The 57,671-nt window shown below is 58.6% G+C and carries 44 protein-coding genes and 1 pseudogene (2 of these 45 cut by a window edge); 21 read left to right on the top strand and 24 right to left on the bottom strand.

Going from position 1 to position 57,671, the window contains the following annotated elements:
* Window positions 1-1,002: the end of a TonB-dependent receptor gene (locus Q6A51_RS09285; protein WP_304574638.1), read on the top strand. 1,434 nt of this gene lie to the left of the window's left edge; 1,002 of the gene's 2,436 nt are visible here — the last part of the coding sequence; its start codon lies beyond the left edge, outside the window; the stop codon is at window positions 1,000-1,002.
* A gap of 67 nt (window positions 1,003-1,069) precedes the next feature.
* On the opposite strand, the gene Q6A51_RS09280 is transcribed toward Q6A51_RS09285, so the two are convergent.
* The 5 genes from Q6A51_RS09280 to Q6A51_RS09260 form a co-directional block, all read right to left on the bottom strand.
* Window positions 1,070-1,507: a helix-turn-helix domain-containing protein gene (locus Q6A51_RS09280; RefSeq protein ID WP_304574637.1), complete on the bottom strand. Its 438-nt coding sequence runs from the start codon at window positions 1,505-1,507 to the stop codon at window positions 1,070-1,072.
* A gap of 337 nt (window positions 1,508-1,844) precedes the next feature.
* Window positions 1,845-2,468: a PqiC family protein gene (locus Q6A51_RS09275; RefSeq protein ID WP_304574636.1), complete on the bottom strand. Its 624-nt coding sequence runs from the start codon at window positions 2,466-2,468 to the stop codon at window positions 1,845-1,847.
* Window positions 2,465-4,141, bottom strand: a complete 1,677-nt coding sequence (locus Q6A51_RS09270) for a PqiB family protein (RefSeq protein ID WP_304574635.1) — start codon at window positions 4,139-4,141, stop codon at window positions 2,465-2,467. Before Q6A51_RS09270 ends, Q6A51_RS09275 begins: the two co-directional genes overlap by 4 nt.
* A complete protein-coding gene (locus tag Q6A51_RS09265) occupies window positions 4,134-4,748 on the bottom strand; it encodes a paraquat-inducible protein A (RefSeq protein WP_201016969.1) in 615 nt (204 codons plus the stop codon). Before Q6A51_RS09265 ends, Q6A51_RS09270 begins: the two co-directional genes overlap by 8 nt.
* A complete protein-coding gene (locus tag Q6A51_RS09260) occupies window positions 4,745-5,356 on the bottom strand; it encodes a paraquat-inducible protein A (protein ID WP_374063352.1) in 612 nt (203 codons plus the stop codon). The genes Q6A51_RS09265 and Q6A51_RS09260 overlap by 4 nt, the downstream gene beginning before the upstream one ends.
* A gap of 401 nt (window positions 5,357-5,757) precedes the next feature.
* Here Q6A51_RS09260 and Q6A51_RS09255 point away from each other — a divergent pair, with 401 nt between their 5' ends.
* A complete protein-coding gene (locus Q6A51_RS09255) occupies window positions 5,758-6,114 on the top strand; it encodes an SPOR domain-containing protein (RefSeq protein WP_201016971.1) in 357 nt (118 codons plus the stop codon).
* A gap of 47 nt (window positions 6,115-6,161) precedes the next feature.
* Here the strand turns inward: Q6A51_RS09255 and Q6A51_RS09250 are convergent, their stop codons facing one another.
* Window positions 6,162-6,479, bottom strand: a complete 318-nt coding sequence (locus tag Q6A51_RS09250) for a DUF883 family protein (RefSeq protein WP_304574634.1) — start codon at window positions 6,477-6,479, stop codon at window positions 6,162-6,164.
* Window positions 6,480-6,734: 255 nt separating this feature from the next.
* Here Q6A51_RS09250 and Q6A51_RS09245 point away from each other — a divergent pair, with 255 nt between their 5' ends.
* Complete coding sequence (locus Q6A51_RS09245; protein WP_201000403.1) at window positions 6,735-6,989, top strand: hypothetical protein; 255 nt, start codon at window positions 6,735-6,737, stop codon at window positions 6,987-6,989.
* 2 nt (window positions 6,990-6,991) lie between these two features.
* Here Q6A51_RS09245 and Q6A51_RS09240 read toward each other — a convergent pair whose 3' ends face one another.
* Entirely contained in the window at window positions 6,992-7,897 is a 906-nt protein-coding gene (locus Q6A51_RS09240; RefSeq protein ID WP_304574633.1) for a LysR family transcriptional regulator, read from the bottom strand.
* Window positions 7,898-7,980: 83 nt separating this feature from the next.
* Between Q6A51_RS09240 and Q6A51_RS09235 the strand changes: the two genes are divergently transcribed.
* Window positions 7,981-8,907, top strand: a complete 927-nt coding sequence (locus Q6A51_RS09235) for a carbon-nitrogen hydrolase family protein (RefSeq protein WP_304574632.1) — start codon at window positions 7,981-7,983, stop codon at window positions 8,905-8,907.
* Between the two features lie 3 nt (window positions 8,908-8,910).
* Here the strand turns inward: Q6A51_RS09235 and Q6A51_RS09230 are convergent, their stop codons facing one another.
* Entirely contained in the window at window positions 8,911-9,390 is a 480-nt protein-coding gene (locus Q6A51_RS09230; RefSeq protein ID WP_201016973.1) for an LEA/WHy family protein, read from the bottom strand.
* A 141-nt stretch (window positions 9,391-9,531) separates the two neighbouring features.
* Between Q6A51_RS09230 and Q6A51_RS09225 the strand changes: the two genes are divergently transcribed.
* Both Q6A51_RS09225 and Q6A51_RS09220 read left to right on the top strand, forming a co-directional pair.
* Window positions 9,532-10,737: an acetyl-CoA C-acyltransferase gene (locus tag Q6A51_RS09225; protein WP_201016974.1), complete on the top strand. Its 1,206-nt coding sequence runs from the start codon at window positions 9,532-9,534 to the stop codon at window positions 10,735-10,737.
* 96 nt (window positions 10,738-10,833) lie between these two features.
* Window positions 10,834-11,607, top strand: coding sequence for an enoyl-CoA hydratase (locus Q6A51_RS09220; protein ID WP_201016975.1), 774 nt, complete (start codon window positions 10,834-10,836; stop codon window positions 11,605-11,607).
* On the opposite strand, the gene Q6A51_RS09215 is transcribed toward Q6A51_RS09220, so the two are convergent.
* Window positions 11,594-13,522, bottom strand: a complete 1,929-nt coding sequence (locus Q6A51_RS09215) for a type VI secretion system Vgr family protein (protein WP_236250119.1) — start codon at window positions 13,520-13,522, stop codon at window positions 11,594-11,596. The genes Q6A51_RS09220 and Q6A51_RS09215 overlap by 14 nt on opposite strands.
* 344 nt (window positions 13,523-13,866) lie before the next feature.
* Here Q6A51_RS09215 and Q6A51_RS09210 point away from each other — a divergent pair, with 344 nt between their 5' ends.
* Window positions 13,867-14,571: a YebC/PmpR family DNA-binding transcriptional regulator gene (locus Q6A51_RS09210; RefSeq protein WP_201000415.1), complete on the top strand. Its 705-nt coding sequence runs from the start codon at window positions 13,867-13,869 to the stop codon at window positions 14,569-14,571.
* A 19-nt stretch (window positions 14,572-14,590) separates the two neighbouring features.
* On the opposite strand, the gene Q6A51_RS09205 is transcribed toward Q6A51_RS09210, so the two are convergent.
* From Q6A51_RS09205 to Q6A51_RS09175, 7 genes are all read right to left on the bottom strand, one after another.
* Window positions 14,591-15,895, bottom strand: coding sequence for a leucine-rich repeat-containing protein kinase family protein (locus tag Q6A51_RS09205; RefSeq protein WP_304574631.1), 1,305 nt, complete (start codon window positions 15,893-15,895; stop codon window positions 14,591-14,593).
* Window positions 15,896-15,994: 99 nt separating this feature from the next.
* On the bottom strand, window positions 15,995-17,131 hold the full coding sequence (locus Q6A51_RS09200) for a M14 family metallopeptidase (protein WP_304574630.1): 1,137 nt from the start codon (window positions 17,129-17,131) through the stop codon (window positions 15,995-15,997).
* Window positions 17,132-17,209: 78 nt separating this feature from the next.
* Entirely contained in the window at window positions 17,210-17,755 is a 546-nt protein-coding gene (locus Q6A51_RS09195; protein WP_304574629.1) for a DUF4880 domain-containing protein, read from the bottom strand.
* Window positions 17,756-18,225: 470 nt separating this feature from the next.
* Window positions 18,226-20,190, bottom strand: a complete 1,965-nt coding sequence (locus Q6A51_RS09190; RefSeq protein ID WP_304574628.1) for an acetyl/propionyl/methylcrotonyl-CoA carboxylase subunit alpha — start codon at window positions 20,188-20,190, stop codon at window positions 18,226-18,228.
* Window positions 20,187-21,008 carry a gamma-carboxygeranoyl-CoA hydratase gene (locus Q6A51_RS09185; RefSeq protein ID WP_201016980.1) on the bottom strand — a complete coding sequence of 274 codons (822 nt, stop codon included), beginning with the start codon at window positions 21,006-21,008 and terminating at the stop codon, window positions 20,187-20,189. Before Q6A51_RS09185 ends, Q6A51_RS09190 begins: the two co-directional genes overlap by 4 nt.
* Before the next feature lie 14 nt (window positions 21,009-21,022).
* Window positions 21,023-22,630 (bottom strand): carboxyl transferase domain-containing protein, encoded by a 1,608-nt coding sequence (locus tag Q6A51_RS09180; RefSeq protein ID WP_304574627.1) that lies wholly within the window; start codon window positions 22,628-22,630, stop codon window positions 21,023-21,025.
* Between the two features lie 15 nt (window positions 22,631-22,645).
* Window positions 22,646-23,809 (bottom strand): isovaleryl-CoA dehydrogenase, encoded by a 1,164-nt coding sequence (locus Q6A51_RS09175; protein WP_304574626.1) that lies wholly within the window; start codon window positions 23,807-23,809, stop codon window positions 22,646-22,648.
* A 182-nt stretch (window positions 23,810-23,991) separates the two neighbouring features.
* Between Q6A51_RS09175 and Q6A51_RS27340 the strand changes: the two genes are divergently transcribed.
* Window positions 23,992-24,201: a hypothetical protein gene (locus Q6A51_RS27340; RefSeq protein WP_322791246.1), complete on the top strand. Its 210-nt coding sequence runs from the start codon at window positions 23,992-23,994 to the stop codon at window positions 24,199-24,201.
* A 315-nt stretch (window positions 24,202-24,516) separates the two neighbouring features.
* Here Q6A51_RS27340 and Q6A51_RS09170 read toward each other — a convergent pair whose 3' ends face one another.
* From Q6A51_RS09170 to Q6A51_RS09160, 3 genes are all read right to left on the bottom strand, one after another.
* Window positions 24,517-25,416, bottom strand: coding sequence for a hydroxymethylglutaryl-CoA lyase (locus tag Q6A51_RS09170; RefSeq protein ID WP_201016983.1), 900 nt, complete (start codon window positions 25,414-25,416; stop codon window positions 24,517-24,519).
* Window positions 25,417-25,448: 32 nt separating this feature from the next.
* Window positions 25,449-25,847, bottom strand: a complete 399-nt coding sequence (locus tag Q6A51_RS09165; protein WP_201016984.1) for a MerR family transcriptional regulator — start codon at window positions 25,845-25,847, stop codon at window positions 25,449-25,451.
* 145 nt (window positions 25,848-25,992) lie between these two features.
* The gene (locus Q6A51_RS09160) at window positions 25,993-26,931 is read right to left on the bottom strand and encodes a LysR family transcriptional regulator (protein ID WP_304574625.1); all 939 of its coding nucleotides are present in this window, start codon (window positions 26,929-26,931) and stop codon (window positions 25,993-25,995) included.
* Window positions 26,932-27,099: 168 nt separating this feature from the next.
* Between Q6A51_RS09160 and Q6A51_RS09155 the strand changes: the two genes are divergently transcribed.
* Complete coding sequence (locus Q6A51_RS09155) at window positions 27,100-28,311, top strand: acyl-CoA dehydrogenase (protein ID WP_304574624.1); 1,212 nt, start codon at window positions 27,100-27,102, stop codon at window positions 28,309-28,311.
* 18 nt (window positions 28,312-28,329) lie between these two features.
* Here the strand turns inward: Q6A51_RS09155 and Q6A51_RS09150 are convergent, their stop codons facing one another.
* On the bottom strand, window positions 28,330-29,673 hold the full coding sequence (locus tag Q6A51_RS09150; RefSeq protein WP_304574623.1) for a phosphate ABC transporter substrate-binding/OmpA family protein: 1,344 nt from the start codon (window positions 29,671-29,673) through the stop codon (window positions 28,330-28,332).
* A gap of 128 nt (window positions 29,674-29,801) precedes the next feature.
* Entirely contained in the window at window positions 29,802-30,614 is an 813-nt protein-coding gene (gene xthA, locus Q6A51_RS09145; RefSeq protein WP_201016988.1) for an exodeoxyribonuclease III, read from the bottom strand.
* A 348-nt stretch (window positions 30,615-30,962) separates the two neighbouring features.
* Between xthA and Q6A51_RS09140 the strand changes: the two genes are divergently transcribed.
* From Q6A51_RS09140 to Q6A51_RS09100, 9 genes and pseudogenes are all read left to right on the top strand, one after another.
* Window positions 30,963-32,651, top strand: coding sequence for an autotransporter assembly complex protein TamA (locus Q6A51_RS09140; protein WP_405046135.1), 1,689 nt, complete (start codon window positions 30,963-30,965; stop codon window positions 32,649-32,651).
* 11 nt (window positions 32,652-32,662) lie between these two features.
* A complete protein-coding gene (locus Q6A51_RS09135; protein WP_405046134.1) occupies window positions 32,663-36,337 on the top strand; it encodes a translocation/assembly module TamB domain-containing protein in 3,675 nt (1,224 codons plus the stop codon).
* Window positions 36,338-36,447: 110 nt separating this feature from the next.
* Window positions 36,448-36,948, top strand: a complete 501-nt coding sequence (gene tpx / locus Q6A51_RS09130; protein WP_201016990.1) for a thiol peroxidase — start codon at window positions 36,448-36,450, stop codon at window positions 36,946-36,948.
* Window positions 36,949-37,098: 150 nt separating this feature from the next.
* Window positions 37,099-38,430 (top strand): MdtA/MuxA family multidrug efflux RND transporter periplasmic adaptor subunit, encoded by a 1,332-nt coding sequence (locus Q6A51_RS09125; RefSeq protein WP_304574621.1) that lies wholly within the window; start codon window positions 37,099-37,101, stop codon window positions 38,428-38,430.
* Window positions 38,427-41,525, top strand: coding sequence for an MdtB/MuxB family multidrug efflux RND transporter permease subunit (locus Q6A51_RS09120; RefSeq protein WP_304574620.1), 3,099 nt, complete (start codon window positions 38,427-38,429; stop codon window positions 41,523-41,525). Before Q6A51_RS09125 ends, Q6A51_RS09120 begins: the two co-directional genes overlap by 4 nt.
* Window positions 41,522-44,626, top strand: coding sequence for an efflux RND transporter permease subunit (locus Q6A51_RS09115; protein WP_304574619.1), 3,105 nt, complete (start codon window positions 41,522-41,524; stop codon window positions 44,624-44,626). Before Q6A51_RS09120 ends, Q6A51_RS09115 begins: the two co-directional genes overlap by 4 nt.
* Window positions 44,623-46,083 carry an efflux transporter outer membrane subunit gene (locus Q6A51_RS09110; RefSeq protein WP_201016994.1) on the top strand — a complete coding sequence of 487 codons (1,461 nt, stop codon included), beginning with the start codon at window positions 44,623-44,625 and terminating at the stop codon, window positions 46,081-46,083. Before Q6A51_RS09115 ends, Q6A51_RS09110 begins: the two co-directional genes overlap by 4 nt.
* 179 nt (window positions 46,084-46,262) lie before the next feature.
* Window positions 46,263-48,350: pseudogene (locus Q6A51_RS09105) on the top strand (putative bifunctional diguanylate cyclase/phosphodiesterase); the annotation flags it as partial.
* A 149-nt stretch (window positions 48,351-48,499) separates the two neighbouring features.
* The gene (locus tag Q6A51_RS09100) at window positions 48,500-49,246 is read left to right on the top strand and encodes an SDR family oxidoreductase (RefSeq protein ID WP_201000456.1); all 747 of its coding nucleotides are present in this window, start codon (window positions 48,500-48,502) and stop codon (window positions 49,244-49,246) included.
* Here the strand turns inward: Q6A51_RS09100 and mapR are convergent.
* The 3 genes from mapR to Q6A51_RS09085 form a co-directional block, all read right to left on the bottom strand.
* Window positions 49,202-50,677, bottom strand: coding sequence for a GntR family transcriptional regulator MpaR (mapR, locus tag Q6A51_RS09095; RefSeq protein ID WP_304574618.1), 1,476 nt, complete (start codon window positions 50,675-50,677; stop codon window positions 49,202-49,204). The two genes, Q6A51_RS09100 and mapR, sit on opposite strands and share 45 nt — an antisense overlap.
* A gap of 179 nt (window positions 50,678-50,856) precedes the next feature.
* A complete protein-coding gene (locus Q6A51_RS09090; RefSeq protein WP_201016997.1) occupies window positions 50,857-51,078 on the bottom strand; it encodes a DUF3203 family protein in 222 nt (73 codons plus the stop codon).
* A gap of 126 nt (window positions 51,079-51,204) precedes the next feature.
* The gene (locus Q6A51_RS09085; RefSeq protein ID WP_201000459.1) at window positions 51,205-51,381 is read right to left on the bottom strand and encodes a hypothetical protein; all 177 of its coding nucleotides are present in this window, start codon (window positions 51,379-51,381) and stop codon (window positions 51,205-51,207) included.
* 451 nt (window positions 51,382-51,832) lie between these two features.
* Between Q6A51_RS09085 and Q6A51_RS09080 the strand changes: the two genes are divergently transcribed.
* The 3 genes in view from Q6A51_RS09080 to glgB are tightly spaced (at most 17 nt apart) and all read left to right on the top strand, a layout consistent with a single transcriptional unit that may run on beyond the window.
* Window positions 51,833-53,863 (top strand): alpha-1,4-glucan--maltose-1-phosphate maltosyltransferase, encoded by a 2,031-nt coding sequence (locus Q6A51_RS09080; protein ID WP_201016999.1) that lies wholly within the window; start codon window positions 51,833-51,835, stop codon window positions 53,861-53,863.
* Between the two features lie 17 nt (window positions 53,864-53,880).
* On the top strand, window positions 53,881-57,210 hold the full coding sequence (treS, locus tag Q6A51_RS09075) for a maltose alpha-D-glucosyltransferase (RefSeq protein WP_201017000.1): 3,330 nt from the start codon (window positions 53,881-53,883) through the stop codon (window positions 57,208-57,210).
* Window positions 57,207-57,671: the beginning of a 1,4-alpha-glucan branching protein GlgB gene (gene glgB, locus Q6A51_RS09070; RefSeq protein WP_304574617.1), read on the top strand. The gene runs 1,767 nt beyond the window's last position; only the first 465 of its 2,232 coding nucleotides appear in the window; its start codon is at window positions 57,207-57,209; its stop codon lies beyond the right edge, outside the window. The genes treS and glgB overlap by 4 nt, the downstream gene beginning before the upstream one ends.

Below are 57,671 nucleotides of genomic sequence, written 5' to 3'. Positions count from 1 at the left end.
CTCAACCGTTTCGACTTCGAGTTCGATAACGCCGGCGAACGTTACCAGCCTCGCACCAGCAATCTCTATAACCCGGTGGTATTGCCGTATCCGGGTGCGCCAAACCGCTTCGATACCTCGACTCATACCGAGAACCTGTTCACCAGTATTGCGCTGGCCGATACCTTGAGCTTTCTTGACGACCGCGTGCTGTTGACCCTGGGCGCTCGCTTGCAGCGGGTTGAAGTGGACAGCTATTCCAATGGTGCGCTGGGGCAGCGCTACGACGAACGCGCCACTTCTCCCGCCATGGGGCTGGTGATCAAGGCCACCGACTCGATCTCGCTGTATGCCAACTATATGGAAGGCCTTAGCCAGGGCGAGACTGCGCCCACGACTGCCACTAACAGCGACGAAGTGTTTGCACCGTACAAGTCCAGGCAGACGGAAGTCGGCGTGAAGTATGACCATGGCACTTTTGGCACCAGCCTGAGTGTATTCCGCATAGAACAGCCGGCCTACATCACCGATGCCCAAGGCAACTTCAATCCTGATGGCGAACTGCGCAATCAGGGTGTCGAGTTGAATATGTTCGGTGAACCCTTGCCGGGTGTACGGCTGCTGGGTGGCGTCATGTTACTTGACAGTGAGCAGACCAAAACCGCACTGGGCACTTTCGATGGCAATCGCGGTACCGGCTCGCCGGAGGTCAACGCCAATATGGGTGTGGAGTGGGATATCAATCGCCTGCCTGGCCTGACGCTGACCGCCCGTGCCATTCATACGGGATCGCAATATCTGGATGCTGCCAATAACCAGAAAATCGATTCATGGGAGCGTTATGACGTCGGTGGCCGTTATGCTTTCAAACTGGGCGATAACCCGGTCACAGTGCGTGCTTCTGTAGAAAACGTGCTCGATAAAACCTACTGGGCATCGGCGGCAACTTCGTCAGACAGTGCGGCGGGCCTTACATTATCGACACCGAGAACTTATCTGGTGTCGGCGACTGTCGGCTTTTAAGACTGTTGCAGCGGCATTCCGTAGACGATCGAATGCCGCTTCGACCTTATGGGACAAGGTCGGGAGATCAATTCAGTTTTGAGCTCACGTAGATCAAGCGTACTGCCGCAACTGTAATGGCTTCCGCTTCTTCCTTGATATTGTCGACTTGTGACCTGATCGAGGTATTTTCATGGTTTTCGAGTAATCGAGCCATGTGGTAGATATTCTGCGTGACTTCATGCAGGTTTTTATGCAGACGCGATATGACGCGATTCAGGCGCTCGCTCGTGTCATGAATCTCCAGAGTGGGGAGAGGGCGCTCAAGGCTGAAGCCCGTCACTACATAGGTAACATCGATGCCAGCGTCTGAAATACGGGCCAGATAGTCGGCTCTGGGTGAGCGTATGCCGTTCTCGTAATTGCTCTGGGCATTGGTTTCAACACCCCCAATAGCGCCCAGCGTGCTTTGTGACAGCTTGAGTCTTATTCGTTCTCGTTTGAGGCGGGGGCCAATTCCGGGCATTCAGTTGTCCTCTAGAAGCGCCTGCCTGAAGAAGGCTGTGGCAGAATTGTAAGGAGTGTGTAAGGGATTCCATGACCTTACAGACATATCCGGCACGACTGATCAATAAGCAAAAGTCGACATCATTCAGGTAAACAATTGCCGAGGTGAAGATAGCTGCACAGCGATGCTGTATTTGATCGGGAGTGTAATGGCCTATTGGGTGCTTTTGATACTGTTTTATACTTATTTGCACTTATATATATAAGTTTTTCGGTGGGTTTTCCGTCTTTCTTATGCAACCAATAAAGCCTGCACAATAGAAAAGGCCCCTGTTACGGGGCCTTTGAGTCGGTTTTCAGAGGCATCGTGAGGAAGGATTCTGTGCCCAGCCCTGTGAGGTGCCGGCAATTTCCTGTGCGAGTTTCGAGACGGCCTGCTGGTGAGCCAGGATCAGGTTTTCCATACCCAATCCAGCCTGTTCGCGGATCACGCTGCTGCAGGTCAGGTTGAGGCGCTTGTTGCCTGCCGTTGCACCTGTGTTGCGCAGGCTCAGACTCCAGACCACATCAATCAGTGCGTACTGGCCAGGGACCGACTCGAAGCGTCTGACATCGGTGCGTAATGAAAGCACTGGCTGCCCGCTGTCCTTTGGCAGTCCCGCCATGTCGCGGCTACCGAAGCGGCGTTCCAGCTGGGCGGTCAGCGCATCGTGAAACTCGTCGCCCAGTGGCGAACCCCAGCGTTCGGTATCCAGAATCGCCAGGCTGCCATCGCCCTGACGCACCACCAGCGGTGGCTGGTCAACCTGGACGGGCATCAGCACCGGCAGCATCTCGAACTGGAACGGCGCAGGCTGCGCACTGGGCACGGTGGCCGAGTTCATGGGGGCGATCAGCGTGTAGTAACGGGTCGGCGTCGATGAGCAGGCACTCAGGCCCAGCGCAGCAGCCAATACCATCAGTTTCAGGCGCAAGGTCATTGTTTTGGCTCCAGATCGATTGCACGGGATGAAGACGGCGCTTTGTATGAACCCGGCGCAGCATCACCGGTGCGGCCGCGAATCAGCGATTCAGGGTGACGGCTGAGGAAGTCGGTCAGTACACGTACCGAGCGGGCAGTGCGCTGCACTTCTTCCATGGCCTGGGTCAGTTGCTGGCGACCCGGAGAGTCTTCACCCAATGTCTCGTTGGCGCTGCTCAGGGTTTTTTCTGCCTGCTGCAACGTGCCGCGCATTTGCGGCAAGACACTGCCGTTGACCTGCTTGAGGGTTTTCTGCAGCTCGATCAGGTTGCCATTGAGGTTGCTGGCCAGTTCATCGATCGGCACTTTGCTGAGCTTGTCGACGAAGGCTTGCAGTTGCTCCTGCAACTTGTCGAAGTTACCCGGTACGGTGGGAATCTCCAGGGGCCTGGCCTTGGGGTTGAATGTCACCTTGGGTGCCTTGGGGTCGAACTCCATCGCAATGTACAACTGGCCGGTCAGCAGGTTGCCGGTGCGAGCCTGGGCACGCAGTCCGTTATTGACGAAGGCATTGAGGATTCTTGCCGATTGCTCGTCTTCGTTGCCGCGACCACCCAGCTGCCGCAGCTTGGACTCGGCCGCTCCCAGGCGGTTGGGGTAGATGACGGCGCCGACAATGCTCGGGAATGTCCCGGTTGCAGGGTCGTAATCCAGATCCACCGAAACCACCTTGCCAATGTTCACACCCAGAAAGTCCACCGGGGAATTGACTGCAAGCCCGCGCAGCGACTGGTTGAAGCGCATGCGTATATAGCGCGGCTCACCGTCCGGCGGTGCCAGGGCAGTGGCCTGGTCATCGAATATCTTGAACTCGGCGTTTTCGTCGGCTGGCTTGGATTCCGGGCTCCAGTTCGGTTCGCGGAATGCGATGCCACCGGAAAGGATCGAGGTCAGTGACTGGGTATTGATTTTCAGGCCCGCAGTGCCGACGGTCACGTCCACGCCGCTGGCATTCCAGAATCGCGTGTCAGTGGTGATGTACTGGTCGTTCGGAGAGTTGATGAAAATCTGGACATCGACACCTTTGCCATCCCTGGACAGCTCATAGGCCACTACCTGACCAACCTGAATGCGGCGGTAATAGACCGGTGAGCCGATATCCAGCGAGCCCAGATCGTCGGTGTGCAGGGTAAAGCGCTTGCCTTTCTCGCCGAAGGTCACCGGAGGCGGTGTCTCAAGGCCGGTAAAGTCGCTTTTGGTTTCCTGCGAGTTACCCGCGTCGGCACCAATGAATGCGCCCGACAGCAAGGTGTCGACCCCCGACACGCCATGGGCGCCGATGCGCGGCCGCACGACCCAGAACTGGCTGTCCACCCGGGTGAAAGGCGTTGCAGTGTTGTTGAGGTCGACGGACGCCAGCACGTGGGTGCGGTCTTCGCTCAGGGTGATGGAAGTCACCATGCCGATCACCACGTTCTTGTACTTGACCTGGGTCTTGTTGGCCTCAAGGCCTTCAGCCGTCTGGAAGCTGATGGTGATGCGCGGGCCTATGTTCATCCAGTCGTGAAAGGCCATGGACAGGCCTATGAGCCCTGCCACGATCGGCACCAGCCAGATAAGCGAAACACGCATTCGACGACGTTTGACTTCAGGACGAAGTAACGGCGAAGGGGGGACGTTATTGTCAGACATCTTCAACCTCTGCATCCCAGATAAGCCGGGGATCGAAACTCATGGCGGCGAACATCGTCATCACCACTACCAGACCAAAAAACAGAATGCCGATCATCGGCTCGATGGTGCTCAGCTCACGGAACTGTACAAGAGAGGCGACCAGGGCGACGACCAGCACATCGAGCATCGACCAATAGCCGATCAGTTCAATGAACCGATAAAGCCGCGCACGCTCAAGCATGGCCCAGCGACTGCGCCGCTGGCAGGTGATCAAGAGCATGCCCAGGACCAGAAACTTCACACAAGGCACCACGACGCTGGCGATGAAAATAAGCAGGGCAATATCCCATGAGCCACTTTTGAAGAACTCCACCACGCCACTCATGATGGTGTTCTGGCTGCTGTTGCCCAGCAGAGTGGTGTACATCACAGGCAGCACATTGGCCGGGACGTAGAAAATCAGGCCTGCGATCAGGAACGCCCAGGTGCGGGCAATGCTGTTTGGTTTGCGTCGATGCACGGGCGAGTCGCAGCGCGGGCACTGATGGGCTTCTTGCGGGCAGGCATAGCCGCAGGTATGACACAGGCACAAATTCTGTTCATGGGCGAAGGGAATGCCGTTCATCCTGGCTGGACTCCCAGTTCATCCCACAGGCGGCGGATATCCTTGTTGGCGATCAGCAGGATCAGCACCATCAGCATCGCCATGGCCCACAGGCCAAGGCCGGGATGAACATCGAGCATCCCCGAGAGCTTGATGATGGCCACCAGAATACCGAGCATGCACACTTCCAGCATGCTCCAGGGGCGCAAATGTTCCAGTGCGCGCATGCAGGCCTTGAAGCCAGGGGCAATGACCCCGTTATGAGCGTGCAGCAGCAGCCAGAACAGCAGGGCGATCTGCAACAGAGGTGCAAGGATGATCGACAGGCCTGCCACCAGTGCAATGATCGTGATGCGCCCCTGGGCAAGAGCTTCCACCGATTCCCATAAGGTCACTTCGTTGGTCAGGCCCTTCATGCTGATGCTGATCACCGGAAAGAAGTTGGCGAACATGAACAGCAGGGCGGCGGCAACGGTCAGGGCCAGCAATTGCTCGATGGTCAGGCGATGGCCGCGGCCCAGCAATGCCTTGCAACGCAGGCAATGTGCCGACTCGCCTGCCTTGAGGGGCTGGGCTTCATACAGCGAGTCACAGTGCTCGCAGATAATCAGGTCCGACAGAGGTTTCATGGAATGCACAGTGGTCATCGACGCCGTTGATGCAGGATTTGCCGGGTTGAAAAAAACGAGGACGGGAAGATACCTCGTTAATGGCATTACGGCATGTTTTTCTGTGTAAACAGCTGTTCTTTTATAAACAGCCAAGGTGAACCATTGACCTCATGTATCGGTTGTCGTTCCCATGTCATTGCGCCATTAGTTTGTAACGCTGTTGTCATCTGGAAGACAGCGTGGAGAAACATTTCATTACATGATGGCAAGTTACGCCCGGCTTCATGCACAGCCAGCCCTGTAGCGGCGAACAGGGCGTCGAGAGGTGCAAGACCACCCTGCGTCACCTCGACACAGCGCCTCAAACCCGAAGGCAGTAATGCTAGACTCGCGCCACTTCAGACGAGGAGCAGACTTACGTGCGCAAGACGGTAATGATTATGGCAGCGCTGACGTTGGTGCTGGCCGGATGCGATGCAGGAAACTCTCGGCCATCGGCCCGCGACAAGGCCGAGCCGACAGCTCAGGCTCCACAGGTGTCGACTCCGCAGTGGTTCATTCAGATGAACTCCAAAGAGGCGGTCAGCGATATCAGTGCCTGGTTGCTCGAACGTAGCTATGCGCCGGTAGTGGTCACCATCGACGGCAAGCAGCAGTTGTTGATTGGTCCGTTCCAGAGCCCCGAGCAGGCAGAAGAGCAGCGAGTCGGCCTGTTGGCCAAGGTTGCCAAGTCTCACCGGTTGGCTGCGCCGGTTGTCATCGAGCGTAATCAGTAATGCGTTGAGCCAGCGCGACCCGTATTGACGGGCCGCGCTGGTGTGAATCAGCGACGTCCCAGCAACAGCCCTACCACCAGACCGAATCCGGCAGAAATGGTCACGGTCTGCCATGGATGCCCGCCAATATAGGTTTCAGTCGCTTCGACCACAGGCTTTGTGCGATCACGCACGCTGGAAACCGATTCCAGTGCCTGTTTGAGCTTCAGGCTCAATTGGGCGCGCAGGGTTTCCGCTTCTTCGCCTACCAGTGCAGCGCTGTCCTTGAGCAGTTTGTCTGATTCTTCGATCAGAGCCTGCAATTCGCTGAATGCCTGATCCTTGATCTGATCGGCAGTACTTTGCGCAGCGTTTTTACGAGCCATGATGTTTTCCTTTCAGTTGATGGCAGTGTTCCTCAATGGAGTCCTCAGTGTTGCGGAAAGTTGCAATTGCACAAGTCATCATTCGCGAAGGGCACGGTACACCCCATAAAAGATTCACTGCCTGGTATGCCGCCTCGCGAATGAATTCGCTCCTGCACAGCCTTCACGCTGCAAAAACTGTAGGAGCGAATTCATTCGCGAAGGACCAGGGTGTAAGATGCAGCCGTTTTTAGTCGTAGGTAGTAGGTGAACGCTATGAGTTTCAATCTGGCCAACCGGTCTCTCCCCGAACGCGCTGCCATTGAGGATGAGAAGTCCCGTTTGTTCGAACTCTGGCAGAGCAACCTGGGCAAGGCCAAAGGTGAAGCGGCTCGCCTGATGGGTGAAAGATCCAAGCGCAAGGGAAAGTGGTCGGAATGGGTTCGTTCTGAACTGGATGCCATGAGCCCGCCGGAATACGCCAACATGGTCCGCAGTGAAGTGAATCGCCTCATGGCGGCAGCCAAGTAAATTCAGAACAGCTCGATGATTGCCTCGCGTACGGCATCGACAGCCGGATCGGGCAGGGTGCCGGTACGCCAGCCAAGCTCTATCGGATAGCGCGGCATCGTCAGCGGGCAAGGCAACAAGGCAAGGTCGGTCAGTTGCGCAATTGCCTGTGCTGCGTGAGTGGGAATGGTGGACAGTGCCTGTGTGCCCTTGAGCAGATAAGGCAATGCCGCAAAATGCGTGGTCGATGCACACACTCGGCGGTCAAGGCCCATGCTGGCCAGCCGTTCATCAACCATGCCGATCAGCCCGCCGGATGAAATCAGAATCTGTTCGCGCTCGATGAACTCCTCGATGCTCAGGGTCGTCTGGCCGGGCCTCAGGCTGGCCGGGTCCACCAGACACGAATAATCGCCTTCACCCAATACCCGCCGGGTCAGCAAGCGGTTGGCAAACCCGCCAGAGGCAATCGCCAGATCGATAGTGCGCTCCAGCAGGGCGGCTGCGACGATCTGGCTGTGGGTCTGACGGAAAATCAGGCGCAGCCCGGGCGCGCGAATCCGGATTGCAGCCATCAGTCGTTTGCCCAATGCCATTTCAAAGTCATCCGACAGGCCTGTCACCACGGAACGTCCTTCGTAGTGGCCGGGCACCGGCGCAACCATGGCAAGGCTCTGCCGGCATTTGTTCAGGGCGTCGGTGACCACCGGTTTGAGCTGATCTGCCCGCAAGGTCGGCGCCAGGCCTCGCCCGGTGCGGACGAACAACTGATCGCCATATAACTCCCGCAGACGGCGCAAGGCCGCGCTGATGGCCGATTGCGTCACGCCCAGGCGCAGTGCTGCCCGACTGGCGCTGGACTCATCGTGCAGGGCTTCGAAGACCTTGAGCAGATTGAGATCGATGGTGCTGATATTCATGCTGTTCATATCATTAAGCATTGAGATGGGGTTTATCAATGTTGGGCGGCCAGCCGAGAATTGGCAACATCAATAGCCAGAGGAGTCTCGCCATGTTCAAGTCCATCGTTGCAGCCCTACAGATCGGCGCATTGCCGGGTGGCAAGTCAGACACCCTGGAACTGATTCTTTCCTACGAGCAGGCCATCATCGAATCCGGCGCCCGTGTCGTGGTCATGCCCGAGGCACTTCTGGGCGGTTATCCCAAGGGGGAAACCTTCGGTACTCAACTGGGTTACCGCCTGCCGCAAGGGCGTGAAGCATTTGCGCGCTATTTCGAGAACGCCATCGATGTGCCGGGCGATGAAACCCGGGCACTTGCGCAGATGTCGGCGCGTACGGGAGCGAGTCTGGTATTGGGCGTGATCGAGCGCTCCGGCAGCAGCCTGTATTGCACGGCACTGCTTTTCGAGCCCGAAGGCGGCTTGGTCGCCAGGCATCGCAAGCTGATGCCGACCGGGACCGAGCGGCTTATCTGGAGCAAGGGCGATGGCTCGACCCTGCCAGTGGTGCCGAGCCGTGCCGGTCGCCTGGGGACGGCTATTTGCTGGGAAAACCATATGCCGCTGCTGCGTACCGCCATGTATGCCAAGGGCGTGGATATCTGGTGTGCGCCGACCGTGGATGAGCGGGAGATATGGCAATGCTCGATGCGTCACATCGCCCATGAAGGCCGGATGTTCGTCATCAGTGCCTGCCAGGTGCAGCCATCGCCACAAGCGCTGGGGATCGATGTTGCCAACTGGCCAGCCGATCGCCCGCTGATCAATGGCGGTAGCGTGATTGTCGGGCCGATGGGGGATGTGCTGGCGGGGCCGCTGGTGGGTGAAACCGGGCTGCTGGTGGCTGAAATCGATGTCGATGAACTGGTCAAGGCCCGTTATGACTTCGATGTGGTGGGGCACTATGCGCGGCCTGATGTTTTTGAGCTGGTCGTGGATGAGCGCCCGAAGCCCGGCGTGCGTTTTATCACAGGCTGAGTGTTACCAGTCGCCAGCGGCGGGCTGCGGCAGGCTCAGGGTGCCGCTGTCCCTGAAACGCACGGTGCCAAATACACCGCCCGCCAGCTTGCCGCTCAAGGTGTAGGGCAGGTTGTCCAGGCGTTGGCTTTGCGTCAGGCCAACGGCCTGGCGCAGCGCTGAGAAGGCCGAGATGCTCACCGGTACCACCAGCACGGTTTCAGAGAACCGTCCGATACTGCCTTGCTGGTCACTGACACCGGAGGCCAGCAGCTTGCCATTCACTTCCAGGTCCAGTGCCACACCGTTGTAGTCGATGGCGGTTTCATTGGGGTTCTGTAGGCGCAACTTGACTGCCATGCGCATTTCCAGACCCTGACCGGGCAAGGGTTCGATGCCGACCACATTGATATTGACCGGGTCGCGACCGGCAAACAGCGCACAGCCGCTCAAGGTCAGAATCAACAGGCTGGCGAGCAGGCTGCGCAGTGTGCGTGATGGCATCCGGGGACTCCCCAAAAATGGCGATACTGGCTCAGACCGCAGGCTCTGCAAGAGATTCGCCTGCTGCGACCTTTGCCTCGGAATCTACAAAAGTCGATGATTTCTGCTATTCCAATAACAACAGTACTCTGGAAATCAGCCATGTCCATCGAGAAGACCACCTCTGCCCAAGACCCCGTCGTCATTGTCAGCGCCGCACGTACGCCCATGGGCGGCTTTCAGGGGGATTTGAAAAGCCTTACCGCACCGCAACTGGGTTCGGCGGCCATTCGTGCTGCTGTCGAGCGGGCGGGTATTGATCCGCAGGATATCGAAGAAGTGCTGTTCGGCTGTGTGCTGCCGGCCGGGCTTGGCCAGGCTCCCGCACGTCAGGCGGCTCTGGGTGCGGGCTTGAGCACTTCGGCTTTATGCACAACGGTCAACAAGATGTGCGGCTCCGGCATGCAGACTGCCATTCTGGCTCACGACCTGCTGCTCGCCGGCAGTGTCAGCGTGGCCATCGCTGGCGGCATGGAAAGCATGTCCAACGCACCTTACTTGCTGGATCGTGCGCGCAGTGGCTACCGGATGGGGCATGGGCGGGTGCTGGACCACATGTTTTTCGACGGCCTTGAGGATGCTTATGAACCTGGTCGGTTGATGGGCACCTATGCCGAGGAGTGCGCCCAGTTGAACGGTTTCAGTCGTGAGGCGCAGGATGCCTTTGCCATGGCCTCTCTGACTCGCGCTCAGGAGGCTATCGCCGAAGGCTACTTCGATGCAGAAATCGTTCCTCTGCAAGTGACGGTGGGCAAGGAGCAGAAATGGATTCGTCACGACGAGCAGCCGCCCAAGGCGCGTCTGGAAAAGATTCCCACCTTGAAGCCGGCATTTCGTGAAAACGGAACGGTCACTGCCGCCAATTCCAGTTCCATCTCCGACGGGGCCGCAGCCCTGTTGCTGATGCGTCAATCCGAAGCCAGGAGTCGTGGCCTGACCCCGTTGGCGAAGATTCATGCCCATGCCGCCTTTGCCGACGTTCCCGGCCTGTTTCCTACTGCACCGATAGGGGCGATTACCCGCTTGTTGGCCAAGACCGGCTGGTCGGTGGATGATGTGGACCTGTTCGAGATCAATGAGGCCTTTGCAGTGGTGCCGCTGGTGGCCATGAGTCGTCTCGAACTGCATCACGAGAAGGTCAATATCAGTGGCGGTGCCTGTGCATTGGGGCATCCGGTGGGGGCGTCGGGTGCGCGGATCATCGTCACCTTGCTGGCGGCATTGCGCCGCAAACAGCTCAAGCGCGGTGTGGCTGCAATTTGTATCGGCGGTGGCGAGGCGACTGCTGTGGCGGTTGAATTGATGTAATACGAGGTAGGAACGAGTTCATTCGCGAAGGTATTTCAAACGACCAGTTTCTGTCGGTCCTTTCGCGAATGAATTGGCTCCTACGGAGGAATAACAATGAGTTACGAGACAATTCTAAGAGAGATCAAAGGCCGGGTCGGTTTGATTACCTTGAATCGCCCGCAGGCGCTCAATGCCTTGAATGCTCAACTGATCGATGAGCTGAATGACGTTCTGGACGAGTTTGAACGCAGTCCGGATATCGGCTGCATCGTGCTTACCGGCTCCAGCAAGGCTTTTGCTGCCGGTGCTGATATCAAGGAAATGGCCGAACTGACCTATCCGCAGATCTATCTCGATGATCTTTTCGCGCAAAGCGACCGGATTGCGTCGCGGCGCAAGCCGATCATTGCTGCCGTGGCGGGTTTTGCGCTGGGTGGCGGGTGTGAGCTTGCCCTGATGTGCGACTTCATTCTGGCGGCTGAAAACGCCAGATTCGGTCAGCCTGAAATCAATCTGGGCGTGCTGCCCGGTATGGGAGGCACTCAGCGCCTGACTCGTGCAGTGGGCAAGGCCAAGGCCATGGAAATGTGCCTGACCGGTCGTTTGATGGATGCCCGCGAGGCCGAGAGCGCAGGCCTTGTCGCAAGGATTCTGCCAACCGAGAAACTGCTCGACGAAGCATTGGCGGTGGCTGCCGTGATTGCCGATAAATCCCTGCCGGTGGCGATGATGGTCAAGGAAAGCGTCAACCGTGCGTTTGAGGTCAGCCTGACAGAAGGCGTCCGTTTTGAGCGCCGGATCTTTCATGCCGTCTTTGCCAGCGAAGACCAGAAAGAAGGCATGCAGGCTTTCATCGAAAAGCGTGCGGCCAGCTTCAAGGGCCGCTGAGTACAAACGCCTTGCGTTGCTCTTCGGTCCAGTTCTGCTGGACGTAATCCTGCAGCCTGATGCATTGGCCGGGGTGTATCAGGCACAGGCTGCCGGGCGTTTTCCTGTAGTGCGCCGCCAGTTGCTGTAACTGTTCCTGGCTCAGCCCGAGATAGCCCCATTCATTGGTCTTGCCTTCGAACAGAAAGTCCTCGGGTTCGATATGGGCCAGATGTTCCAGGCCGGGTTTGGGCATGCGCACGATGTACCAGGTGCAATTTGCCAGCGGCGCGCCCTGCAGGCCCGGCTTTTGTGTCAGGCGCAGGTCGGTGAGTGTCACTACGCAACTGTCCTGTTGTTCGGGCGGCGAGGCTTTCATGGTTCGCGGGCCGATGATGGAAATGCCTTGCGGGGCTATCTGCAATGCGCCTTGTGCGCCATGCAGGATCAGGTCCTCTCGGGTATCGATGTGCAAGTGTTGCCCGCTACCCAGGCAAATGCTCCCTGCATCAGGGGCCAGGGGTGTGCCGTCGAGCTGGATGCGTGGCTGGGCATTGACCTCGTTGCCCGGTAGCAGGCTACAGATCACGGGTTGGTCCGGGTCATTGTGCAGATGGCGGATCAATACCCTGGCTCCGGCTTGTACCTTGTCGAAACCTGACTCGTCGATCCGGGCAATGCGTGCCATGGGCCAGCGGCGGGTATTGGGCGAGGGCTGTGCAATCGTCTGCCAGTCGAAGCGGATGGGCAGACGACCTTGCTCATCGATTTCGCCAGCCTCCATCAGGGTTGCCGTGTGATAACCGCTGACCATCGGGCGGGCGCGTTTGAGTGGCGGGCGAAAGGGCATGGCCCAGGGTATGACGCGGAAACTATTGCGATACCCGTCATCGAGCGTATTTGCGCAGGAGGACATCGAGGTGTTGACGATGGCGGCGATATCGTGGGGATCGTAGCCCTCCATGAGATGACGCTGCATGCCCGTATGCTCGACCTCGGTCAACAGCCAGTGATCATTGAGCGTCGGCTCGGGATGATCGAGCACTTGCATGACCTGACCGCTGCACAATGCAGGTTGATCGCTGCATCCCGTGATGTGCCGTCGTTCGCAACGCAGGCGCTCCAGCCTGCGGGCGCTGCGCTGCCGCTGAAAGGCTTCGTCATGGTCCATGGGGCGAGAGGCGATGGACTCCTCGAAGGGCTGGTTGATGCCGTGGCTCTTCTCGATCTCGATGTGTTGCGATGCAGCAAGCGCAATCGCTCCATCCCGGTGTGCGCTGTGGCTGCTGTAACCGGGGAAGATCGACAGGCATTCGGTCAGATGAGTAATGGCAGGCCTTGCAGAGGCCTGCTCATCATGCGCCCTGAACCGCATCGGCTGTGGTTGCTCTGGAAAGCGGGCCGGATCGTCGGAGAACACCAGCCGATGGCCTGTAATACTGTGCTCGAAGCGAAAGTGAATACCTTCTTCTTCGCACAAGCGTTGCAGCAGGTGCAGATCGCTTTCATCGTATTGCACGCACAAGGGACGGGCCGGATACAGGCCGATGGTTTCAAAACGCCAGGCATCTTCTTCAATGCCATGCTGCTCAAGGAGCCGGGCAATCAACTGGAGAGCGCTGAGGTCCTGATAGGCGCGCCGCTGCTGGCGTTGAGCAAGCATCTGCAAGCGTGGCATCAGGCTGACCCGGTAATGACTCAGGCAAGTGCCAGCATATGGCTGGCTGGCGTGGAATATCTGGCCATGTACGCCTTCTTGCTGCGGTCCGAAACTCAGGAAGGCGTCACGTTTCAAGAGGCTGGCGAAATCCAGGTGCGGGTCGCTACAGATCAGGTCTATGTCGAAACGATACACTTCGTTCAAGGCGTCCAGGCCGGTAAAGCTGATGACATGCAGATCCATCTGGCAGTCGGCAATCGCCAGAAATATGGGCATTTGCGGGTCTTCGCACATTCGCTGGCTCTCTCACCATGAAATTCAGGCTGCGAAGGGTACGAAATGCAAAGCCTCAAGGGCATCGTTGCTGGTTTTTTCAGAAAAGGACTACAAGCCAAGGCGTGATCCTGGTAATTGCCAGTACGGAATTCAGAGCCACGCAGAGCTGTCGTTCGATCAATGACGCATATTCAGGGGTTTCATATGGCGCCATCGCGTATAAAATGCGCCCGGCGTCTCAGGCGCGTCATTATCGGTAACCATTTTTCAGCGCTTTGCCATTCCTGCGGCCTGCTTGCCTGGCAAGCCAGGCGGCAAGGCGCAATCGGATCAAGAGAGCAAACATGGGCGCACAGTGGAAGGTCAAGCATAAAGAAGCGGCAGCCAACGCCAAGGGGCGTGTTTTTGGCAAGCTGTCCAAGGAAATCATGATCGCTGCGCGCGCAGGTGCCGATCCGGATATGAACTCGCGTCTGCGACTGGTGGTCGAGCAGGCGAAAAAGGCCTCCATGCCTCGTGAAACCCTGGAGCGTGCCATCAAGAAAGGCGCGGGCCTGCTGGGCGAAAGCGTCAACTTCGAGCGCCTGACTTACGAAGGCTTTGCCCCGCACCGGGTTCCGGTCATCGTCGAGTGCCTGACCGATAACATCAACCGCACCGTTTCGGAAATCCGCGTGCTGTTCCGCAAGGGGCAACTGGGCGCTGCCGGTTCGGTTTCCTGGGATTTCCTCTATCAGGGCATGATCGAAGCCGTACCGGTTTCGCCGGATGCCGATCCCGATGAAGCCGCCATCGAAGCGGGCGCTCAGGATTGTGAAGCCGGTGAAGAGGGCGCCACCCTGTTCCTGACCGAGCCCACCGACATGGATGCCGTGTGCAAGAAACTGCCCGAGTTCGGTTTTACCGTGCAATCGGCGCAACTGGGCTATCGCCCGAAAAGCACCGTCGACGGTTTGAGCGACGAGCAGATGGCTGAAGTCGAAGCCTTCCTTGAAGCGATCGACAGCCATGACGACGTGCAGAACGTTTATGTAGGTCTGGCAGGCTGATCAGGCTGCGTGGGCTGTTTCAGACAGCCCACGCTTGCAACTGCTGACACACCTCTTGCAGTGCCGGTCGTTTCCCGACTTCGGCGTGCATGCATCGCTCTTGCAGCGCTTGTAAGCGCTCCATGAGCGGCCCGTCCTGCGGCCTTGTATCGCAACGCTCCAGCAATTCCCCCAGCAAGATCCCGAAAGCCCGTGTTTCTATGCGCTCCAGCGCCACGCCCTGCTCGAAGGAGGGGTGGAATGAGGCTGCGCCAAAATCCCCCAGCAAGCTGTCGCCATTGCTGCGCAGCAGAATGTTGTGGGCGTAAAGATCGCCATGGGTAATCCCGCAGGCATGCAGATGCGCTGTGACCGAGGCGATTGAGCCCGCCAGATGCAGCAGCGTGGCGGGCGAGAAGCGAGTCTGGGGCGGGTAGATATCCCGTGTGCAGGACTCCAGGCTAGGCGGCCCCGCAAGATTGGCGAAGTCGGGCGCAATCAGTTGCATCACCAGACCCAGTTGTTCGTCCGGGTGCCCGGTAACCTGGCCCAGGACCTCGATCAGATTCGGGTGACTGCCCGCAGCGATACAGGCCGCCATTTCATTGTGCGGCGATCCGTCACTGGTGACATCGCCCTTGTAGAGCTTGATGGCCACCGGCTCGTTGCCATTTTCGTTCTGCCACGCACCTTGCTGGATAACTCCGGAGGCTCCTTCACCCAGACGTTGCTGAATGCTCAGTTGTGGCCATGGAATCTGTCGGATGGATTGCTCTTCGCGTGCAGGGCACAGCGGATTGCCTGCGTAAGCCAGCCAGGCAAGAGCGGGCAGGCGAAGCAACCAGTCTGGCAGTTCCACAAGCTGGTTGGCGGCAATGCGGATCAGTTCCAGTTGGTGGCAATTGGCAAGGCTGGCAGGCAGGCTGCGCAGTTGATTACCCGCCAGCATCAGTTTTTGCAGCTCAGGCCGCTGCCCCAGTTCCTCCGGGAGCGACGGAATCCGGTTGTCAGTGAGAATCAGCCAGCGCAGGCGCGGCGGCAGTGCCTTGGCCGGAACATGGCCGATCCGGTTGGCCTTGAAACCGACGATGCGCAACTGCTGGCACTGACCAATGCACTCCGGCAACTCGGTGAACGGGTTGTCGGATGCGAACAGTACTTGCAGGTGCTTGAGCCGGCTCAGGTCATCGGGCAGGCGATCAAGGGCATTGCCGCTGAGATTGAGCACTTGCAGCGAGTCGGCCAGATCGAATATTTCCGGTGGAAACTCGGTGAGGCCACAGGACAGATCGAGTCGTGTGATGCCCGCCAGCTTGCCGGAACGTAGGTCTTCAAGGGTATGCATAGGTAATTTTCAGTCACATGCGTAGGAGCGAATTCATTCGCGAAAGCGGCATGAAGTGCACATTTTCGCGAATGAATTCGCTCCTACCGAGTTGTGTGGTCAGCGCAAGGTCGGCGCAATTTCTGCGGTCACGGTCAGCACATCCCTGGCCAACTGGCCGGAACGCTTGCCTGACCAGCCTGTATTGGCATCCGGGGCGTTGTCGTTATCCTTGAACGGCATCTCCAGGGTCAGGGACAAGCATTTGAAGCGTTCTCCAACGCTGTTGCATGCCAGAGTCATATTGGCCTGGCCGGGTGCGCTGCGGGGGTAGCCGTACCGTGTCTGAAAGTCGACGGTGATTTCACTGAGGCGGCGACGGAAATGTTCTTCCAGTTGCTGTTGTTGTGGGGTGTAGCCCGGATTGCCTTCGCAGGCGGCAGTGAAGACGTAAGGAATTTCTTCATCGCCATGGACATCGATGAACATGTCCACGCCATATTTTTCCATCTGCTGGCGGATGAAAAAGACTTCCGGACTTTTTTCTGCGGTGCTGTTCTGCCAGGCGCGGTTCAGATCGTTGCCCTGCGCGTTGGTGCGCAAGTGGCCATGAAATGCGCCGTCCGGGTTCACGTTTGGCACCAGATACAGATCCGCGCTGTCCAGCAGTTGCTTGATGACCGGATCGTCCTGTTCTTGCAGGCGTCCGATCAGGCCCTCCATGAACCACTCGGCCATGTGTTCGCCAGGATGTTGCTGGGCAATCATCCATACCTTGCGCTTGCCTTCATCGCCATTGCCATGGCGCAGAAGTTGAATGTCCCGGCCTTCGACACTTTTGCCGGTCGCCAGCAGGCGGGCGCCTGCCTTTTCCAGCGCCTGCTCGATCAGCCAGTCATGGCGCTCGCGGCTATAGGGCTCGAAATAGGCAAACCAGATTTGCGGCGCGGTGGGCGAAATACTGAAGTTCAGAGCCTTGCCATCGAAGCTGGAAGGGACGCGAAACCAGGTCTTGTGATCGTAGGAGGCCACGGCGTTATAGCCGCTCCAGGCACGATTGAAGGTGGACCCGCTGGCGTTGGTCAGGCTGAAGCCGTGTGGCTGGCCGACATTCAGGCCCTCGACCTTGAAGTGGAACCACTGGAAATGGGCGCTTTGGGTGTCAGGCGCAATTGCCAGTTCGATCCGGGCCGGATTGCTGGCATCGATGACTTGAATATTGCCGCTGTCGAAGTCGGCACGGATGGTGAGGGCCACGGTGTATTCCTGTGTGCGTAAGGCCCGTACTTTACACCGTTCGATAGCTTCTATGACGAGTTGAATGCTATCGGCGGCTCAGGAAAACGCTTCGGCCGTCATCACCAGGCCGCATACGAATGCGGTGAACAGACACCATCCCAGATACGCGCGGCGTTTGCGGCGATGCCAGCCTGAACTGCCGAGCAGGGCGGCGGGTGCTTGCAGGCGACGCCACAGGCGTTCGCTGGTCTGGAAGGCCGCAAGGTGTGCCGGATCGGCATCCAGCCAGTGGCGGAACTCGATGCGCTGGCTGGCAGTGGTGGCCGGGCTTTGCAGGTGAACATACCAGCGGTTGGCCTGCTCCTGAGCCAGGTCGCCGGGGAAGTCTGCCGGGCTGTCGTCATGTTTGTGAGCATGTTGCAGCACCCGGAACATGGCGCGCTCGACCTTTTCCAGATCGATTTCCAGAAAAGCGGCGATCTCGACGTAGGAAATGCCATCAAGGCGGCTGAGCAGGAATATCCGTTGGCGGCGGCGCGAGAGTTTGCCCAGGCTGCGGCTCAGCTCGGCGGCATGCGGGGCTACGGGAACATCGGGCTGCCGTGTGGGCAGATGCAATAGAGGCGAGAGCTGGCTACTCATGATGTATCGCTCGCTGATCTTCCATGGAAATCATCCTTGTGAGGTGAGGGGTGTCATCCGTGACTGGTGGTCAGATTAGTGAATACGAGAATCATTCTCAAGTGAAAAGTGACAACAATTACTATTTTTAATGAAAGTTGGAGCTAAAATTTATGACCCCGTTCGATATTGTTTTGCTATGATCCGCGCCATTCAGATACATAAAGACTTCATTAGCCTGAAGCAGCGAAAAAAAACCAAAAAAAGACCCGGCAAAAAGCCGGGTCAAAAACCGTGATTAGCCTGATGAGGAGATAATCCGGGAGTCGACCTAAGACTCCTGGGTTATCCGCCAGTCTCGCGACCAGCTGATGCAATAATAATCATTATCATTTGCAAGTCAAATGTTTTTCCTGCATCCATTGAAATAAATAATCCTGCCGTTATTCCGGTTTCCGATCCGGGCGATAGCCTTGTGGGCAAGCGCGTCCCTACGAATCCTGCATTTCCACCAGCAACGCTCCTTCACCGACCATTTCTCCTTCACGGCAGTGCAGGGCGCTAATGACTCCTGCCTGCGCTGCACGGATGCTGTGCTCCATTTTCATTGCCTCAAGTACCACCAGTTGTTCGCCTGCCTCAACCGCTTGGCCTTCCTCGACCAGTATCCGCACGATGCTGCCGTTCATGGGGGCGGTAAAGCCGCCTTGCTGGGTGTGGCTGGCGTTGACGGCGGCGATGGGGTCCATGCGCCTGATGGCGTGTACTTCGCCTTGCCATTTGAGGTAAAGCGTATCGCCCTGGCGGATTGCCAGATGCTGATGACGGACACCGTTGCACTCGACGATCAACCGGTCTGCGGCCCATGTCATCAGCGTTTCGCTGCTGTGGCGTAGCTGGACAACCTTGGTCCGGGCTTTGCACTGCAAATGCAGGTCGATCTGCCTGGGCAGCCCAAGTCGCAAGCCCGTGGTTGCAGACCATGGCGAGCAAGGCTCTGCCGCACAAATCCGTGAAGGCTCACTCTGGATGAAGGCTTCGGCAGCGGCCTGCCAGAACTCGTCGGCCAGCTCATCGACTGACGGCAGCAATTGTTCCTGATAGCGCGGGATAAAGCCGGTATCAAGCTCGGTGGCGGCAAAGGCCGGATGGCCAATGATGCGTTGCAAAAAGGTCAGGTTGGTTTTCACGCCGCCCACCGCAAACTCATCGAGCATGGTCAGCAGGCGCAGGCGTGCTTCTTCCCGGTTCTCGCCCCAGGCAATCAGTTTGCCCAGCATGGGGTCATAGAACGGCGAGATGCTATCGCCTTCGCTCACGCCGCTGTCGATACGCTGGCCGTGGCGGGGAAGAGGTTCACGATAAAGGTTGAGGGTGCCGGTTGCGGGCAGAAAATCGTTTTCCGGATCTTCAGCATACAGGCGCACTTCGATGGCGTGCCCGTTCAGTGGGACTTGTTCCTGGGTGAGTGGCAGTGTTTCGCCACGAGCGACGCGGATCTGCCACTGCACCAGGTCAAGCCCGGTGATGAACTCGGTGACCGGATGCTCGACCTGCAAGCGGGTGTTCATCTCCATGAAGAAGAACTCGCCCCGTGAGTCCAGCAGAAACTCCACGGTGCCTGCGCCCACATAGTCAATGGCTTGGGCTGCCCGAACGGCGGCTTCACCCATGGTCTGACGCAATTGCGGGCTCAGACCGGGAGCCGGTGCTTCTTCGACGACTTTCTGGTGGCGACGCTGTATCGAGCAGTCGCGTTCGTTGAGATAGAGACAATGGCCATGCTGGTCGGCAAAAACCTGAATCTCGATATGACGCGGCCTGAGCAGGTACTTTTCCACCAGCATCCGCGAGTCGCCAAACGAGGATTGAGCTTCACGTTGCGCCGAAGCCAGTGCCTCGGCCAGCTCACTGGCTTTCTCGACAACTTTCATGCCCTTGCCGCCGCCCCCTGCGGTGGCCTTGAGCAGCACGGGATAGCCGATCCGCTCGGCAGCAGCGCGGAAGGTGTCCAGATCCTGGGCGGCACCATGATAGCCGGGCACCAGCGGGACGCCGGCAGCTTCCATCAAGGATTTGGCGGCGGACTTGCTGCCCATGGCCTCGATGGCTGAAGCGGGTGGGCCAATGAAGATCAGCCCGGCGTTTTCAACGGCGCGGGCAAATTCGGCGCTTTCGGACAGAAAGCCATAACCCGGATGAATTGCCTGGGCACCGCTGGATCGGGCGGCGGCGATCAGTTTTTCGATTTGCAGGTAGCTTTCTGCTGCCTTGCTCCCGCCAAGGTCCACCCGAATGTCCGCTTCACGGCTATGACGTGCTTCCCGGTCGATGGCGCTGTGGACTGCGACAGTGGTCAGCCCCAATTGTTTGGCGGTGCGCATGATGCGGCAGGTGATTTCGCCCCGGTTGGCAACCAGCAGCGTGGTCAGAACAGGCTTGGCCGGGGCATTCATGATTGCGAGTCCTTCTGTTTGTCTGCAGGTGTCTGCCAATAGGGTTGGCGTTTTTCCAGAAAGGCCCGCAGACCTTCCTGGCCTTCGGCACTGGTGCGAATCCTGGCAATGGCGCTTTCGCAGTAACGGCGCAGGGATGGCGTCAGTTCGCCGCTGCCGACTTCGCGCAGCAAATCTTTGCTGGCGCGCATGGCGTGGGGGCTGTTGAGCAGCAGATTGTTGATCCAGCGCTGGGTTTCGCCCTCCAGTTCCGCTAGCGGGTAACACTCGGCAAGCAGGCCGATCTCTCGTGCGCGCAAGCCATCGAAACGCTCGGCGGTAAGGGCGTAACGCCGCGCTGCACGCTCGCCGATGGCCTTGACCACGAACGGACTGATGACCGCAGGAGCCAGGCCGATCCGTACTTCTGACAGGCAGAACTGCGCCTCTTGCGCGCCAATCGCCAGATCGCAGCAACTGATCAGGCCCAGTGCGCCGCCAAATGCCGCGCCCTGGACCACGGCCAGCGTGGGGATTTTCAGTTTGGCCAGGTTGTACATCAGTTCGGCCAGTTCCCGGGCATCGTCCAGATTGGTGTTGTAGTCCAGATCCGCTGCCTGTTGCATCCAGCTCAGGTCGGCACCCGCGCTGAAATGTTTGCCATGGCCGCGAATCAGCAGGAAACGCAGGCTGGCATTGGCCTGCACCTCATCCAGGGCCAGGATCAGTTCGCGAATCATCTGCGCATTGAAGGCGTTGTGCTTTTCCGGGCGATTGAGCCAGAGAGTGGCAAAGCCGCGTGGGTCGTCGATCAGGGTCACGGTGGTGAAGGGCGTCATGGTCTATCCCCTGGTTACATGCGAAACAGGCCGAAAGTAGTGGGTTCGATGGGCGCGTTGAGCGAGGCCGAAAGCGCCAGGGCCAGAATGTCGCGGGTCTGGGCCGGGTCGATGACGCCGTCGTCCCAGAGGCGGGCGCTGGAGTAGTAAGGGTGCCCCTGATGCTCGTACTGATCGAGGATCGGCTGTTTCAGTTCGGTCTGTTGCTGTTCGCTGAAGGTCTGGCCGCTGCGTTCGGCCTGTTCACGCTTGACCTGCACCAGCACGCCTGCAGCCTGTTCGCCGCCCATTACACCGATCCGGGCGTTGGGCCACATCCACAGGAAGCGCGGGTCATAGGCGCGACCGCACATGCCATAGTTTCCGGCCCCGAAGCTGCCGCCGATGATCACCGTGAACTTGGGTACTCTGGCGCAGGCTACAGCGGTCACCAGTTTGGCGCCGTGCTTGGCAATGCCGCCGCTTTCGTATTTCTGGCCGACCATGAAACCGGTGATGTTTTGCAGGAACAGCAGCGGGATGCCGCGCTGACAGGCCAGCTCGATAAAGTGCGCGCCTTTCTGCGCGGCTTCGGCGAACAGGATGCCGTTATTGGCGAGGATCGCGACAGGATAGCCATGCAGCCGGGCAAAGCCGCAGACCAGCGTGGTACCGAACAAGGCCTTGAATTCATCCAGTACCGAGCCGTCCACCAGCCGCGCAATGACTTCGCGTACATCGAAGGGCTGCTTGGCTTCGACCGGAATCACGCCATACAACTCGTCGCTGGCATACAAGGGCGCAATGGGCGTGGTGATGTTCAGTTGGCCCTGCTTGCGCCAGTTGAGGTTGGCGACACTGCGGCGGGCCAGTTCAAGGGCGTGTTCATCATTCTCGGCATAGTGATCGGCCACCCCGGAGGTCCGGCAATGCACATCCGCGCCGCCCAGTTCTTCAGCACTCACCACTTCGCCGGTGGCAGCCTTTACCAGTGGCGGCCCGGCCAGGAAGATCGTGGCCTGTTGACGCACCATGATCGCTTCGTCGGCCATGGCGGGCACATAGGCACCGCCAGCCGTGCAGGAACCCATGACCACGGCAATCTGCGGGATGCCCATGGCACTCATGTTGGCCTGATTGAAAAAGATCCGCCCGAAGTGTTCGCGATCCGGAAACACTTCATCCTGACGAGGCAGGTTGGCACCACCCGAATCCACCAGATAAATGCAGGGCAGGCGATTTTGCTGGGCGATGGCCTGGGCGCGCAGGTGCTTTTTGACGGTTAGCGGGTAGTACGAGCCGCCTTTGACCGTTGCGTCATTGGCGACAATCATGCATTCCACGCCCTCAACCCGGCCAATGCCTGCGATCACTCCGGCAGCCGGCACCTCTTCGTCATAGACGGCATGGGCCGCCAGTTGCCCGATTTCCAGAAACGGCGAGCCAGGGTCCAGCAAGCGGTTGATGCGCTCGCGAGGTAACAGTTTGCCTCGGGAGGTGTGGCGTTCCTGTGCCTTGCTGCCGCCACCCTCATGAACCTTGGCCAGCAGACGGCGCAACTCATTGACCTGCTCCAGCAGGGCCGCATGGTTGCTGGCGAATTCGGGGGAGCGCGTATTGATTCGGCTGGTCAGAATGGTCATGAAACACTCCGGAAGTCAGCGGGTCTCGTTGAACAGTTCGCGGCCAATCAGCATGCGCCGGATTTCACTGGTGCCCGCACCGATCTCGTACAGCTTGGCGTCGCGCAGCAGGCGACCGGCCGGGAATTCATTGATGTAACCGTTGCCGCCCAGAATCTGGATGGTATCCAGCGCCATTTGTGTCGCCCGCTCGGCGCTGTAGAGAATGATCCCGGCGGCATCCTTGCGGGTGGTCTCGCCTCGGTCGCAGGCCTGGGCGACCGCATACAGATAGGCGCGGCTGGCATTGAGCTGGGTGTACATGTCAGCGACCTTGCCCTGAATGAGCTGAAATTCGCCAATGCTCTGGCCGAACTGCTTGCGGTCGTGGATATAGGGCAATACCACATCCATGCAGGCCTGCATGATCCCGGTCGGGCCGCCAGACAGCACGACGCGCTCGTAATCCAGGCCGCTCATCAATACTTTCACGCCACCATTGAGCGGCCCCAGCAGGTTTTCTTCCGGGATTTCCACATCATCGAAAAACAGCTCGCAGGTATTTGAGCCACGCATGCCGAGCTTGTCGAACTTGTTGCTGCGGGTGAAACCTTTCCAGTCGCGCTCGACGATAAAGGCACTGATGCCATGTGCAGCTTGTTCCGGGTCTGTCTTGGCGTAGATCACATAGGTGTTGGCGTCCGGGCCGTTGGTGATCCAGGTCTTGCTGCCATTGAGTACGAAGCGGTCGCCATGCCGCTCAGCCCGAAGCTTCATCGAAACCACGTCGGAGCCGGCATTGGGCTCGCTCATGGCCAGGGCACCGACATGTTCGCCACTGATCAATGCGGGCAGATAGCGGGCTTTCTGCGCCGGGGTGCCATTGCGATTGATCTGGTTGACACACAGGTTCGAGTGCGCGCCATAGGAGAGGGCGACCGAGGCCGACCCGCGGCTGATTTCTTCCATGGCGACCACATGGGCCAGGTAGCCAAGACCTGCGCCGCCATATTCCTCGCTGACCGTGATGCCCAGGAGGCCCATTTCCCCGAACTTGCGCCACATATCGGCCGGGAACAGGTTGTCCCTGTCGATCTGCGCGGCACGAGGAGAGAGTTCGGATGCGACAAAGGACTGAAGCTGGTCGCGCAGCATGTCGATGGTTTCGCCTAGGGCGAAGTTCAGGCTGGGGTAGATCATGAATAGCGCTCCAGTTTTATTTTTGGCGGATTGGCTATGACCTTTACGTTAACGTAAACCTGTAACTGCCAAAGTGTCAATGCCGGAGGCGCGAGAGGAAGGAGAAGGGCTGTAAAGCTGAATATCGGAAAGCACGAAGGGGAGCCTGGGCTCCCCTTCAAGGTTTCTTTGCATGCTCTTTTTTGTTTTTCGGGAGGCCTTTTATTGTTTTTGGCGACCTGGCCCTTCACATCTTTTTTGAGCGATCCCCATTCGGGATCAAGAGCAAACGTATTTTTTTGAGCGCTGATGTGGCTTTTATCTTGTCGATCCAACCAGTACTGGAGCTACCTGAAGGTAGTTTTATTATTCTCTGTCCGGTTGCGAGCACCCTTGGTTACAAGGGCCTCTGAAAAGCTATCCACTCCAAAAAAATCTGTTAGCTGCGCCTCTGTCCGTGTTGTTCTTGTTATGTCAGAGCCGATACATATTGTTTTTATTGGATTGCTGCGTTTTCTTGTTCTTGTTGTACAAGAGATATAGCAGAACCCGTGCCAGTTTTTATGAAGCCCTTTAAAACCGGGGCTTTGGCGGGGTTCCGGAGGCTGATGGGCTGGCCCGTCAGTCTCTGAATGTTTCCGTGTTACCCGTTTTCACTGAACTGATCAGTGGTGAGGGTAACACTCTGTGACAAGTTGCCGCACCGTCTCGCCGACCAATGACCTTTCTCAGATGTGCAGGCGGGCCAGGGCCACTTTCGATCCGTTTCGGCGTTCCAGCACCGTACAGATTCGCTGACCAGCAGTGATCAGCAGGTCCAGATCGATACCGGTGTCGATACCCAGGCCGCCGAGCATATACAGCACATCCTCCGTTGCGACATTGCCGCTGGCGCCCTTGGCGTAAGGGCAGCCGCCAAGTCCGGCGACCGAGCTGTCGAATACCCCGATTCCCTCCAGCAGGCTGGCGTAGATATTGGCCAATGCCTGGCCATAGGTGTCATGGAAATGCCCGGCGAGTTTGCCGCGGGGAATCTGCCCGGCGACCGCGTTGAACAATTCCCGGGTAGCGCCTGGCGTGCCGGTGCCGATGGTGTCGCCCAGAGAAACTTCGTAGCAGCCCATGGCGATCAGTTCGTTGGCCACGGACGAAACCTGCCGGGGCGAAACCTTGCCCTCATAAGGGCAGCCCAGCACGCACGAGACATAGCCTCGCACCGCAATGCCATGCAGGTGGGCCGCGGCCATCACTGGCAGAAAACGTTCCAGGCTTTCACTGATGGAGCAATTGATATTGCGCTGTGAAAAGGCTTCGGAGGCTGAGGCAAATACCGCTACCTCCCGAACGCCGGCCGCCAGTGCATCCTCGAAACCTTTGAGGTTGGGTGTCAGGGCTGAATAGGTGACATCGGGCAGGCGATGAAGACGGGCAAAGACTTCGGCGGAGTCGGCCATCTGCGGCACCCATCTGGGCGATACGAAGCTGCCGGTCTCGATATGTTTCAGTCCTGCCGTTGCCAGGTCTTCGATCAGTTGCACCTTGTCATTGAGGCCGACCGGGCGTGCTTCGTTTTGCAGGCCATCTCTGGGGCCTACCTCCACCAGGCGAACACGTTGAGGTAAATGCATGGCGCTTGGACCTCATATTTTGTCGAGGTTTATCATTCAGATAATTGATCTGAAAGGGTTTTATCCAATGCGGCGCGGCAGCGTTCCTCTGCCGTATCCAGCTCCAGCTGCATCTGCTGGATGTCCAGAAGTTGCTGCTCCAGCTGGCCGCGACGCTCTTCGATCTTGCCTAGCATGGTGTGCAATTGCTTGTGATTGCCGCCGTGGGGGTCATACAACTCGATCAACTCCTTGCATTCGGCAAGGGAGAAACCAATGCGCTTGCCACGCAGGATCAGCTTGAGGGTGACTTTGTCGCGGGCGGAGTAGATGCGTTCAAGGCCCCGTCTTTCGGGGCTCAGCATGCCTTGCTCCTCGTAAAAGCGAATGGCGCGGGTAGTGATGTCCAGTTCGCGGGCGAGGTCGGAGATGCTGTAGGTCGGGCTGGTCATGGCTTTGCTCGGCGGGGAAACCTTTGGGGTAACCTAAGGCTGGCTTGACGTATACGTCAAGCCGGTGCCGCTGTGAGATGGCGAAGCTAAAGCTAGAAATAGCTTTAACTTAAAGATAAAAATATATATTTATCAGTATATTGAGTTATGTTGTTAATTCTCTTTCTGGGTTGTTTTCCTGCGCCGTTACCCGCTGGCACAGCTCAATAAGCTGCTCGCGCATCCAGCGATTGGCCGGGTCCTGGTCAGTGCTTTCATGCCAGTAAAGATGGGTTTCGACCGCAGGCACATCACTGACGGGCAAGCAAACGTAGTGCAGATCGTGACGGCGGGAAAAACGTTCGGGCACAGTCATGACCATATCGGTCTGCTGGAGCACCTGAGTTGCCATCAAATAGTGCTGGGAGCGCAATGCGATCTTGCGCTGGATACCCATCTTGCCCAGTGCCAGGTCCACATGCCCCAGGCCACTGCGACGGCTGGAAATATGAATGTGCGCCTGTGCCAGATAATCATCCAGGCTCAGGGTTGTCTTGCCTGCCATAGGGTGGCCCTTGCGCATAGCGCAGACGTATTTGTCTTCCATCAGTTTGACGTGACGCACTTGCGGGTCGGTATTGAGTGGTGCATCGACAGCAAAGTCCAGGCGACCGGCAGCCAGTTCCTTGGTGGTTTCGCGACGCTTTGACAGGAAGCTTTCGATGGTCACCGCCGGTGCCTGACGACGTAAGCGCTGGAACAGCAGAGGCAGGATCACCGCTTCGGTCAGGTCGGTCATGCTGATGCGGTAATTCTTGATGGCCTGCAACGGATTGAAGATGCGGCTTTCCTGCACCGACACGCGCAGCAGTGACAAGGCATTGCGGACCGGGCCGATGATGTTCTGGGCCATGGGGGTAGGCACCATGCCTTGGGCCGTACGCACGAACAACGGGTCGTTGAAGGTTTCACGCAGTCGCGCCAATGCATTGGATACCGCAGGCTGGGTAATGCCAACGATCTGGCCGGCTCGTGTCAGATTGGCTTCGGTATAAATGGCGTCGAAGACAATGAAAAGATTGAGATCAACCTTGCTCAGGTTCATTGGAGGGCGCCTCTTGTCGTTCTTGTAGGATCACTGCTTATGCCGCAGCGTGGCTCGATCATATATTGGTTATGAATGTTTATATACGCCGAGAATAGATTAGATAAATGCCGATGGGTTCTTTAGCATCCTTCCATGACCTCGATTCCCTTGAGAAGGTAGCTGCCCATGGACTTTGCCTATCCCCCGAAAGTGCAGGAACTGCGCGAGCGTGTCACTGCATTCATGGACACTTACGTCTATCCCGCTGAACCTGTGTTCGAGCGCCAGGTGGCGGAAGGTGACCGCTGGCAGCCCACGGCAATCATGGAAGAGCTCAAGGCCAGGGCCAAAGAACAAGGCTTGTGGAACCTGTTCCTGCCCGAGTCGAAGCTGGGTGCGGGCCTGACCAATCTTGAGTACGCGCCCCTGGCAGAAATCATGGGTCGCTCGCTGCTCGGGCCTGAGCCCTTCAACTGCTCGGCTCCGGACACCGGCAATATGGAAGTGCTGGTCCGCTACGCGACCCAAGAGCAGAAGCAGCAATGGCTGGAGCCTCTGCTGCGTGGTGAGATCCGTTCGGCATTCGCCATGACCGAGCCCGATGTGGCTTCCTCGGATGCGACCAACATGGCGGCCCGCGCCGAGCGCGATGGCGACGAGTGGGTCATCAACGGCCGCAAGTGGTGGACCTCGGGTGCCTGTGACCCTCGCTGCAAGATCCTGATCTTCATGGGCCTGACCAGTCCCGACGGCCCGCGTCATCAGCAGCACTCCATGATTCTGGTGCCTGCGGACACGCCCGGCGTGAAAATCGTGCGGCCGTTACCGGTCTTTGGCTATGACGATGCGCCTCATGGTCATGCCGAGGTGCTGTTCGAGAATGTCCGCGTGCCTTACGGCAATGTCTTGTTGGGCGAGGGGCGTGGTTTTGAAATTGCTCAGGGCCGTCTGGGGCCGGGGCGTATCCACCACTGCATGCGTTCGATCGGCATGGCCGAGCGTGCCCTGGAGTTGATGTGCCAGCGAGCGTCCAGTCGCGTTGCATTCGGCAAGCCGCTGGGCCTGTTGGGCGGCAATATCGACAGGATCGCGGATTCGCGCATGGAGATCGATATGGCGCGCCTGCTGACCCTCAAGGCCGCTTACATGATGGATACCGTGGGCAACAAGGTGGCCAGGAGCGAGATTGCCCAGATCAAGGTGGTTGCACCGAACGTGGCTCTGAAAGTCATTGACCGTGCCATCCAGATGCATGGCGGCGCCGGGGTTTCCAATGACTTTCCGTTGGCTTACATGTATGCCATGCAGCGCACTCTGCGCCTGGCTGACGGCCCGGACGAAGTACACCGTGCGGCAATCGGCAAGTTCGAGCTGGGCAAGTACTTGCCGCAGAAGTGAGTGTGCCGGGGCGCGGGTTCAGTTCACCCAGACTTCAACCCGCCGATTCTTGATCCGGCCATCGTCGGCGTCGTTGCCCGCGACTGGCATTTCATCGCCAAAGCCCAGTATTTCACGGAAGGTCACGCCGTTTTTCTGCAGTTCCCGGCGTACCGCCATGGCGCGCAGCCGGGAAAGCAGTGTGGCTCGCGCCGAGTCATTCTTGGCGTCACCAAACCCTACCAGAGTGACTTGCTGATTCAGCTTTTCGTGGGTTTTCAGGTAGTCCACCACGCGCCTCAAGTCGAGTTTCGCCTTGTTGTCGAGCCGGGCGCTGCCCTGGGCAAAGCGGAAGTTGACCGACAGGCGCTCGGCCTGACGGGTCAATGCCTGATAGTCCTCGGGCATCTGCGCTGTGGCCTGGACTTTCATGGCCTGAACGGTCTGCGCTACAAAACCGTTGCGGGCCACGATGTCCTGGCCTTCGGCGCTTTGCGCAAACTGAACCAGTGCCTGAGCCCATTCATGCTTCACCTTGGGCGGAACGTACAGATACAGGCGCCTTGAGAGCGGGTAATCCTCGGTCGCAATCAGGCTGACAGTCGGGAGCATCGCTTTTGAATCACCGTCGGCAACCGCCACGGCCTTGGCATGACGCACATAGGGCAGGCCGATGAAGCCAATTGCGTTGCGATCCTTGCTGACTTCATCGGACAACTGCTCGCTGGACTCGAAGCGCTTGGCCTGACGCGACAGTGTCTTGCCGTTTCTGGCCAGGACCAGTTCCTTGAAGGTTTCATACGTGCCGGATTTCTCATCGCGCACATACAGATGGATCGCTCCGGCCTTGCCGCCGACTTCTTCCCAGTCCTGAACTTCCCCCGAAAAGATGCGCGCCAGTTCCAGGGTGGAGAGCTGACGCAGCGGATTGCCCGGATGCAGGATGACCGCCACGCCGTCGATGGCGATCACTTGCTCGCCTTCAGGGCTTTTCAGATCGCCAAGATTCGCCAGATCCAGTGCTTCCTGATCCTTGATCGGCCGCGAAGACGCGGCAATATCGGCACTGCCAGCCTTAAGGGCACTGAATCCGGTGCCTGAGCCATGAGCGGCAATTTCTGTGATGACGGACTGCCCGGCAGCCGTCATGCCTGTCACGCGGGCTTCGTTTTGCTGGGCTCCGGGCAATGTTTGCAGTGATTGCAGGCCTTGCTGGCGCATCAGGCCTTCGACCAGTTCGGGTCCCAGTTGCGCATCGATGGTGTTGGAGCCCTGGATGCGCAGGGCCGGGCGACCATCCGCCGGAACGGGCAACGCTGCCTGGGTCATGCCGGGCAGGATGGCGCAAGAGATCGCCAGTGCGGAAAGCAGAGCGCGCAGCATCTGCGTCACCTTGTATTGCGGAAAGTGTCGGCAGAATAAGACAGATAGATTGCTGAAATATGACGGTTGATGGGGGGACAGGATTTGCGTGAGCCGACTTGTCTTGCAAGCCGGCATCGCGGCATTTGTCAGCTCAATTCAAGCCAGATCGGTGCGTGATCCGAAGGTTTTTCCATGCCGCGCAATTCGTAGTCCACACCGGCGGCCTTGATGCGCGGTTGCAGGCCGGTGGAGGTCATGATCAGGTCGATTCGCAGACCGCGCTTGGGGCTGTCCTCAAAGCCGCGGCTGCGGTAGTCGAACCAGCTGAACTGATCGGCCACTTCCGGGTTCAGGTGGCGGAAGCTGTCGACCAGGCCCCAGTTCTTCAGACGTTCCATCCATTCGCGTTCTTCCGGCAGGAAGCTGCATTTACCGGTTTTCAGCCAGCGCTTGGCATTATCCGGGCCGATACCGATATCGCAGTCCTGAGGAGAAATATTCACATCGCCCATGACGATCAGTGGCTGATCATTACTGAACCGGTTTTCCAGCAGCGCCTGCAAGTCGCTGTAAAAGCGTTGCTTGGCGGGAAACTTGGTGGGGTGGTCGCGGCTTTCACCCTGAGGGAAGTAGCCGTTCATGATGGTGACCGGCTGGCCATTGCTGTCGGCGTAGGTGCCCCAGATGAAACGCTTCTGTGCCTCTTCGTCATCGCCCTCGAAACCCTTGTGCAGGGCCAGCGGCATATTGCGCGAGAGCAGGGCGACACCGTAATGGCCTTTCTGGCCATGGAAGTGGACGTGGTAGCCAAGGGCTTCGATTTCGGCCTGGGGGAACTGCTCATCGGAGACTTTTGTTTCCTGCAGACCAATCACGTCAGGCTGATGTTTTTCGATCAGCGCCGCCAGCTGATGCGGTCGGGCACGCAGACCGTTGATGTTGAACGAGACAATTTTCATAAAGCGGCAGTCCTGGATTCATGCAAAGAAGCGATGCTAGCCGACCCGCTGATTTACGGCCAGCATGCCGTCGGCTGCTACGCTGGATGGATTGCTGGAACTGTACTGGCGCCATCCACTCTCATCCGTGCGTTGCCTTGGCGCCAGGGCTTTGTAGAAATAGCCGAAATAATTGTGGGGCCTGTCCGAAAGCAGGCTTTTTTCTGATCATATCCTCAGGTTTTACCGCCTGTAATGACGTAAGGGATTGAAAGTTCGACTTATTGACGTGTTCCAGCGCACCCCGTCGGTCGTGTTAGCATCCGTGCCCATATGAAGTTTTTAACAACGCTCAGTAGCGTGCTGCTGATGTCCTTGAGTGCAACGGCCCTTGCCCAAGCCAGCCTGGATGTCAGGATCAAGCCCGCGAATCCGGAACTCAAAGCCAACGTCGAAGGATATGTGGGCAGCCTTGGCGAGCGTGACGCCGAAGCCTTGCAACACTTCAGCCTGGGCGCCGAAGAGCAGGCGCAGAAGGCGGCCCAGGCGCTGGGCTACTATCAGGCTCGAATCGACAGTCAGGTGACAGGCGACAAGGACCCGAAGCTGGTCATCAATATCCAGCCGGGTGAGCCGATCCGCCTGCGCAATGTGACGGTGCGCATCGACGGGCCGGCTGCTTCCCTGAAGGCTTTTCAGGTTCCGAAAAGCCAGGCGCTGGCGCCGGGTGCGGTGCTTAACCATGGTCATTACGAAGACGCCAAGCGTCTGATCCAGAATCAGGCATCGCGCTACGGCTTTTTCAGCGGACGCTTCACCCGCCAGCGTCTGGAGGTGGACCCGCGTGCCGGGGTGGCGGACATCGATCTGGTCTATGACAGCGGTCCGCGCTATTCCCTGGGCAAAGTGGTGTTCAGTGGTGACTCGCCCCTCGACGATGACCTGCTCAAGCGCATGGTGCCGTTCAAGGAAAACACACCCTATGACTCGCAACTGATCGCCGAACTCAATCAGGCCATGCAGGCCAGCGGTTATTTCGAGGGTGTCCGTGTGGACGCTGCACCGACTGCCGCCGTTGGGCAAGTCATCCCGGTGACCGTGCAACTGGAAACCCGCAAACCGCGCACCATGGGGCTTGGGCTGGGCTTTTCCACTGACGTCGGGCCGCGGGGCAAGGCCAACTGGACTCGTCACTGGGCCAATCCCCAAGGGCACAGTTATGGCTTTGAAACGGAGCTGTCTGCACCTCGGCAGAACGTGGGCCTGTGGTACGACGTGCCGCTCGATCCACCGCTGACCGACAAGCTGCGTTTTGCCGGTGGCTATCAATATGAAGAAATCGCGGGCACCGACAGCCTCAGCAAGCTGCTCACGGTCGGCCCTGAATGGCACAGCAAGTTGCCCAGTGGCTGGGAGCGGGTGGTTTCCCTCAAATGGCAGCGTGAAGAGTACCGACTCGGTGATGACAGTGGCCTGAGTACCTTGCTGATGCCCGGTATCAGTTATTCGTTCCTGCGCAGTGACAATCGCATCGATCCGAGCCAGGGCTATCGCTTGCAGTTCGATGCTCAGGTGGCCAAGGAGGGCGTGATGTCCGACGCCAACCTGTTCCATGGCAACGTGTTGCTCAAGGGGCTGACCACCGTTGCGCAGAATCACCGTTTTCTTGGGCGTGTGCAGTTCGGGGGCAACCTCACCAATGGCTACAAGTCCATCCCGCCGTCGCTGCGTTTTTTTGCCGGTGGTGACCAGAGCGTTCGCGGTTACGACTATCAGACCCTGTCGCCGACCAACTCCGATGGCGATCGTATCGGCGGCCGCTACATGGTGGCTGGCAGCGTCGAGTATCAATATTCCATCGCCGAAAAGTGGCGTCTGGCGACTTTTGTCGATCAGGGCAACTCCTTCAATAACCTTGAGCTGCCGAGCATGAAGACCGGCGTAGGCTTCGGTGTGCGCTGGGTTTCACCGGTCGGGCCGTTGCGTCTGGATCTGGCTCGTGCGCTGGACGATGACGGCGGGATTCGTCTGCACTTCTCCATGGGACCGGAACTGTGAAGCGTCTGAATATGAAGCGCGCGGCGAAAATGGTCGGCCTGAGTCTGGTTACGGTGCTGCTGTTGTTGGTCGTTGGCACATGGCTGGCGGTGGGCACGCAAGGTGGCAGCCAGTGGCTGTTGGCGCGGGTGCCCGGTGTGCAGGTGGACAATTTCAGTGGCCGGCTGGGCGGGCAATGGCGTGCTGACACAGTGCTCTGGCAGCAAGGCGAGGATCGTGTCGAGGTCACTGCCGTCGAGTTCGACTGGACGCCTGCCTGTCTCTTGAAAATGACCCTGTGTGTCGAACAACTGCATGCCGATCAGGTTCACATGCACTTCACCGCCAGTGATGAGCCTGCCAACGAAGGTCCTCTGACCTTGCCGCAATTGAAGCTGCCACTGGCGATTCGCCTGAATGACGTACAACTGGGCAGTTTGCAACTGGACGGCGTCGAGCAACTGAACAATCTGAAGCTGGCTGCGCACTGGACTGCCGATGGGCTGCAAATCGATTCGGCCCATTTGCAGCGCGACAGCCTGGTCCTCGACCTTGCCGGCCTGTTGACGCCCGAGGGCAGCTGGCCGCTGACTGCCAAGGGCACCCTGCAATTGCCGCCACAGGACGGAAAGCCCTGGGCACTGGCGCTGGATATCACCGGCGAACTGCTCAAGACCCTGCAACTCAAGGCCGACAGCAGCGGCTACCTGCAAGGGCAATTGAGCGGTGAGCTGCAAGCGCTGGCCGAGCATCTGCCAGCCAGGCTGAACATCACCTCCGAGCGCTTCAAACCCAGTGCCGGACTGCCGGATACCTTGCAGCTTGAGCAGGTGCTGCTCAATGCCCAAGGTAACCTCGACAGTGGCTACCAGATAACCGGCAGCGCCAGCCTGCCAGCCGAGCAAGGTCCGGTCGCTCTGGCGCTGCAAGGGCGGGTCGATGCCAAAGGCGCGGATATCGCGGCGCTGCAACTGACGGCCAGTGATCAACAACATCTCACCCTCAACGGTCAGTTGAACTGGGAAAACGAGTTCAAGGCCGATGCGAAAATCGACTGGCTGGATTTCCCGTGGCAGCGGCTTTATCCGTTGGCGAGCGAGCCTCAGGTCAGCTTGCGCAAGTTCACTGGCGAGATTTCCTATACCGATGGCCAGTATCTGGGCAATTTCAGCTCAGACCTGGATGGCCCCGCGGGCGCTTTCAGCCTGGGTAGCCCGTTCAGTGGCAATTTGCAGCGGGTGTACCTGCCGCAACTGGAACTGGTCGCAGGGCAGGGCAAGGCCAGCGGTCATCTGAACCTGCAATTCGCCGATGGCATCGGCTGGGACACGGCTCTGGACCTGGCATCCCTCGATCCGTCCTATTGGGTTGCAGAGCTGCCGGGCACTCTGGCGGGTGCGCTGCGTAGCAAGGGGCAATTGAAAAACGAAAGGCTTGAGCTCAATGCCGACCTCGATCTCAGAGGCCGCTTGCGTGGGCAACCCGCTGTATTGCTGGCCAAGGCCGATGGCGCGGGTGAGCAATGGAACCTCAGTGCGCTGGATATACGCCTGGGTGATAACCGGATTCAGGGGAGCGGCAGTTTGCAGCAGCGCCTCGCGGGTCAACTGGATCTCAATCTGCCACGCCTGGGGCAGCTATGGCCGAGGTTGCAAGGGCGGCTCAACGGAAAACTGAATCTGGCCGGGACACTCCAGGCTCCCCAGGGCCAGCTTGACCTGCAAGGCGCGCAACTGGCCTTGCAGGACAATCGCCTGCAAAACCTGACGCTGGCGGCAAAGCTCGATCAGGCCCAGCGGGCAACGGTCGACCTCAAGGGCAGTGGTATTCAGGCGGGTAACACGGCGTTGGGAACCTTGACCGTCAATGGGCAGGGCACGCTCAAGAACCAGCAGATGAAGCTCGACCTGCAAGGCCCGCTGCTGAAAATGGCCCTGGCACTGGATGGTGCTCTGGATCAGGGTAACTGGCGTGGGCGTCTGGCCAGCGGTGCCATTCAGAGCGGCGGGCAGGACTGGCAATTGCAGCGGCCAGCGAAGCTTGAGCGTCTGGCTGACGGCAAGGTCAACTTCGGTGCCCATTGCTGGGCGTCCGGACAGGCCAGCCTCTGTGCTGAGGATCAGCGCCTGCTGCCCGATCCGCGCCTGCGCTATCAACTGAAGAACTTCCCTCTGGAAAGCCTGGCTCAATGGCTGCCCAGGGATTTCGCCTGGAAAGGTTCGCTCAACGCGGATGTAAAACTCGACATGCCTGCGGCCGGTCCTGATGGGCAAATCACGGTCGATGCCAGTAACGGTACGCTGCGGGTTCGGGAAAAGGACCAATGGCTGGATTTTCCCTATCGAAGCCTGAAGCTCAGCAGCACCCTGAAGCCCCAGCGTATTGACTCGCGGCTGGATTTCGATGGCGAGAAACTGGGCAGGCTGCTGCTTGATGTGCGTATCGATCCGTTATCGCGCAACAAGAGCCTGAGTGGCGATTTCAGTCTGTCCGGTCTTGATGTGTCCGTGGCACGGCCCTTCGTGCCTATGGTGCAGAAGCTCAATGGTCGTCTGAGCGGCAATGGCCGTCTGTCTGGTGGCCTGCTGGCGCCTCAGGTCAATGGCAGCATCCGCCTCGATGATGGCGAGGTTTCCGGTCCCGAGCTTCCGATGGAGTTGCAGGGTTTGAAGGTGCAGGCCCTGATTGCCGGGGAAAGCGTGCAGCTCGATGGCGGCTGGAGAAGCGGCTCGAACGGGCAGGGAACCGTGAGCGGGCAGGTGGCCTGGGGACAGGCCTTGCTGGTGGATATCAACCTCAAGGGCTCGCGCCTGCCGATTACCGTCGAACCTTATGTCGCCGTGGAAGCGGCGCCCGATCTGAAAATCTCCATGCACAACGACCGGCTGGGCATTTCCGGCAAGGTACTGGTGCCCAAGGGCACGATCACGGTGCGCGAGTTGCCGCCGTCTACGGTGAAGTTGTCGGGCGATACGGTCATCGTGGGGCAACAGACCGAAGAGGGCGCGCCGCCGCTGGCCATGGCGATGGATATCGATGTCGAGGTCGGTCAGGAAAAACTGGCATTCAGCGGCTTCGGGCTGACAGCGAATCTTGCTGGTCATGTGCATATTGGCGACAACCTCGATACCCGTGGCGAACTGAACCTCAATGATGGGCGTTATCGTGCCTATGGCCAGCGCCTGACCATTCGCAAGGCCCGCCTGCTGTTTGCAGGCCCCATCGATCAGCCATATCTGGATATTGAAGCGATTCGCCAGACCGACGACATCATCGCCGGTATCCGGCTGACAGGCAGCGCCGAGCAGCCCACCACCGAAGTGTTTTCCGAGCCGGCCATGAGCCAGGAGCAGGCGCTTTCATATCTGGTAATGGGCAGGCCCCTGGGCAATACCGGTGAAGACAACAATATGGTGGCCCAGGCGGCCCTGGCGCTGGGGGTAGCGGGAAGTGCTTCCACTACCGGAAAACTGGCCGACAACCTCGGGATCAAGGACTTTGAACTCGACACCACGGGGACCGGCAACAAGACCAATGTCGTGGCCAGCGGCAAGATCACCGAAAAACTCAGCCTGCGTTATGGCGTAGGCGTGTTCGAGCCGGCCAATACCATTGCGTTGCGCTATATGCTGAGCAAAAGGGTATATCTGGAAGCGGCCAGCGGTATTGCCAGTTCGCTGGATATTTTCTATAAACGGGATTTTTAGCGCGAAGGCTCTATCTCGTACCCGTTTCGGAAATATCCGATATAGGTACTTGGTCACTTTCGTGGTTAACTTCCGGCTCTTCCAAAACTCTGTAAAAAGGACTTGGTTTCATGGCTCAAGTAACGCTCAAAGGCAACCCTGTACAAATCGCTGGCGATCTGCCGAAGACTGGCAGTGTCGCTCCTGCCTTCACACTGGTGGGTGCCGGCCTTGCCGATGTGACTCTGGCGGACTTCGCGGGCAAGCGTAAAGTGCTGAACATTTTCCCAAGCGTCGACACGCCGACCTGCGCGACTTCCGTGCGCAAGTTCAATGCTCAGGCCAATGAGGTGAACAACGCGGTCGTACTGTGTATCTCCGCTGACCTGCCATTCGCCCAGGCTCGCTTCTGTGGCTCGGAAGGTCTGGAGAACGTCCAGAACCTGTCTTCTTTCCGCAGTGCCGATTTCGGCAAGAACTACGGCGTTGAAATCGCCGATGGTGCTCTGGCTCACCTGACTGCTCGTGCTGTTGTCGTCCTGGACGAAAACAACAATGTATTGCACAGCGAGCTGGTTTCGGAAATCGCCGAAGAGCCGAACTATGAAGCGGCTCTGGCTGTATTGAAGTAATACGTTGCAACACTTCAGCGGCCTGAATCCGTTCAGGCCGTTTTTTTATTTGTGCTTCAACCGTTTAACAAAAGTAAGCGCTTGGTAAAGGCGCTTTGCTTGCAGCTCATCTGTGCTTATTGTTCAGCCTCCTGAAGAACCCCACCTGTAATGGTTGATTTATTCATGCAATCGTCTGGCCCCCGTAATTCCCGTCGCTGGTTGATCAGTCTGTTGGTCCTGTTGGTTATCGTCGGTTTGTGCTGGTGGTTCTGGCCTGCGTCCTCTTCACACAAGGGAGCCGAGGCTGGCAAGGCTCCTGCCGCTGGCGCTGGCGGTGCGGCCGGGCCGGGCAGAGGCATGGCGCGTCCGGGGTTCGGCGGTTCGGCGGTAGCGGTTCCGGTGCGGGTCGCTCCGGTAACCCAGGGCGACTTCCCGATCTATTACAAGGCGCTGGGCACGGTCACCGCGACCAACACCATCAATGTGCGCAGCCGGGTGGCTGGTGAGCTGGTCCGGCTTCACTTCCAGGAAGGGCAGATGGTCAAGGCGGGCGATCTGCTGGCCGAAATCGATCCGCGTACCTATCAGGTCGCGTTGCAGCAGGCTGAAGGCACCCTGGCGACCAATCAGGCGCTGCTGAAAAACGCTCAGCTCGATGTGCAACGCTACCGCGGGCTGTTCGCTGAAGACAGTATCGCCAAGCAGACGCTGGACACTGCCGAGTCGCTGGTCAACCAGTATCAGGGGACGATCAAGTCCAATCAGGCCGCAGTGGCAGAAGCCAGGCTCAACCTGGACTTCACCCGTATCAAGGCACCGATTGCCGGTCGTGTCGGCCTCAAGCAACTGGATGTCGGCAACCTTGTCGCCGCCAACGACACCACGGCACTGGTAGTGATTACCCAGATCCAGCCGATCTCGGTCAACTTCACCTTGCCGGAGAAAGAACTCTCGGCAGTCATCACCCGTTATCGCAGTGGCGACCAGTTGCCCGTGGAAGCCTGGGACAGGGGTGACATCAAGCTACAGGCCACTGGCGTGCTCGCCAGCCTGGACAATCAGATCGATGTCGCCACCGGTACGCTGAAATTCAAGGCACGCTTCGAGAACCGGGACGAAGCGCTGTTTCCCAACCAGTTCGTGAATGTGCGCCTGCGTGCCGACACCCTCAGACAAGCGGTGCTGGTACCCACGGCTGCTGTGCAGTTCGGCACCAACGGTACCTTCGTCTATGCGATGGACGGCGACAAGAAGGTCAAGATCAATCTGCTCAAGACCGGCCCGAGCGATGAGAACTCGACGGTGGTCCTGGAAGGCCTGGCCGCAGGTGCGCGGGTCGTGCTCGAAGGTACTGACCGCCTGCGCGAAGGCGCCGCAGTGGAAGTGGTCAGCGACAGCAAGGACGTGCCGTCCACGCCGGGCCAGCAGTTACAAGGCAAGCCTGACAAGGCCACCGATAAATCGGCCTCGGCCGACAAGGCGGAAAAAACCCAAGCATGAACATGTCGCGCCTGTTCATCCTGCGTCCGGTAGCAACCACCCTGAGCATGCTGGCCATTGTGCTGGCCGGTTTGATTGCCTACACCTTGCTGCCGGTTTCTGCCCTGCCACAAGTGGATTACCCGACCATCCGGGTCATGACGCTATATCCGGGTGCCAGCCCGCAAGTCATGACCAGTGCCGTGACGGCTCCACTGGAGCGACAGTTCGGGCAGATGCCGGGGCTGGACCAGATGGCGTCCACCAGTTCGGGCGGCGCTTCGGTCATCACCTTGCGTTTCAATCTTGAAATCAATATGGACGTGGCCGAGCAGGAAGTGCAGGCGGCCATCAATGCCGCAACCAACCTGCTGCCAAACGACCTGCCTGCGCCGCCGGTCTATAACAAGGTCAACCCGGCGGACACCCCGGTCCTGACCCTGGCAATTACCTCTAAAACCATGCTGCTGCCCAAGCTAAACGACTTGGTGGATACGCGCATGGCGCAGAAAATTTCCCAGATCAGCGGCGTCGGCATGGTCAGCATCGCAGGCGGGCAGCGTCAGGCGGTGCGGATCAAGGTGAACCCCGATGCCCTGGCCGCCAACGGCCTGAACCTGTCGGATGTACGCACACTGATCAGTGCCTCAAACGTCAACCAGCCAAAAGGTAACTTCGACGGGCCGACGCGGGTATCGATGCTCGATGCCAACGACCAGCTCAAGTCCCCCGAGGAATACGCCAACCTGATTCTGGCCTACAGCAACGGCGCGCCGTTGCGCCTGAAGGATGTGGCGCAGATCGTCGATGGTGCGGAAAACGAGCGGCTGGCAGCATGGGCCAACCAGAATCAGGCCGTATTGCTCAATATCCAGCGTCAGCCCGGTGCCAACGTCATCGAGGTGGTGGACCGGATCAAGGCCTTGCTGCCCAGCATCACGGACAACCTGCCGGCCGGGCTGGACGTGATTGTGCTGACTGACCGCACCCAGACCATCCGGGCTTCAGTCACCGACGTTCAGCATGAGCTGCTGATTGCTATCGTTCTGGTGGTGCTGGTGACCTTCCTGTTCCTGCGCCGGGTCAGCGCGACCATCATTCCGTCGATTGCCGTGCCGCTGTCGCTGATAGGCACGTTTGGCGTGATGTATCTGGCCGGCTTTTCCATCAACAACCTGACATTGATGGCCCTGACCATCGCCACCGGCTTTGTGGTGGACGATGCGATCGTGATGCTGGAGAACATTTCCCGGCATATCGAAGAGGGTGAAACGCCCATGCAGGCGGCATTGAAGGGCGCGAAGCAGATCGGCTTCACGCTGATATCGCTGACCCTGTCGCTGATTGCCGTATTGATCCCGCTGCTGTTCATGGCCGATGTGGTCGGGCGTCTGTTCCGGGAGTTCGCCATTACCCTGGCCGTGGCTATCCTGATTTCCTTGGTGGTCTCCCTGACTCTGACCCCGATGATGTGCGCTCGTCTGCTCAAGCGTGAACCCAAGGAAGAAGAGCAGGGGCGTTTCTACCGCGCCAGCGGTGCCTGGATCGACTGGTTGATCCGCATCTATGCCGACAAGCTGCGCTGGGTGCTCAAGCACCAGCCCCTGACTCTGCTGGTGGCAATCGGCACGCTGGGATTGACTGTCGTGCTGTATATGGCGGTCCCCAAGGGGTTCTTTCCGGTGCAGGACACCGGCGTGATCCAGGGTATTTCCGAGGCACCGCAGTCGGTGTCGTTCAAGGCTATGAGTGAGCGTCAGCAGTCTCTGGCAGAGATCATCCTCAAGGACCCTGCGGTTGTCAGTCTGTCTTCCTATATAGGTGTCGATGGCGATAACGCCACGCTCAACAGCGGTCGTCTGCTGATCAATCTCAAGCCCCATGGCGAGCGCGACCTGACCGCCATGCAGGTCATCCAGCGTCTGCAACCTCAACTGGACGGTCTGTCGGGCATTCGCCTGTTCATGCAGCCCGTGCAGGACCTGACCATCGAGGACCGGGTCAGCCGGACCCAGTATCAGTTCAGCATGTCGTCACCCGATGCCGAGCTGCTCAGCCTGTGGAGCGGCAAGCTGGTGGATGCGTTGAGCAAACGCCCCGAACTGACCGATGTCGCCAGTGACCTTCAGGACAAGGGGCTGCAGGTCTATCTGATGATCGACCGCGATGCCGCCAGCCGGGTGGGCGTCACTGTAGCCAATATCACCGATGCGCTGTACGACGCCTTTGGTCAGCGACAGATTTCCACCATTTATACCCAGGCCAGCCAGTATCGAGTGGTATTGCAGGCGGCTGCCGGCAGCGAGCTTGGGCCCAAGGCGCTGGAGCAGATCCACGTCAGGACCACCGATGGCGCTCAGGTCAAGCTGTCGAGTCTGGCGAGGGTCGAGCAGCGTCAGGCACAACTGGCGATTGCCCACATGGGGCAGTTCCCGGCGGTCATGATGTCGTTCAACCTCGCGCCGGATGTGGCGCTGGGCGAAGCGGTGAAAGTGATCGAGCAGGTGCAGAAGGACATCGGCATGCCGATTGGCGTGCAGACCCAGTTCCAGGGGGCTGCCGCAGCTTTCCAGGCCTCGCTGTCCAGTACGCTGTTGCTGATCCTGGCGGCGGTGGTAACCATGTACATCGTGCTGGGCGTGCTCTACGAGAGTTACATCCACCCGATCACCATTCTCTCGACCCTGCCGTCGGCAGCCGTGGGCGCCTTGCTGGCCCTGATGATCAGCGGTAACGATCTGGGGATGATCGCCATCATTGGCATCATCCTGCTGATCGGTATCGTCAAGAAAAACGCCATCATGATGATCGACTTCGCCCTGGATGCCGAACGCAATCGCGGCATCGACCCCGAGACGGCTATCTATGAAGCGGCGCTGCTGCGCTTCCGGCCGATCCTGATGACGACGCTTGCAGCGCTGTTCGGTGCCATACCGCTGATGCTGGCCACCGGTTCCGGCGCAGAGCTTCGTCAGCCGCTGGGGCTGGTGATGGTCGGCGGCCTGTTGCTCAGCCAGATCCTCACGCTGTTCACGACCCCGGTGATTTACCTGTATTTCGACCGGCTGGGTCGTCGCTGGAGCAGCAAGCCTGACGCTATACAGGTTGAAGCATGAATCTCTCCGCACCTTTCATCCGCAGGCCGGTCGCCACCGTCCTGCTGAGCCTGGCAATCATGCTGCTGGGCGCGGTCAGCTTCAGGCTGCTGCCCGTTGCACCTTTGCCGAACATGGATTTCCCGGTGATCGTGGTGTCGGCCAGTCTGCCGGGGGCCAGCCCCGAGATCATGGCCTCCAGTGTCGCAACGCCGCTGGAGCGCTCGCTGGGGACCATCGCCGGCGTCAACACCATGAGCAGCAGCTCAAGCCAGGGTTCGACCCGTGTGATTCTGCAGTTCGATCTGGATCGGGATATCAACGGCGCGGCGCGGGAAGTGCAGGCTGCAATCAACGCCTCGCGCAACCTGTTGCCCAGCGGTATGCGCAGCATGCCGACCTACAAGAAGGTCAACCCTTCCCAGGCACCGATCATGGTGCTGACGTTGACTTCCGATGTGCTGGAAAAGGGGCAGCTTTACGATCTGGCCTCGACCATTCTTTCCCAGAGCCTGTCCCAGGTGACCGGTGTGGGCGAGGTGCAGATCGGCGGCAGTTCGCTGCCGGCCGTGCGCATCGAACTTGAGCCCAACATGCTGGACCAGTACGGCGTGTCGCTGGACGAAGTGCGGACGACCATCACCGGTTCCAACGTGCGCCGCCCCAAGGGTTCGGTGGAGGATGGCCAGCATAACTGGCAGGTCCAGGCCAATGACCAGCTGGAAAAGGCCAAGGATTACGCTCCGCTGATCATCCGCTATCAGGACGGCGCTGCGCTGCGCCTCAAGGATGTGGCCAAGGTCAGCGACGCGGTGGAAAACCGCTATAACAGCGGTTTCTTCAATGACAGGTCAGCGGTGCTGCTGGTCATCAACCGTCAGGCCGGTGCCAACATCATCGAGACGGTGGCGCAGATCAAGGAACAACTGCCCGCCTTGCAGGCCGTCCTGCCTGCCAGCGTGAAACTGAACATTGCCATGGACCGCTCGCCGGTCATCAAGGCCACACTGCACGAAGCCGAGATGACCCTGCTGATCGCCGTGGTTCTGGTGATTCTGGTGGTGTTTCTGTTCCTGGGCAGCCTGCGGGCTTCACTGATCCCGACGCTGGCGGTCCCGGTTTCCCTGGTGGGCACTTTCGCCATCATGTATCTGTGCGGCTTCTCGCTGAACAACCTGTCACTGATGGCTCTGATTCTGGCCACCGGGCTGGTGGTGGATGACGCTATCGTGGTGCTGGAAAACATTTCCCGGCACATCGATGAAGGTGTTGCGCCCATGAAAGCGGCTTTTCTGGGTTCCAAGGAAGTCGGTTTCACGCTGTTATCCATGAACGTTTCGCTGGTGGCCGTGTTCATCTCGATTCTGTTCATGGGCGGTCTGGTGGAAAGCCTGTTCCGGGAGTTTTCCATCACCTTGTCGGTGGCGATCATCGTTTCGCTGCTGGTTTCCCTGACCCTGACCCCGATGCTCTGCGCACGCTGGCTCAAGCCTCAACAGCAGGAGCAGAACGCCTTTCAGCGCTGGAGTCAGCGGGTCAACGAGCGCATGGTGGCTGGCTATGACCGGTCCCTTGGCTGGGTGCTGCGCCACCCGCGCCTGACGCTGCTCAGCCTGCTGATTACCATCGTCGTGAATGTCGCGCTGTATGTGGTGGTGCCCAAGACGTTTCTGCCGCAGCAGGACACCGGGCAACTGATGGGCTTCATCCGTGGCGATGACGGTCTTTCGTTTACCGTGATGCAACCCAAGATGGAAATCTTCCGCCGTGCCGTGCTGACCGATCCGGCGGTGCAGAGTGTTGCGGGGTTCATCGGCGGCAGTGGCGGGACCAACAACGCTTTCATGATCGTACGCCTGAAGCCGATTTCCGAACGCAAGGTATCCGCGACCCAGGTGGTCGAGCGTTTGCGCAAGACTCTGCCTCATGTGCCGGGCGGGCGATTGTTCCTGGCTCCGGATCAGGACCTGCAACTGGGCGGTGGTCGTGAACAGGCCAGCTCCCAGTATCAGTACATTCTGCAAAGCGGTGACCTGCAAAGCCTGCGCGAGTGGTATCCGAAAGTCGTGGCGGCCCTCAAGGCCCTGCCGGAGCTGACGGCCATCGACGCCCGTGAAGGGCGCGGTGCCCAGCAAGTGACGCTGGTGGTCAATCGGGACGCGGCCAAGCGGCTGGGAATCGACATGAACATGGTTACCGCCGTGCTCAACAACGCCTATAGCCAGCGTCAGGTTTCCACCATCTATGACACCCTGAACCAGTATCAGGTGGTGATGGAGGTCAACCCCCGATACGCCCAGGACCCGGTCACGCTGCAACAGGTACAGGTCATTACCGCAGACGGGCAGCGAGTGCCGTTGTCGAGCATTGCCCATTACGAGCGCAGTCTTGCCAATGACCGGGTGTCCCATGAAGGTCAGTTTGCATCGGAGAGCATTTCCTTCGATCTGGCCGAAGGTGTCAGCCTGGACACAGCGACTGTCGCCATAGAGCGTGCCATTGCCAGGGTAGGCCTGCCTTCCGAAGTCATCTCCAAGATGGCGGGTGCCGCCAGTGCCTTTGCTGCAACCCAGAAAGGGCAGCCATTGATGATTCTCGGGGCGCTGCTGGCGGTTTATCTGGTGCTGGGGATTCTTTACGAAAGCTATATCCATCCGCTGACGATTCTGTCGACCCTGCCATCGGCCGGTGTCGGTGCCTTGCTGAGCATCTACGTGCTGGGCGGCGAATTCAGCCTGATTTCCTTGCTGGGGCTGTTCCTGCTGATTGGTGTCGTGAAGAAAAACGCGATCATGATGATCGACCTGGCCCTGCATCTGGAGCGTGAGTCCGGGATGACGCCACAGGAATCGATCCGCAGTGCCTGCCTGCAACGTCTCAGGCCGATCCTGATGACCACGATGGCTGCCATTCTTGGCGCATTGCCGCTGCTGCTGAGCAATGCCGAAGGTGCGGAAATGCGTCGCCCGCTGGGCCTGACCATTATTGGCGGGCTGGTCTTCAGCCAGGTTCTGACCCTTTACACCACGCCTGTGGTTTACCTCTATCTCGACCGGCTGCGCCACCGTTTCAACGGTTGGCGTGGCGTGCGCACCGATGCTGCTTTGGAAACCCCGCTATGACCGACCATCCGGCAATCAAATCCAACCCGCAATGGCTTGTCCGGCCAGTGGCAATGGGGCTTTGTGTCCTGCTGCTGAGCGCCTGCACCGTAGGGCCTGATTACCACAAGCCGTCAGTGACTACGCCTGTGCAGTTCAAGGCTGCCGAAGGCTGGCGTCAGGCGACACCGAGCGATGCCATGGCGCGCGGTGCATGGTGGGAGGTGTATGGCGACACGGAACTCAATGCGCTGGTGGAGCGGCTCAACAGTTCCAACCAGACGGTCGCGCAATATGAAGCCCAGTACCGGCAGGCCAGGGCATTGGTGCGCAGTTCCCGCGGTGCGCTGTTTCCCACACTGGACCTGACCACCAGCAAGACCCGCTCAAGCCAGGGATCTTCCAGCAGCAGTACCTCCAATGCCGACAGCATCAACAATTCCTATAACGCCCAGTTGGGTGTGAGCTGGGAGGCCGATATCTGGGGCAGGCTGCGCCGAGGCCTTGAGGCCGATACCGCCAGCGCCCAGGCCAGCCTTGCTGACCTGGCAGCCATGCAGTTGAGCCTGCAATCGGAACTGGTGCAGAACTACCTGCAATTGCGGGTGCTGGATGAACAGAAGCGTTTGCTGGAGTCCACGGTTGAGGCTTACCAACGCTCTCTGACCATGACCCGCAATCAGTATCAGGCCGGTATTTCCGGGCGCGAAGCCGTGGCTCAGGCACAGACCCAGCTAAAGACCACCCAGGCCGACCTGATCGATCTGACGTGGCAGCGCGCCCAGTTCGAGAATGCCATCGCGGTCTTGATGGGCATGGCCCCGGCCGAGTTCAATCTGCCAGCGACTATAACTATCCCGGAGTTACCGCAGATTCCGGTGGGCATTCCTTCGCAATTGCTGGAGCGTCGTCCCGATATCGCTGCCGCCGAACGCTCTATCATGGCTGCCAACGCCAATATCGGTGTCGCCAAGGCCGCTTACTACCCGGATTTCACCCTGAGCCTGAGTGGCGGCTATAACAGCAATTCGTTCTCCAACTGGATCAGCCTGCCGAACCGTTTCTGGTCGGTCGGGCCGCAAATGGCGCTGACACTGTTCGATGCGGGCAGACGCTCGGCGGAAGTCGATCGCATTGAAGCCGTCTATGACCAGACAGTTGCGCAATACCGGCAGACGGTCCTGAACGGCTTCCAGGAAGTGGAAAACTACATGGTTCAGCTCAAGGTCTACGAGGAGGAAGCGGCGGTTCGGCAGGAAGCGCTGGATGCCGCTCGCGAATCCCTGCGCCTGACCAGCAACCAGTACAAGGCCGGAGTGATCGGCTATCTGGATGTCGTCAATGTACAAACCACAGCACTGAGCAACGAGCGTTCTGTATTGAATGTCCTGCAAAGTCGCCTGATTGCCAGTGTTCAGTTGATTGCAGCACTGGGCGGTGGCTGGGATGGGCAGAGCGGTCTGCAACTCAAGGACTGATCAGCCTCTGGAGGAGGGCGGAGAGCATCATTGTGCTGTCCGTCTGAAATTAATAATTTATATATGGCCAATAGCCATTTTTTTACGTGTCTGACGGGACATTCTGCCGTTTTTGCGTAAACTCTCCTGCAACTGTTTGGCATGGATGCGTTAACTCGATCCATGTCACAGGAGCGCCCATGTTGACTGGTCATTACACGCCCTCACTGGTCTTCATTTCCATATTCGTGGCGATTCTCGCTTCGTATACCGCGCTCGATCTGGCAGGCCGCATTGCTTCTGCCAAGGGTCGTGGCGTTTACATATGGATGTGTGGCGGTGCCTTTGCCATGGGCATCGGTATCTGCTCCATGCACTTCATCGGGATGCTGGCTTTCAAGCTTCCCATCGAACTCGGGTTCGATATCCCTCTGACCTTGCTGTCACTGCTGATTGCCATGCTGTCTTCAGGCATCGCTTTATGGTTGGTCAATCAGGTGCAATTACCTCTGTCACACCTGGCGCTTGGCGCCTTGTTCATGGGCGGCGGCATCAGCACCATGCATTACACCGGCATGGCAGCGATGCGCATGCAGCCAGGCATCGAGTACGACCCTTTCCTGTTCATCATGTCCCTGCTTATCGCTGTAGGGGCTTCGGCCGTTGCCATCTGGATTGCCTTTCGCTTGCGTCATCAGACCTCCAATGTGTTTCTGGTTCGGGCTGGAGCGGCGGTGGTCATGGGCATCGCCATTGTGGGCATGCACTATACCGGCATGGCGGCAGCCAGTTTTCCCGAAGGCAGCTTCTGTGGCGCGCTGGGTAACGGGTTGAAAAGCGATGGTCTGGACAAGCTGGTACTGGTCACCAGTCTGGCCGTATTGACCATCGTGCTGCTGACCTCGATTCTCGACGCCCGCCTTGAGGCCCGGACGGCTGTTCTGGCCAATTCGCTGCTGGAAGCCAACCGCGAACTCACCCATCAGGCTCTGCATGACAGCCTGACCAGTCTGCCGAACCGTGTATTGCTGGCTGATCGCATCGAGCAAGCAATAAGGAAGGTCAACGATAATGGCGGCTGTTTTGCGCTGATGTTCATGGACCTGGACGGTTTCAAGCCGGTCAACGATGCATTCGGTCACCATATCGGCGATCAGTTGTTGCGTCAGGTTGCGTTGCGCCTGCGGGAAAACCTGCACCGGCATGACACCCTGGCGCGAATCGGTGGCGATGAGTTCGTTCTGTTGATGGAATCCCAGGATATCGATGACGCCCTGGCCGTTGCATCGCGCCAGGTCGGCGTGATTGCCCAGCCGTTCGATATTGCCGAACACACTCTGCAGGTTTCGGTCAGCATCGGTATCTGCATGTACCCGGGCAATGGCGAGACTCAGCATGAGCTGCTGATGAATGCCGATGCAGCGATGTATCACGCAAAGGCTGCGGGAAAGAACTGCTACAGCTTCTTTGAATCCGCGATGAATACCAATGCCCGCAATCAGATGCAGCTCTTGCAAGGGTTGCGGTCAGCCATCAAGAACACCCATTTCTGCCTGTATTACCAGCCCAAGTTCGATGCCGTCAGCGGCTTGCCTGTAGGGGCCGAGGCCTTGCTGCGCTGGAATCACCCGGAGCAGGGGCTGCTTGGGCCGGATACGTTCATTGAACTGGCTGAAAAGACCGGCCTGATTATTCCTATCGGTGAGTGGGTGCTCGATGAAGCCTGCCGTCAGATGAGCGAATGGTATGCCCAGGGTTACACCCACTGGCGTATTGCAGTGAACCTTTCGGCCTTGCAGTTCTGTCATGCCGGGTTGGTCACGACGGTCGCCAATACCTTGTCCAGGCATCGGCTTGAGCCCAATTGCCTGACCCTGGAGATCACCGAAACCACCGCCATGAGCAATGCCGAGGTCACCATGGAGGTATTGCAGAAGCTTTCGGCCATGGGTGTCGATATTTCGATTGACGACTTTGGCACCGGTTACTCCAGTCTGATGTACCTCAAGCACCTGCCTGCCAATGAGATCAAGATCGACCGTGGTTTTGTCCGTGATCTCGACCACGACCGGGATGATGCCGCGATTGTCTCGGCCATTGTTGCCGTGGGCCGTGCCCTGGATTTGCGAATCGTTGCCGAAGGCGTTGAAAACAGTGTTCAGCAAAACTTCCTGACCGATCTGGGCTGCAATGCCTTGCAGGGTTTCCTGCTGGGGCATCCGCTGCCTGCGCAACAATTCATGAGCCATATCCTTTCGGTCGAGGGCCGCACACTCCCGAGGGCAAGTGGGGTGATAGCTGAAATACAGGATGGCGTTCATGCCAAAACGCTGGCAGGATCGATTCTGCATGCGGGCGCTGTGGGTCCGCTAGGCTCTGTATGAGCAACGGATCGCCATAGCGATCCTTGGCCCCTGAAAACATACGAGAGACATTCATGGATAAAGTCCTCCTCATTACCGGCGGCTCCCGCGGGATCGGTGCAGCCACGGCGCTTCTGGCAGCTTCACAAGGTTATCGAATCTGTATCAATTACCTGTCCGACCATGCCTCTGCCGAGAAAATATGCGGCAAGATCCGGGAGTTGGGTGCGCAGGCCATCACGGTACAGGCCGATGTCAGTAACGAGGACGAGATCATTCGCCTCTACGCGCGTATCGATTCGGAGTTGGGACCCATTACCCATCTGGTCAATAACGCCGGAACCATTGCCCATACCTCGCGGCTGGACGACATGTCAGAGTTCCGTATGCTCAAGATCATGATGACCAATGTGGTCGGCCCGATGCTGTGCAGCAAACACGCTTTGCTGCGCATGTCGCCGCGTCATGGCGGCAACGGCGGCAGCATCGTCAATGTGACCTCGGCTGCCGCGCGTCTGGGAGCGCCGGGCGAATATATCGACTATGCGGCTTCCAAGGGAGCACTGGATACCTTCACCACAGGCCTGTCCCTGGAAGTCGCGGGTGAGGGCATTCGGGTCAATGCCGTAAGACCGGGCTTCATCTTCACCGACTTTCATGCCCTGAGCGGCGATCCGTTTCGGGTCAGCAAGCTTGAAGGGAACATCCCCATGTACCGGGGCGGTAAAGCCGAAGAAGTTGCCGAGACCATTGTCTGGCTGCTGTCGGACCATGCTTCATACGTGACCGGCACCTTCATCGATGTTGCTGGTGGTCGCTGACGCTCGATTGTCCAGCAACGAACGAATGATCCGCCCCAGGGTTTCCATGGCCTTCTCGGAGGTTGTGGTCCAGGGGCTGCCGTAGTTCAGGCGAATGCAGTTACCAAAGCGTCGGGTCGGCGAAAAGATCGGCCCCGGCGCAATACTGATCCCCTGAGCGAGCGCCACCTGGAAGACTTTCAGCGAGTCGAGCTGTTCTGGCAGTTCCACCCACAAAAAGTAACCGCCTACCGGCTGGCTGACTCTGGTCTGCGCCGGGAAGTGTCGACCGATGGCACTCAGCATGGCCCGCTGCTGATCTTCCAGTGCGTAGCGCAGCTTGCGCAGGTGTCGGTCATAACCGCCGTGCTGCAGATAGTCAGCAATGGCGGCTTGAGCAGGCATCGAGGCGCAAAGAGAGGTCATCAGTTTCAAGCGTTCGATCTTCTGCGCATAACGTCCTGCCGCAACCCAGCCGATCCGATAGCCCGGCGCAAGGCTTTTGGAAAACGAGCCGCAGTGCATGACCAGCCCCTCGGTATCAAAGGCCTTGGCCGGTTTCGGGGCCTGAGGGCCGTAGTACAGCTCGGCATATACATCATCCTCGATCAATGGCACCTGATGCTCGCGCAGAAGTTCCACCAGTTCACGTTTGCGCGCCTCCGGGACCAGCGCACCGGTCGGGTTCTGGAAAGTGGTCATGCACCAGCAGGCCTTGACTGGATGTCGCTCCAGAGCCTGCTTCAACACGCCCAGGTCGATACCGTCACGCGGGTGAGTCGGGATCTCCACGGCCTTGAGTTTCAGACGCTCCAGCACTTGAAGGCAGGCGTAGAAGGCGGGGGCTTCGATGGCCACAAGATCGCCAGGCTCGGTGACGGCCTGTAGACACAGGTTCAGAGCTTCCAGCGCGCCATTGGTAATCAGCAACTCCTCCATGGGTAACACCAGGCCATTGACCATGTAGCGCAAGGCGATCTGACGACGCAGTTGCGGATTGCCCGGCGACATATCGGTGACCACCATGCGCGGGTCCATCTCGCGAGAGGCACTGGCCAGAGAGCGGGAAAGACGCGGCAACGGGAACAATACCGGGCTGGGAAAGGCCGAGCCAAAGGGCACCGTATTGGGGTCCTTGATCGAATCCAGCACTGAAAACACCAGCTCACTGACATCCACTTCAGTGGATTCATAGACCTGAGTGCTGGCCTGCGGCTCGCTGAACGGTCTGGGTGGCTTGTCGACAATGCTGTTGACGAAATACCCGGAACGCGCACGCGCCCGAATCAGCCCGCGACGCTCCAGCAGGTAATACGCCTGGAACACGGTCGAAGGGCTGATACCGTGGGTCTGGCTCGCATAACGAACCGAAGGCACCCGCTGGTCCGGTCCCAGCACGCCACTGCGAATCAACTCGGCTACATCGTCGGCATACTTCTCGTAACGCTTCATGGCATCACCGCTAATGAGGTAGCCGGACTATAAAGGCGAGACTGTTTTCAGAACAGATTCAGGTTCATGCTGAAAAAGCAGATCAGATAAAGCCGGTAGGAGAGAATGCATTCGCGAAGAGTCAGTACGCCCGACAGAGTAATGTCGTTTGAAATACCGTCTCGCGAATGAATTCGCTCCTACTCTCTAACCGTGTGATGCCGCTTGTCCTGCGCACCTTGCACTGTCAGCGCATCGGCATCCGCCTCGGTTATCGGTACGTGCTGTCCATCTATCAGCGCCTCGGACATATGGGTCGCATCGTTGGTCGTGATGATCACATCAGCCACGAGGCTGCGCAAAATCGTATCGTGAAAGGTCACGGAGCAGGATTGGTGAGCGCTATCGAATTCCAGTGTCATGGCACAACTCCTTGAGGTGTGCGTCAAAACTCTCAAACATTTCTGCCCGGCACATTGACTCGGGTCAGGGTTCGACGAAGGAGAAATGCGAGCCGGCCGCAACCGCTCACATCCTCCCGATTCCGGTCACTGCGACAAGTCATCCATCAGAATGGCCGGCGGCTCCTGAGTCGGAGGGTCGCCTGCAGGCGGCTGGATCACCGGCGGCAGGGTCGGTGGCGGCTCTTCGGCTGGCGGTGGCACGGGCAGGGTGGGTTTATCGATATTCGGGTCCGGCGTTTCGGCCGGGATTGGGATGTTCATTGAGCTTCACCTCGATACCAGATAAGTGGTGTTCGTGATGTTTGACCGCCGAGCGCGTTCTGGAATTCAGACGGATTTGTTTTGCCGGGATAGCAATGTGGAATGAAGAGTCAGCTCATCTATTACAGGTTCTGAAGCTTTATGAGCTTCTTTGTATGTTTGTATGCGCGCCTAAAAAGCTGACGAGCGGTCTTTCCTGATTTTGTGTGACATGCCCATTCAGGCATTTCCTGCTGTTGCATGGCTCAGCCCTGAGCGAACAGATTCGTCTACGCTGAGGCTCGTTCTCAAACTTTTTGAACTTTGCCTGTACAGGCGGCATCGGAAAAACATGTGACAGATATTCAGGCGAATCAGGATTGTCTTTGTCTGTCCGCACCGCATCGATACAAAACCTTTTTCTGCATGGATCTGCACAGGAGCGTCCCAGGGGCGTGAGGAGTGATGCTCGATGAATGTGACTGCTGATCAGCCATACGGCCCGGATTCTCTGGCCTCTGATGTTCCACACCCAACCCGTCCACTGTCCCTGACCCAAGCCCTGCAATTACCGCGCATCGTGATCGAAGACACCATGCCGGTGATCGATGGCGGGTTGTTTGCTGCCAAGGGCATCGTCGGGCAGAAGGTCACGGTGACCAGCAAGGTGTTTGCCGATGGGCATGACAAGCTGGCAGTGCGGGTCTGTTGGCGGGTGGACGGTGACGGGGAGTGGCAGGACGCTTTGCTGCACGACCTTGGAAATGACAGCTGGATCGGCGAATTCACGCCGACGTCCGTTGACCGTTACGTATTTCGCCTGGAGGCCTGGATCGATCAGTACGCCAGTTATCGTTACGAACTGGAGAAAAAGTACGGTGCCGGTGTGCCCATCGAGCTGGAGCTGGAAGAAGGGCGTATTCATCTCGTTCATGCGGCCGAGCGAAGCCAGGGCGCGTTGCGTCAGCAGATCGAAAGTGTTCTGGAGCGCTTGGGGCAACTGGATTCCGAAGGCCGGGTTGCCTTGCTCTTGCACAGTGAAACTGCGGCCTTGATGGTCCAGGCGGACAATCGGACGTTTCTGAGTCGCAGTATCGAGTTCCCGCTGGATGTGGAGCGTCAGTTGGCGCAGTTCGCCAGTTGGTATGAATTGTTTCCCCGCTCGATTACCGATGATCCGGCGCGGCATGGCACCTTCAATGATGTGCACTCACGCCTGCCGATGATTCGGGACATGGGCTTTGACGTGCTGTATTTCCCGCCTATCCACCCCATTGGTCGCGCCCATCGCAAAGGCCCGAACAATTCGCTGACCGCAGGCCCGGACGATCCGGGTAGCCCTTACGCCATCGGCAGTGAAGACGGTGGTCATGAGGCTATTCATCCGCAACTGGGCACCCGCGAGGATTTTCGCAATCTGGTTGCAGCGGCTGCGGAGCACGGCCTGGAGATCGCTCTGGATTTCGCCATTCAGTGCTCTCAGGATCACCCTTGGCTCAAGCAGCATCCGGGCTGGTTTTCCTGGCGGCCGGACGGGACCATCCGTTATGCAGAGAACCCGCCGAAGAAATATCAGGACATCGTCAACGTCGACTTCTATGCGGCCGATGCGATTCCCGGCCTGTGGCTGGAGTTGCGGGACATCGTGCTGGGATGGGTCGAGGAGGGCGTAAAGATCTTCCGGGTCGATAACCCGCACACCAAGCCGCTGCCGTTCTGGCAGTGGATGATCGGTGACATTCGCAGCCAGCACCCTGATGTGATGTTTCTGGCCGAAGCCTTTACCAAACCCGCGATGATGGCGCGTCTGGGCAAGGTCGGCTATTCACAGAGCTATACCTATTTCACCTGGCGCAACACCAAGGCCGAGTTGTCCGAGTACCTGACCCAGCTCAACCAGCCACCGTTGCGCAATTGCTACCGTCCCAATTTCTTTGTCAATACGCCGGATATCAACCCGCATTTCCTGCATGAGTCGGGGCGCGCGGGCTTTCTGATCCGGGCCGCGCTGGCGACTATGGGGTCGGGCCTGTGGGGCATGTATTCGGGGTTTGAGCTGTGCGAGTCGGCACCGATCCCCGGCAAGGAGGAGTATCTGGATTCCGAGAAGTATGAGATCCGGGTCAGGGACTTCACGGCACCGGGCAATATCATTGCCGAGATCGCCCAGCTCAACCGTATTCGCAGGCAGAACCCTGCATTGCATAGTCATCTGGGTTTGAAGCTGTATGCGGCCTGGAACGACAACATTCTGTATTTCGGCAAGCGCTCGGACGATGGCAGTAACTTCATTCTGGTGGCTGTCAGCCTGGATCCGTTCAATGCCCAGGAAGCGCACTTCGAGTTACCGCTGTGGGACATGGGCCTGCCCGACGATGCTGCAACTTCGGGCGAGGACCTGATGACCGGGCATCGATGGACCTGGTACGGCAAGATTCAGTGGATGCGGATCGACCCTTCGTATCAGCCATTTGGTATCTGGCGTATCCAGGCCGCGAATTGAAGAGGCAGGAGCCCGTAATGGCGAAGAAGAAAGCTACTAACGCCACATTCATCAATGACCCGCTCTGGTACAAGGACGCCGTGATCTATCAGGTTCACGTCAAGTCGTTCTTCGATTCCAACAATGATGGTATCGGTGACTTTGCCGGCCTGATCGACAAGCTCGATTACATCGCCGAACTGGGCGTCAACACCATCTGGGTGCTGCCGTTCTATCCCTCGCCCCGGCGTGACGATGGCTACGACATTTCCGAATACCGTGATGTACACAGCGACTACGGCACCATGGCCGATGCCAGAAGGTTCATTGCCCAAGCCCACAAACGCGGCTTGCGGGTCATCAGCGAACTGGTCATCAACCACACCTCGGACCAGCATCCCTGGTTTCAGAAGGCGCGGCATGCCAAGCCCGGTTCCAAGGCCCGGGATTTTTATGTGTGGTCCGATACCGATCAGAAGTATGAGGGCACGCGCATCATCTTTCTGGACACGGAAAAGTCCAACTGGACCTGGGACCCGGTGGCCGGCCAGTACTTCTGGCACCGCTTCTACTCCCATCAACCGGATCTGAATTTCGACAATCCCTACGTGATGGACGCGGTACTGGAAGTCATGCGCTTCTGGCTGGACCTGGGTGTCGATGGCTTGCGTCTGGATGCGATTCCTTACCTGATCGAGCGGGATGGCACCAACAACGAGAACCTGCCCGAGACTCATCAGGTACTCAAGCGCATCCGTGCCGAGATCGACGCCCACTATCCTGATCGCATGCTGCTGGCCGAGGCCAATCAATGGCCGGAAGATACGCAACTGTATTTCGGTGATACCCATGGCCCCAATGGCGATGAATGCCACATGGCGTTTCACTTCCCTCTGATGCCGCGCATGTATATGGCGCTGGCCCAGGAAGACCGCTTCCCGATCACTGACATTCTGCGCCAGACACCGGAAATTCCGGCCAACTGCCAGTGGGCAATCTTTCTGCGCAATCACGATGAACTGACCCTGGAAATGGTCACCGACCGTGAACGGGACTACCTGTGGAATTACTACGCAGCCGACAAGCGCGCCCGCATCAATCTGGGCATCCGCCGACGTCTGGCTCCGTTGGTGGAGCGTGACCGGCGTCGGGTCGAACTGCTCAACAGCATGCTGCTGTCCATGCCCGGTACTCCGACGCTGTACTACGGTGATGAAATCGGCATGGGCGACAACATCTATCTGGGGGACCGCGATGGCGTTCGTACGCCGATGCAGTGGTCCATCGACCGCAATGGCGGTTTCTCCCGTGCCGATCCGGCCAGTCTGGTGTTGCCACCGATCATGGACCCGCTGTACGGCTACCAGTCGGTCAACGTCGAAAGCCAGGAAAAAGATCCTCATTCATTACTGAACTGGAATCGTCGAATGCTGGCGGTGCGCAAGCAGCAGAAGGCATTCGGGCGCGGCACGCTGAAAATGCTGTCACCGTCCAATCGTCGCATCCTGGCTTACATTCGCGAATACACAGGGTCAGATGGACACAACGAAATCATTTTGTGCGTAGCCAACGTTTCCAGTGCGGCCCAGGCGGCCGAACTGGAGCTGTCGGCCCATGCGGGCACTGTCCCGGTGGAAATGCTCGGCGGCAGTGCCTTCCCGCCGATCGGGCAACTGAGTTATCTGCTGACGCTGCCACCTTATGGTTTTTACTGGTTTCTTCTCGCCCCGGAGAATCAAATGCCCAGTTGGCACGTGGAACCTGCGCAAAGCATGCCGGACTTTCCCACGCTGGTACTCAAGAAGCGTCTTGAGGAATTGCTCGACGAGCCGTTGCGCAGCACGATGGAAAACACTTCCCTGGCGGTCTATCTGCCCAAGCGTCGCTGGTTTGCGGGCAAGGACAAGGCCATTGAACAGGTCAACATCGCCTATGCCGTTCGCTTCGGCGACCCGGCGCATCCGGTCCTGCTCAGTGAAATCGAGGTTACTGCCGGTGGTCAGCCAGAGCGTTATCAATTGCCTTTCGGGCTGTTGGCCGAAGATGACATCAGCAGCGCCTTGCCCCAGCAACTGGCGCTTGCCCGCGTGCGGCGCGGTCGGCAGGTGGGGCTGATTACCGATGCCTTTACTCTGGAAACCTTTATCCGGGCAGTGATTCAAGGCATGCAGGATCAGACCGTACTGACCTGCAACGACGGCGAATTGCGTTTCGAGCACACGTCGGAACTGGCGCCCTTGGGGCTGAGTGACGAGTCTGAAGTGCGCTATCTCTCCGCCGAGCAGTCCAACAGCTCTGTTGTGGTGGGCAGCAGCCTGGTGCTCAAGCTGATCCGCAAGGTCAGTGCCGGTACTCACCCGGAACTGGAGATGGGGGCTTATCTGACCAATGCCGGTTACCGGAATATTTCGCCCTTGCTGGGGGCCGTGACGAGGGTTGGCAATGACGGGCAGCCGCATCTATTGATGATTGCCCAAGGCTACTTGAGCAATCAGGGCGATGCCTGGGAGTGGACGCAAAACAACCTTGAGCGGGCAGTGCGCGATGCGCTGGCACATGGCGTGTCCGAGCAGGAGCAGCATTACAACGCGCTGCTGGAACTGGCGGATTTTTCTCTTTATCTGGGGCAACGACTCGGAGAAATGCACCAGGTTCTGGCAGCACCGACCGATAATCCGGACTTTGCGGTGCAAGTCACCAGTATCGATGACAGTCAGGCGTCGGCGAAAAGCATCGGCGCACAGCTTGAGCGTGCCCTGCAATTGCTCGATCAGCGCAAGGACGATCTGGGGCCGGAAGACCGGCAACTGGTCGATGACCTGAGTGCCAGTCGCCAAGCCATTCAGAACCATGTGCAAGACCTGGCCAGACGCTCGGTGGGCGGTTTACGCATGCGGGTCCACGGCGACCTGCATCTGGGTCAGGTATTGGTGGTCAAGGGCGACGCCTATCTGATCGATTTCGAGGGCGAGCCTGCCCGCAGCTTGCCCGAGCGACGTGCCAAACACAGCCCGTTCAAGGATGTCAGCGGCGTTTTGCGATCTTTCGACTACGCTGCCGCAATGGCCGTGCGCAGTGCTCAGAGTGTCGACACCTCGGCCGAGGCCGGCGTGGCCCGCCGTCATGTAGCCGAAACCTACCTCGCTCAGGCCCGCGAGGCGTTTCTGGAGGGTTATCGCAAGGCAACACTCGGCCTGGCTCATGCCTGGAAAGACGAGAACGGAGAGAGCGCTGCGCTGGAGCTGTTCACCCTGGAAAAAGCCGCTTATGAAGTGATCTACGAAGCCGAGAATCGTCCGAGTTGGTTGGCCGTACCTTTGCAAGGCTTGCGTGGGTTGCTGGAACTGTCTGATGGAGAAACCAAATGAATTTGCCTGACAAGATCGGTACGGGCCGCCAACCAATGCCTGCTGCTGTCGATATGGATGCTTTGATCCGTGCGGAGCACAGAGATCCCTTTTCCATTCTCGGGCCACATGACGATGGCGCCCACGGGCAGTTCATCCGTGCGTACCTGCCGGGTGCATTGAGTGTTCGTGTGCTTGCCCAGAACGACGGACGTGATCTGGGCGAGTTGCAGATGAGTGAAGTGCCAGGTTTTTTCGTGGGGCATTTCGAGCAGGCACAGCCTTATCTGTTGAAGATCAACTGGGCCGGTGGCGAACAGGTAACCGAAGATCCCTACAGCTTCGGTCCGCTGCTGGGCGAGATGGATCTGTATCTCTTTGCAGAAGGCAATCATCGCGACCTGGGCAGTTGCCTGGGCGCACAGCTCACCAATGTCTCAGGTATCGATGGCGTGCGGTTTGCGGTCTGGGCTCCGAATGCT

The organism is Pseudomonas serbiensis (genome assembly GCF_030580745.1).
GTDB lineage: Bacteria > Pseudomonadota > Gammaproteobacteria > Pseudomonadales > Pseudomonadaceae > Aquipseudomonas > Aquipseudomonas serbiensis.
This window is presented reverse-complemented; position numbering and strand designations above follow the sequence as displayed.

Excerpts from the sequence above, each read along its gene's own strand:
- xthA (WP_201016988.1), bottom strand. The coding sequence starts at position 30,614 with ATGAAAATTGTCTCGTTCAACATCAACGGTCTGCGTGCCCGACCGCAT.
- Q6A51_RS09120 (WP_304574620.1), top strand. The coding sequence starts at position 38,427 with ATGAACATGTCGCGCCTGTTCATCCTGCGTCCGGTAGCAACCACCCTG.
- Q6A51_RS09090 (WP_201016997.1), bottom strand. The coding sequence starts at position 51,078 with ATGACACTGGAATTCGATAGCGCTCACCAATCCTGCTCCGTGACCTTT.
- Q6A51_RS09140 (WP_405046135.1), top strand. The coding sequence starts at position 30,963 with ATGTCCTTGAGTGCAACGGCCCTTGCCCAAGCCAGCCTGGATGTCAGG.
- Q6A51_RS09230 (WP_201016973.1), bottom strand. The coding sequence starts at position 9,390 with ATGCCATCACGCACACTGCGCAGCCTGCTCGCCAGCCTGTTGATTCTG.
- Q6A51_RS09270 (WP_304574635.1), bottom strand. The coding sequence starts at position 4,141 with ATGTCTGACAATAACGTCCCCCCTTCGCCGTTACTTCGTCCTGAAGTC.
- Q6A51_RS09210 (WP_201000415.1), top strand. The coding sequence starts at position 13,867 with ATGGGCGCACAGTGGAAGGTCAAGCATAAAGAAGCGGCAGCCAACGCC.
- Q6A51_RS09250 (WP_304574634.1), bottom strand. The coding sequence starts at position 6,479 with ATGGCTCGTAAAAACGCTGCGCAAAGTACTGCCGATCAGATCAAGGAT.
- Q6A51_RS09155 (WP_304574624.1), top strand. The coding sequence starts at position 27,100 with ATGGACTTTGCCTATCCCCCGAAAGTGCAGGAACTGCGCGAGCGTGTC.
- Q6A51_RS09220 (WP_201016975.1), top strand. The coding sequence starts at position 10,834 with ATGAGTTACGAGACAATTCTAAGAGAGATCAAAGGCCGGGTCGGTTTG.
- Q6A51_RS09240 (WP_304574633.1), bottom strand. The coding sequence starts at position 7,897 with ATGAACAGCATGAATATCAGCACCATCGATCTCAATCTGCTCAAGGTC.
- Q6A51_RS09235 (WP_304574632.1), top strand. The coding sequence starts at position 7,981 with ATGTTCAAGTCCATCGTTGCAGCCCTACAGATCGGCGCATTGCCGGGT.
- Q6A51_RS09125 (WP_304574621.1), top strand. The coding sequence starts at position 37,099 with ATGGTTGATTTATTCATGCAATCGTCTGGCCCCCGTAATTCCCGTCGC.
- Q6A51_RS09225 (WP_201016974.1), top strand. The coding sequence starts at position 9,532 with ATGTCCATCGAGAAGACCACCTCTGCCCAAGACCCCGTCGTCATTGTC.
- Q6A51_RS09160 (WP_304574625.1), bottom strand. The coding sequence starts at position 26,931 with ATGAACCTGAGCAAGGTTGATCTCAATCTTTTCATTGTCTTCGACGCC.
- Q6A51_RS09265 (WP_201016969.1), bottom strand. The coding sequence starts at position 4,748 with ATGAACGGCATTCCCTTCGCCCATGAACAGAATTTGTGCCTGTGTCAT.
- Q6A51_RS09245 (WP_201000403.1), top strand. The coding sequence starts at position 6,735 with ATGAGTTTCAATCTGGCCAACCGGTCTCTCCCCGAACGCGCTGCCATT.
- Q6A51_RS09165 (WP_201016984.1), bottom strand. The coding sequence starts at position 25,847 with ATGACCAGCCCGACCTACAGCATCTCCGACCTCGCCCGCGAACTGGAC.
- Q6A51_RS09275 (WP_304574636.1), bottom strand. The coding sequence starts at position 2,468 with ATGACCTTGCGCCTGAAACTGATGGTATTGGCTGCTGCGCTGGGCCTG.
- Q6A51_RS09180 (WP_304574627.1), bottom strand. The coding sequence starts at position 22,630 with ATGACCATTCTGACCAGCCGAATCAATACGCGCTCCCCCGAATTCGCC.
- Q6A51_RS09215 (WP_236250119.1), bottom strand. The coding sequence starts at position 13,522 with ATGCCCATATTTCTGGCGATTGCCGACTGCCAGATGGATCTGCATGTC.
- Q6A51_RS09080 (WP_201016999.1), top strand. The coding sequence starts at position 51,833 with ATGAATGTGACTGCTGATCAGCCATACGGCCCGGATTCTCTGGCCTCT.
- Q6A51_RS09150 (WP_304574623.1), bottom strand. The coding sequence starts at position 29,673 with ATGCTGCGCGCTCTGCTTTCCGCACTGGCGATCTCTTGCGCCATCCTG.
- Q6A51_RS09110 (WP_201016994.1), top strand. The coding sequence starts at position 44,623 with ATGACCGACCATCCGGCAATCAAATCCAACCCGCAATGGCTTGTCCGG.
- treS (WP_201017000.1), top strand. The coding sequence starts at position 53,881 with ATGGCGAAGAAGAAAGCTACTAACGCCACATTCATCAATGACCCGCTC.
- Q6A51_RS09170 (WP_201016983.1), bottom strand. The coding sequence starts at position 25,416 with ATGCATTTACCTCAACGTGTTCGCCTGGTGGAGGTAGGCCCCAGAGAT.
- Q6A51_RS09260 (WP_374063352.1), bottom strand. The coding sequence starts at position 5,356 with ATGAAACCTCTGTCGGACCTGATTATCTGCGAGCACTGTGACTCGCTG.
- Q6A51_RS09100 (WP_201000456.1), top strand. The coding sequence starts at position 48,500 with ATGGATAAAGTCCTCCTCATTACCGGCGGCTCCCGCGGGATCGGTGCA.
- Q6A51_RS09115 (WP_304574619.1), top strand. The coding sequence starts at position 41,522 with ATGAATCTCTCCGCACCTTTCATCCGCAGGCCGGTCGCCACCGTCCTG.
- Q6A51_RS09085 (WP_201000459.1), bottom strand. The coding sequence starts at position 51,381 with ATGAACATCCCAATCCCGGCCGAAACGCCGGACCCGAATATCGATAAA.
- Q6A51_RS09205 (WP_304574631.1), bottom strand. The coding sequence starts at position 15,895 with ATGCATACCCTTGAAGACCTACGTTCCGGCAAGCTGGCGGGCATCACA.
- tpx (WP_201016990.1), top strand. The coding sequence starts at position 36,448 with ATGGCTCAAGTAACGCTCAAAGGCAACCCTGTACAAATCGCTGGCGAT.
- Q6A51_RS09135 (WP_405046134.1), top strand. The coding sequence starts at position 32,663 with ATGAAGCGCGCGGCGAAAATGGTCGGCCTGAGTCTGGTTACGGTGCTG.
- Q6A51_RS09190 (WP_304574628.1), bottom strand. The coding sequence starts at position 20,190 with ATGAATGCCCCGGCCAAGCCTGTTCTGACCACGCTGCTGGTTGCCAAC.
- mapR (WP_304574618.1), bottom strand. The coding sequence starts at position 50,677 with ATGAAGCGTTACGAGAAGTATGCCGACGATGTAGCCGAGTTGATTCGC.
- Q6A51_RS09175 (WP_304574626.1), bottom strand. The coding sequence starts at position 23,809 with ATGATCTACCCCAGCCTGAACTTCGCCCTAGGCGAAACCATCGACATG.
- Q6A51_RS09280 (WP_304574637.1), bottom strand. The coding sequence starts at position 1,507 with ATGCCCGGAATTGGCCCCCGCCTCAAACGAGAACGAATAAGACTCAAG.
- Q6A51_RS09195 (WP_304574629.1), bottom strand. The coding sequence starts at position 17,755 with ATGAGTAGCCAGCTCTCGCCTCTATTGCATCTGCCCACACGGCAGCCC.
- Q6A51_RS09185 (WP_201016980.1), bottom strand. The coding sequence starts at position 21,008 with ATGACGCCCTTCACCACCGTGACCCTGATCGACGACCCACGCGGCTTT.